The following is a 57,671-nucleotide window of genomic DNA, read 5'->3' as shown; positions in this document are numbered from 1 at the left end:
GTCCACCTTCAGGACAGCGGCAACGGCCTCAATAAGGGCGGCGACGTCAAAGGATTCAACGGCTTCGAGGACAAGTCGGTGTTTGATCTCGGAGGCGTCTGGGTCAGCGAACGCAGCTGGGACGGCACGCTGCCCGACACCGTCGGATTCGGCGGCGTCACCGTGCGCGGTTTCTATGAACCCCACGATATGATGCGCGTCCTCTCACTCAACGTCAAAGTCATGGAACCCGGCACCCTTATGGTCGACAGCACCTTCTTCCCCCCGGGCGGGTACTGGAAGTACGGCAACGACGATAAGGCGGCATGGGGCGGACCCTATCTGTTCAGAGTCGTCGACTAAACTCGTACACCACGGGGCCCGCCCCTCGGCGGGCCCTTTTTTGTGCCATGAAGTTGCTTCGCCACATACTCGCGACCGCCCTGGTCGCATTCGGCTCCCCCGTCGTGGCGGCCGACGATTCGGCTGATACCACCGGCGCCGACCCTAGGGTCACCCTGTACCTGCCCCGCGTCACCGCGACCGCCGACAGACCGGTCGACACGGTTAGCGTGACTATCCAGACTCGATCAACCGAGGTCGCGGGCTTCGACCTCAAAATCGGCTGTGACTCCCGGCTCGTGTCCATCATCGAGATTCTCCCCGGCGAAATCCCCGACTCCTGCGACTGGGAATACTTCAACTCCCGGGATCTGTACGACCCCATGGATCCCCAGCGCCCCTCCTCGCTGTGGAAAATCGTCGCCCTCGCCAAAGCCACACCCGGCCCCGAGCCGCCCGCCTGTTACGGCCTCGATCGCCGCGCCGGCATTGTCGATCTCGTCCTGAGTTATGAACCCGACGCCTTCGCAACCGATACCTCGGTGTCACTCTTCTTCTACTGGGAAGACTGCCGCGATAACGTCGTTTCCGACAGATCCGCGACCACCGCCCTCGTCTCCGACAAAGTCTACAGCTACGTCGGCGACGCGCTCGATGCCGGCGACGGTTTCCCGTCGCGGACCGGCACCCCCCGTCAGTGCGTCGATATGACCAAACGAAATCATGCCCGCCGCATCGTCGACTTCCACAACGGCGGCGTTGCATTCAGTCTTATCGGGGATGAACTGTTCGATTCATCCGGCGCCACCCCGGCGGTCGCCGACTCGACGACCGACACGCTCGAGTGACGGCTCACTTGAGATAGATGAGCTTGATTATCTGCGACTGGGTGCCGGACCGCAACTGCGCGAAATAAATCCCGCTCGCCTGCGGATCACCCAACTCGTCCGTGCCGTCCCAGTGGTACTCGAATTCGCCCTCCGCGAATACCGATTCCACCAGCCCGATAATCTCCTGCCCCAGCACGTTGAAAATCTTCAGGCTCAGCCGCTGTGGCTCCATGTTCGTGAAGCGCAGTTGCGTGGTTCCGTTGAACGGATTGGGGTAATTCTGATGAAGCTCAAATGTCGGCGGCAGCTCCGGCTGAACCGGTACCGATGATGCGCGGGCTCCCGGTACCGGTGAAAACGAATACACCACCAGTGTGTCAGCCGCAAACCCCGCCACATGGACCCTCGGCCGCGAATATGCCGTCTCGAAAATCGTCCATCGGTCCAGCCGCCGATCGATCTCAACCGAGTCTATCACCTCTCCCGACCAGGTGTCGAGTACGACGAGTGATTGACCCTCGAACAGCCCCGCTATGTGGTGACGATCCCCCGCGATAAACGTGAATCGGCCAACCGCCATCTCCCGGTACCAGATCTCACGCGGCACGCCGCCCGTCAGATCGTAACTGCCGATATGGGGCCGCGGACCGGGATACAAACCCGCCAGATCTTCCATATCCCCGGAAATTATCAGCTCATCCTTCGGAATCCACGGCAGAAAATCACCCACCAGCACCGTTCCCACCACAACGTCCTCGCCCGAACGGCTCAGAATAACACGATCGTCATCGGTTAACGCCGCTACCGTCGCGCTGGCCCGCCCTGCAGCTCCCGCTCCGACCACCAATACGGTTTCCAGGCCGCCGTCGTCGACAAGATCGCCCACCGCCATGCGTGACGCATCCTTGCTCTGCAGTTCCCGCCGAAGATCCGTGCTGAGTACGATCGACAGCGTCTGTACTCCACCACTCGCCGTTTCGTATTCCACCTCAGCCTGGATTCCCCTCGCCGCGTTGCCCGGTTTAACGATTGACAACCGCCCGGCACGCACCGATGAGGCCATCTGCTCGGGGGTGTCGATCTGGATCGCCGCCACGAGTTCTGCTTCGCGCCGGTCCACTCGATATCGCCGAATCTCCAGCGCGTGCTCGTCATCCTCGCATAACAAAACATATACCGAGATGGCGCTGTCGGCGTCTTCCGTGTGCGCAACAGCCGCAACCGGAGACAAGGACTGCGGTAGAACTATCGGGTCATCGCTCCACCGATCGATCACGATACGCTGCGCACTCGTGTCGCAGTAGACGAATCCGTCAAGCTCTCCATCGGTACCGATCAGCGGGGAAGCAGATATAGGTGCATCACCGACCGGCCACACGTTCCGATACACCAGATCGTATGTTCCGGCCGCCGCGATATTCAGACCTATGAGAAAAGACAGTACAAACGCCGTGAGCACTTTTGCCATAGGCATGTCCCTCGAGTTTACACTAAGGACTCACGACGACGACACATTGTAAAGTTTTAACACCAGGCCCGCGGCGCCCACCCATGGGAAATGCCGTAATATCCTGTCCGATAGGTGGTTGAACGCTTGCGAATAGTGTTGACTTTGCACCGCCCCCGCGTATTTTGTCCCAAAACTCTCCGCCGGCGGGTTGCGGCGACCCCTGATGTAAAGGACCACTTTATGCGATTGTACGAATTCGAAGGTAAGCACCTGTTTAGCAAGGCGAAAATTCCCGTGCCGGACGGTCATCTGGCGACCTCCGCCGAGGAGGTCTATCAGATTGCCTCAAATCTGGACCGCCCCGTCGCCATCAAGTCGCAGGTGCTCACCGGCGGACGAGGAAAAGCCGGCGGAATCAAACTCGCCGATGGCGCCAACGAAGCCCGTACGGTCGCCGAAGAACTGTTTGCCCTGAAGATCAAAGGCTTTCCCGTCACTATGGTCCTGGTCGAACCCCGACTGACCATCCAGCGCGAGTACTATATCGGCGTGACCATAGACCGCGCCAACTACAAGCTCGCGGTCATCGCGTCGGGCGAAGGGGGCGTCGATATCGAAGAAACCGCCGCCAATTCTCCTGACAAAATCGTCCGCACCTCGCTTTCCGTCCACGAACCGCTCTACACCTTTGAGGCTATGGGAATCGCCAAGAAAATCGGCATCCCCCAGGAACAGATCAAACCAGCCGCGGCCATCATTGTCAGCCTCTTCAACCTTTTTAAGAAATACGACGCCAAACTGGTCGAGATAAATCCGCTCGTTCTTACCGACGAAAACAAGCTGATCGCGGCCGACAGCCGGGTTTCCCTCGACGATGACGCGCTGTTCCGGCACCCCGAACTGGCCGAGATGGGTATCGAAAAGCGCCACGAGGAAGGGGAGATGACCCCCCGCGAACAAAAAGCGACCGAATGGGGGATCCCCTATCTCGATCTCGATGGCAATATCGGCATGTTTCCGGGTGGTGCCGGGTTCGGCATCATGGGCAACGACTTCATCCACTATTACGGCGGCAAACCCGCCAATTTTATGGATTCCGGCGGCGGACCCTCGCCCGAACGAATCGCCAAAATGCTCGTCCTGCTCGATGAAAACCCCAACGTCAAAGCGATTTTCGGCGCCCGGTTCGGTGGCATCAGTCGCTGCGATGACTTCGCCAAAGGTGTCGTCATGTTTCTCAAAGACCACGGCCTGTCCAAACCCATGGTCATGCGCATGACCGGCAATATGTGGCAGGAGGGCGTCCGCATTTTCGAACACGCGAAAGCGGAAAACCCCCGGCTGTTCGAACATATCGAGTTCCACGGGATCGAAACCGAGATCGAGGAAATCTCGCGGCGGGCTGTTGAACTTGCAGAGGAAGGGGGCCGGTAATGGCGATCCTGGTCGACAAAAACAGCAGGGTGCTGGTGCAGGGAATCACCGGCGGCGCCGGGGCATTCCATGCGGAACGAATGATCGCCTACGGCACCAACATCATCGGCGGCGTTACCCCCGGCAAAGGCGGACAGCGCGTCTGTGACCGCCCCGTCTTCGATACCGTCGAGGAGTGCGTGCGGGAGACCGGGGCCGATGTGTCCGTCATTTTCCTGCCCGCGCATTTCGTCAAAGAAGCCGCCATAGAATCGATCCGCGCCGGCATTCGATTCCTCGTCGTCATTCCGGAACATATTCCCATTCACGACATGCTCCACGTCCGCGAAGAAGCCGTAAAACACGGCACCACCGTGATCGGCGGCAACACCGCCGGCATTATCACGCCCGGCGAAGCCAATCTCGGCATTATGCCCGATATCGCGTTTCAGCCCGGACGGGTCGGTACCGTCTCGCGCTCCGGTTCGATTACCTACTATGTGGCCGACACCCTGTCCCGCACCGGCTACGGACAAACCACCTGCGTCGGCTTGGGCGGTGATCCGGTGTTGGGGTCGACCTTCGCGGAGATTCTGCTCAAATTCGAAGAAGACCCGAAGACGAAAGCGGTCGTCATGTGCGGTGAAATCGGCGGCGTGTACGAAGAGAAAGCGACCGACGCGATCTCCCGGATGAAGACCCCGGTGCTGGCTATGGTCGGTGGCGTCTTTGCGCCTCCCGGCAAACGCATGGGCCACGCCGGGGCGATCGTCGAAGGCAGGATGGGTACCGCGAAAGAGAAGTTGGAGATGCTTGCCGATGCCGGCGCCCACGCCTGCAAAACCTTCCGCGACATCCCGGCTACTCTGAAAAAACTCGGAGTGTGATTGAGTCGCCGTAGGGCGGTTCCGTCTCCGAAACCGCCGATTCATTCCCTCCATCAACGTGCGTGGTGTACGTCCTCGTGCACCACGCCCCAACCCGGCCCAACGCCCGCAACCCTGTCTCCTCGTGGGCCCGCCTGCCGTGTCGGGTATATGGGACAGATCGAAGAGTGCCTGCCCGCCGTGTCGGGTATATGCGACAGATCGAAGATCTGTCATGCCCGCGAAAGCGGGTATCCATCTTCAGGTACCGTAGAACGGTTCCGACTTCCAAACCGCCGATTCATTCCATCCATCAGCGTGCGTGGTGTACGTCCTCGTGCACCACGCCCCAGCCCGGCCCAACGCCCGCAACCCTGTCTCCTCGTGGGCCCGCCTGCCGTGTCGGGTATATGGGACAGATCGAAGAGTGCCTGCCCGCCGTGTCGGGTATATGCGACAGATCGAAGATCTGTCATGCCCGCGAAAGCGGGTATCCATCTTCAGGTACCGTAGAACGGTTCCGACTTCCAAACCGCCGATTCATTCCCTCCATCAGCGTGCGTGCTGTACGTCCTCGTGCACCACGCCCCAACCCGGCCCAACGCCCGCAACCCTGTCTCCTCGTGGGCCCGCCTGCCGTGGCGGGTATATGGGACAGATCGAAGAGTGCCTGCCCGCCGTTTCGGGTATATGCGACAGATCGAAGAGTGCCTGCCCGCCGTGTCGGGTATATGCGACAGATCGAAGATCTGTCATGCCCGCGAAAGCGGGTATCCATCTTCAGGTACCGTAGAACAGTTTCGTCTCCGAAACCGCCAATTCATTTCCACCATCAGCGTGCGTGGTGTACGTCCTCGTGCACCACGCCCCAAAGCGAACACTACCGCCAGTCCCCCACATACCTTCCGTACCTGCATTTTCCCCACCAACTCGAAGGAAAAAATGGTCCACCCCCTATAGTAGAGAGAGGAGCCGTTATGCTGCTGCAAAAACACTACCAGACATGTATCACGCCGATTACCTCGCTTCTCAGTCCAACCCCCTGTCCTGTGTGCGATTGGGAGAAAAGAAAAGAATGGGGCCCCCCTAAAAATGACAAAACGAACCCATTTCGCCGTAACCGAAATCAATTCAACCTTGTACAACGAAAAACTGCAATTCCGCAAAGCGAACTTGACGAATCGCACGTACATTCCGATAGTTGACTGCCGGTCCTCACGGCGACCCCGCGCCGTGCCGGCGGAGTTCCGGAAAACCTTAGACCTGACAGGTTTGCGCGCGATGGCTGTACGCCCCATACTCCAACTCGGAAACCCGCTTCTGTGGACCGTCTGCGATGAGATTACGGACTTCGGCTCGCCGGAGACAAACTCCCTCATCGAAGATCTCGACCATACACTCGCCGATTTCCGGGCGCGCAACGGCTTCGGCCGGGGAATCGCCTCGCCGCAGATCGGCGTCACCAAACGCGCCATCTTCGTTCGTATGCATCCGGCCGGCTTCTCCGGCCCCATGATCAACCCGTGGATCGTGCGCGAAAGCTCCGAACGAATCGAACTGTGGGATGACTGCTTCAGCTTCCCTGACCTCATGGTTCGGCTCACGCGGGCACGGGATATCCTGGTCGAGTACCACGATGCCGACGGCGCCGTGAAATCTATCTCCGCAACCGGTGACTTCGCCGAACTCCTGCAGCATGAGATCGACCATCTCGACGGCATCCTCGCGACCGACCGCGCAATCGACAGCCAGTCCTTCATGACAAGGGAAGAATACCTGAGGAGACAAAAAGGACGCAGAAGCTAAAAGACATATGAACTTCGCAGAAGTAGGTCAGCTCCGCTTGCATGTACGGCGGCTTTCCGGTTACCCGGCTCGCAACGCAAGCGGTGCTGACTGGCGGATCAGGAACAAGGGTGATGAGAAGTAGGTCAGCTCCGCTTGCATGTACGGCGGCTTTCCGGTTACCCGGCTCGCAACGCAAGCGGTGCTGACTGGCGGATCAGGAACAAGGGTGATGAGAAGTAGGTCAGCTCCGCTTGCATGTACGGCGGCTTTCCGGTTACCCGGCTCGCAACGCAAGCGGTGCTGACAATACTCTGAGAAAGTGATTGCACAGGAACGGTCAATCGCTTATTGTCAAGGAAGACCGCTGACCGTGCCGACATCGAATCGGACACCGAAAGCCATGGGGAGGATGTACATATGTCCCGTCTTCACCGGCACTTTGCGACCGGGCAGTCGTATTTCATCACAATTGTCACCCACAATCGCCAGGTGTTTGAATCTGGATTCGCAGCGATATGGCACGCGGCGGTTGGACAAACGCAGTCGCACGTGGACTTCGATATGCCGGCGTGGGTGTTGATGCCGGACCACATCCACTTCAACTTGTCGAACTGTGCCACCGAACCGTCGGACATAATCCGCAGGATCAAAATACGGTTCACACATCAATACAAGAACCGGGTTGCCGTATCGGGAAGGGTATGGCAACATCGCTACTGGGACCATGTCATCAGGAACGAGAGTGATTACAGACGACACGTGGAGTATATCCACTTCAATCCGGTGAAGCATGGTTACGTAAAGCAGCCGATCCTATGGGATGAATCCTCATTCGGCGCCTTCGCTCAGGCTGGTTTTTACGAACCGAACTGGGGATCTGATGAAGAGACAACTATTGATGGAGACTTCGGAGAGTGATCGCCCCGTCAAGAGCATGTGCGGTTTGGAACGCGGCTGGTTGTTTCTCTGACCCGCCGCATGGAACGATGGCTTGCGATCTGGAGAACCCGAAAAGTGATTGGTCAAGCCGGGTTCGGATTGAGATACACAATGGGTTGTACTGCACGAGAAAAACCGGCTTTGTTACCTTACGATAGTAGCTGCTCAGCGTTGGGAGGACCTATGCGATCACTGGTGAACCCTATTGCATTAATCTGCATTCTGGGACTGGGCTGCGCGAGCGCACCTCCGCCGAATGACTCGTACGGCGCTGAGGATCCGGCTATACTCCTTGGCGGCGTCGCTGTTATGGCACAGAGAGATGTTATCGCGCAGGACGGCGATCTAGAACGTCGCAACGACAGGCTCGTTACGTCTGACGTCGAATTCGATCTTAAAACTACCTTGCCGGACAGCGTACACAAGAACATTGTCGGCCGGGCGGTCGCACTCGGGGGGTATGTACTTGAGTCAAGCGTCCGAGCCACAACTATTCGCGTTCCGTCAGACTCACTCTCCCTCGCTATGGAGTACATCGGAACCCTGGGAGAGGTTCTGAAGCGCCAGATGAAGGGACATGATGTCACCGATGAGTATATCGATCTGGAGACTCGTCTCACTAACGCCGAAATGACGCGGGAGCGATACTTAGCCCTGCTTGAGAAGGCTGAGAGTATTCCGGAGATGCTTTCTCTGGAGCGCGAGCTTGAACGGATAAACGGAGTCATAGAGGGGTTAAAAGGACGACTTCAGCAATTATCCAATCGCATTGCATATGCATCCGTTACCGTCAGAACAACTGAGGGCGTTCGACCGGGTCCGGTGGGCTGGGTATTCGGACAGTTATACAAGGGCGTGAAGTGGCTCTTCGTGCGCAATTGACTGCACCGCGAGCCCCGAGCTCCGCCTGGCTTGCGCGTGAATTAAAACACTGCCCACAAAATGAGATTGCCATGGTCGAAGCGGAGCGCGAGATTTGGATATTGAAGAGGAACATCCTTCTAGCAGCGGGGGAGACCATGCTGAGGTACATCAGGTACTTATTCGGACCAAAACTGACCCTTCGAACATTTGTGACACGCCTCATGCGGCCTGCCAACGCCCTCCCGTGTGACTTCAAGGGATTTTGCCCGTACGACTACGCTCTCAATCCCGACCGGGATATTGAGGGTATGCCGTTTGTCGAAAACGACAGGCGATCCTGCCCGGCCTTCGGCCACGTCTGTCCGGCCTTTATGGAGGACTTCGACCTTTCCGAAGTCGACCTCTCGATCCGGGCCACACTCCACTGCGGTGGGGTGCTCCGAGGGATGATCGAAGCCGGCGCAATTGAACGCACGACCGAGGAGCACCGACTGCTGCTGGATCACTACGCCGAAACGGTCAGCAGGTACCCGGCGGAGAAGTTTCCGCACTACTATGACTGACCGTGCATTGTTGTTGCCTTCGGCCGGGCGGGCGATCTACTTTGAAACATGGCCTCCGATAGTTCACAAGAGCGCTCATACGCCGGGCGGGAGTTCTATTTCGGCCGGGGCCGCTCGCCGCTGTGCGACCGGATTACGATCATCGCGCAGCCCGGCGGCCGGCAGAAACTCAACCTGATCGACCTCGGCTGCGGCGAAGGGCGCGACACGCTGTATTTCGCCAGCCGGGGCTTTGAAGTCACCGCAGTCGATGTGTCCGAGGCCGCGCTGGCCGACCTGACTCAGCGGGCCGCCAACATGGGCGTCCAGTTGACGACCGTACAAGAAAGCATTCTGTCGTATACGCTCCGCTGGCATTACGACGTCGTCTTCTCGAACAAACTCCACTATATCCCGGAGTGGCGTCGAGCGTCGCGTCTGCACCACCTCATGGACCACACCGCCCCGGGAGGTTTGCACGGTTTCACCGTTCTTGTACACGATCCGTCAAAACGGCGCCCGCCCGATCTCGACAACTACGTATACCCCTTCCAGGGAGGGGAACTGCTCGGGTTCTACGACTGCTGGGAAGTGCTGTACTACCAGGACGAAACTGTCGACTGCAGCCGCGGCGGCACGCCCCACCAGCATACGTACAGCCACATCATAGCGCGTCGGAAATAACCGTAGTCCCGCCGACGGCTGGACGGCACGATCGGAAAAACGGACGCCGCCGCGATTGTCCGTTAACACTTCCGACCGGCTTTCGCGCGTTACGGATAGACCGCAGAGTCCCGTTTTTCGAAAAGCCTCAGGGTCAAGGTCATACTGACCGTCGGGTCCATCGCTCGCTCGAGCCCCGGCTGTCGGTACGATTGAGACTCGCTGCCGCCTGCGGTTCCGGCACCTCCGGAACCGCAGGTCTCTGCCGCCCGGAACCATGCCGCCGCAACCGCTTGACTCCCGAAGGCGATTGCGTACCTTTCCGCAAAGACTCTTGCCTGGGAGATTTGTATGCAGTTCAACGGGAAGCAGTACCAGCCGTTTGCCGGCGCGTTCAGCGACCGGCCGTATACCGGGCGTTTGCTCGGACGGCCGCATGTCAAGCGGATACCCCACCGCCGAAACAAGCTCACCTCACTCGACGCCGTTATGGACGTTATCCGTAACGGTGACACCATCTCCTACCCGCACTACTACCGGACCGGTGACAAGGGGCTGCAGATGGTGGTGGCCAAGCTTCGCGAACACCAAAAGCGGGATATCAGGATCTACGGCAACGCCTTCTTTGACCACGTCGACCCGTGGCTCCTGGATGCCGCTCGCGACGGCATCATCACGGGTGTGTACGGCAACCCGTATCGGGCACTCGGCGAACACATCACGTCAGGCGCCTTTCTGCCGTGGGTATCTGTCGGCGTGTCGCACGGAAACCGGGTTCGAAAACTTCAGACGGGCGAAGTCGAAATACGAGTTGCATTTGGACCGGTGCCCATCTCGGATTTGTATGGCAACGCCAACGGCTTGTATGGGAAAGACGAGCACCTGTGCGGCCCGGTGGGTTTATTCGATGCCGATGCCGCCTACGCGGAGTATGTGTGTCTGCTAGCGGGAACGGTCAGCGAGAAACTGGTCCTCCCGGCGCCCATCTCCATGGAGCAGGTGGATTTTGTGGTCAGGGTCGACGACCCGGGACTGGCGTCGGGCATCGGCTCCGGCACGTTGGATCTGTCGCACGCAAGATCCAACCCGTTCAACGCCCAGGTTGCCGAAAACGTGACGAACGTCATCAGGGCTTCAGGGGTCGTCCGGAACGATTTCGCGTTCCAGGTGGGGAGCGGTGCCGGCCTGCTCGTTCTTGACAACATCCGCACGATGCTCAAGGAGTCTTGCACTCGGGCTCACTTCGCGATCGGCGGGATCACGTCAATGCATGTTGACATGCTGGAAGAAGGGACGGTGGCTCATTTGATGCACGGGCAGCTGTTCGAGCCCAGCCGGAAAGTGATAGAGTCCATGAGGACGAATCCCAACCACCACGAGATCACTACCGCCTACTACGCTTCGGTCGCTAACAAGGAGGCGGCAGTCAACATGCTTGATCTTGCTGTTTTGTCGGCCCTTGAGCTCGACCTGGAGTTCAATCTCAACACGGTCTGTGCCGGTGGGCGTATAATCGGGGGGATTGGCGGCGGGCAGGATGTCGCGGCGGGCGCCGATCTGACCATCATCTTCATGCCACTCGCGACGGGTAAAAACGGCAAGGGCTTCCCCAAAATAGTCGACCGGGTGTACACGCGAACGACGCCGGGAGAGGTGATTGATGTCGTGGTCACCGAAGAATTCGCAGCGGTGAATCCGGCGAGCCAAAGCAGGTACCGCGACGCAATTATCGAGCGCGGACCCCAACTTGGCGTTAAGGTTGTCTCGATCGAGGAACTCCGCTCCAAATCGATACAGAAGGCGGCTTCGTTCGGCCGAATCCCGGAGCCATCGGGTGCCGAAGGCGACGTCGTCCATGTTGTCGAATGGCGCGACGGTACGCTTCTCGACGTTGTCAGGGCCGGGCGATGAGTGGCCGGTGACAAGCGCGAGGGACACACGAATTGTATATGGGCTTCGTGAAGGAGTAGAATCGACGTGCTGACGGAGCAACAGCGCGAGTCTATCCGCATCCGTCTTCAGGAGACAACCAGGGCTCCTATCAAGCCGCGAAGGATTCGTGCGATTGACGTCAATTCGTCGCAGCAATGGCAGCCGCCGCTCCGTATCGAGGTAGGGCGGCTCTGCGCACACCTCGAAAAGGACGCACCGGTGGAGCGGGTAGCGGCTATCTTTGAATCTTCCGCCTATCTTGTGGTGACTCAGAGCCGGGGTATGGATAACCTGTTGCCGTACTTTTTCAGCCGCGAGGACGTTCGCAGGGTATACTATGTAGAGGATGCGGACTGATTACTGCGCGCGACATCCCCACGACCAAGCCCTTGCTGCTCTTGTACGGCGGCAACTCAATAAAGGGGTCAGCTGTCTCGCATAGGGAGGTATACCACGTGCGATCGGTAACGAAGTCGATTGCCCTCTTGCTTGTTATGTCCGCCCTGGTAGTCGTCGCCGGGTGCGGTGGAATTGAACCGATAGTGTTCGTAGCCGATGAAGAGGCCACCGTTAAGGGGGCGGAGAAAGCGGAATTCAAATTCTGCCACATTCGAACCGACGACATCTGCCAGTCCCCTGACAGTGCCCTTGTCTTCCAAATGCCAAAGTCGCTTTCCATGGTCTCTGCCAACCGTTCGATAATCGAGGAACTGGTTATCGCGAACCAGGGATTCGCACCGGTTACGATCGAGGAGTATTTCCTGACAATCGTCGACGACCGGCAGGTTCGCACACCCGTTCGGTTCTCCGGTCCGGGCGGTTACAACGAGACAAGTCCATTTTCACCTGCGCTGGTCATCCAGCCGGGCGACGAGGTTCCGGTTTCATTTTCAGGTGCGATAAGCATCGGAGCGACCGCAGTAAACGGCCTGGCGATCGCATATCGTCTGGCCGGGGGCGCCGAGATGACTACGGTTGTGGTCTCCTATCGACCGAGTCTGCTGGGAACCGACCGGTGACGCCCGGAGAAGCTGCCAGTTGGAATTACGGCCCCGGTATGAGGATGTCGCCGTGGCAGATGAACGTCCCTGTTCGCATAACGCAGCGGTAGATGTCGGGTTCAAGCAGATCACCGTCGTCATTGCGAAGATCCCACGTTATGGCAAATGAGCCCGCGTTGCGGCTGCCGTTGACCAATGAGCGTACCTTGCGTGAGGGCCAGGCCAGGATATAAACCTCCACCGAATCCACGATGGGCAAGCCAAAACGGACCGTTATCGAACCTACTGCGGGATTCGGGAATGCGGGCCAAAGGGCGTACTGGTTTGGGATGTTGCCGGGACCGACGGACGATTCGCACCAGTCGTCGGAGTCGGGACTGCCGATCGTGACCCCGGTGGCGTCCGTTTGGGTTATACCGACGAAGTGATAGTCCTCCACCGGTTCACTACTCCGGTCACATGCCGATAGCGCGATGAGAAACGCACATGCCAGTGCTGGGAGCGTGACCACTGCCTTGTACGGGATTTTCATTGTCCAATCCAGCTCTCGCGACGGCCGATTCGTAGCATTGACGACTATTCCCTTGCTTTGTGCGACCCAAAATGAATATACGATCAATGCCCGGGCTGTCCAACGATTGTCATACAAGGAGATGGTAACTATGTCACCCGAACAGCGCAGACAGTACATTGAAACCCTGCGAGATTTCCCTTCACTGTTAGAGGATGCGGTGGCGGGTTTATCCGACGGCCAACTCGACACTCCCTATGGACCCGGCAAATGGAACATCCGTCAGGTGGTTCATCATCTTGCCGATTCGCACGCCAATGGCTTTGCCCGCGTCCGCTGGATGTTGACCGAGGACTGTCCTACGATCAAACCGTATTCTCAGGATGAGTGGGCACGGCTTACCGATGCCATAAACATGCCGATCGAAGCGTCGATTTGGATGCTCCGGGGACTCCATGCCCGCATTGTCTATCTTCTGCAGTCGCTGTCAGAAGACCAGTGGAGTCGTGGTATGAACCATCCTGAAAGCGGGTTGGTGAAACTGGAGTCCTGGTTGGTCGTGTATGCCGGCCATTGCGATAAGCACCTGGGGCATATCACCGGTCTCCGAAAAGCAAAGGGCTGGTAGCGTCCTTGCCCCGGATCGCAGACCGGCTGCCGGCAGCGGGCGTGTCTATCCTGCCGAAAGGTATTTGCGACCGGCGCCGTTTTTCGTACATTGCCCGCGATGGATAAGTCGAGAGGATCACAGCAGTCGACCAAGACGCCTCCCCGACTTGAGGTCGGAACGGTTGTCTATCGTGGCGAGACGGCCGAGTCGGTGCATTATGTCGCCGTCGCGGTGGTCAATGATCGTGGAGGTTTGACCCACTATCTCGGAGATCCGCACATGGTGACAGCTACGCGGTCTTCGGTCAAACCATTCCAGGCTCTTCCTCTCGTCATGAGCGGCACGGCCGATAAGCTGGGGCTGAGCGACAAGCAACTGGCCGTAATTTGCGCTTCACACAACGGCAGTGATGACCATCGTGCGACTGTGTTGTCGGTCCTCGAAGCTTCCGGCAATTCAGTGCAGAATCTTCAATGCGGTACCCACTGGCCGCTGCAAATGCAGTTGTTGAAGCAGTATCCGCAGAACGGTGAGGACGCCGATCCTCTCCGGCACAACTGCTCGGGCAAACACTCAGGATTTCTCGCCCTGACGCGGCAATTGGGCGGTGACATCGAGCGCTACCTGGACCCGGATTCACCGACGCAGCGGATGGTACGGGAGGCTGTCGGCAACTACTGTGAGATTGCGCCGGAAAAGCTCGGAGTGGCAATAGACGGTTGCTCTGCCCCGGTTTTCTCTATGCCGCTGATCAATCTTGCCATTGGATTTCAGAAGCTTGCTTCCGGACGGGGCCGGAGCGACTCCGAACGAAAAGCGGCCATTCGAATCCGGGGAGCGATGTGGGCCCATCCGCTCATGGTATCCGGCGAACGGCGGATTGACTACGATCTGGCCCGTACATTGCCTCACAATATCGTGTGCAAAGTAGGAGCGGAAGGTGTCCATGGGATCGGCCTCGCCGACCCGCCGATCGGGATTGCCGTCAAAGTGCTCGACGGTGCGTCACGCGCACGCGATCCTCTCTCTATCGAAGTGCTTCGCCAGCTCGGTGTGCTTGACACCGACGGCGCTTATCCGTATTTGACAGGATATACTCGCCCGGAAGTCCGCAATTACCGAAGTATCGTAACCGGGCGCATCGTACCATCTTTTTCGCTCGCGCGAGCGTAGTATTGGCCTATGGGGAAGAAGGACCTCAGCACCTGCAGACATCTCGGCCTGCGGTATCACCGCCGGCGCGTCAAAGACGCGACCTGAGACCGGGCAAAGGAATCAGGCGTCACGCGGAAACCTACCACTTATGAAAAGGAGGTACGAGATGAAGAAGATTCGCCAGCCCGCCGAACCATACCGAATAAAGTCGGTGGAACCAATCGCTCTGTTGAGTCGGCGCGAACGCGCCCAGCGTATCGCTACGGCCAATTACAACGTTTTTAAACTGGACGCCAAAGACATATACATTGATCTGCTGACTGATTCGGGAACCGGGGCCATGTCCAACGCCCAGTGGGCGGCTCTGATGCTTGGCGACGAAACATACGCCGGGGCCGCATCGTTCAGGAAGTTCGAAACGGTCGTCAAGGATATCAGCCGCAAGCGCTATGTGGTGCCCTGCCATCAGGGGAGAGTCGCCGAAAACATCGTATTCTCCAGTCTTCTCAAACCGGGCCAGTATGTCCCCAACAATACGCACTTTGATACCACCCGGGGCAACTGCCTGCACAAGGGCGGAAAACCGGTGGATTTGCCGAGTCCGGAGTCGGAAGTGACGGAGCCCCGCCCTTTCAAAGGGAACATGGATACCGACGCTCTGGAGGCGTTTATCAAGGACAAAGGGGCTGCCGCTATCCCGCTCGTCATCATGACGATCACCAACAATTCTGCGGGTGGACAACCGGTGTCGATGGCAAATATTCACGTGACATCGGAAATCTGTCACCGTTACGGCGTTCCGTTCTTCTTCGACTGCGCGCGGTTCGCTGAAAACGCCTACTTCATCAAGCGCGATGAACCCGGATACGGAGATAAGTCGATTAAGGAAATCGTCATAGAGATGTTCGAGGCCTGCGACGGGGCAATGATGTCTGCCAAAAAGGACGGCCTTGCTAATATTGGCGGGTTTATTGCAGTCAACGACCACTCGTTATACGAGCGATTGACGGAAATGCTGATCCTGATCGAGGGATTCCCGACCTACGGCGGTCTGGCCGGGCGCGATCTTGAGGCACTCGCTGTCGGGTTACAGGAAGTGATGGAATATGATTATCTGGACTTCCGGATTGGGCAGGTGCGGTACTTCGGAGAGATTATCAAACAGGCCGGTATGCCCATCATCGAGCCGACCGGCGGGCATGCGTTGTTCATTGATGCGGGGCGTTACCTGCCGCATATCCTGCCGGAGCAGTTCCCGGGACAGGGACTGACCATTGAGTTCTATGTTGAAGGTGGAATTCGGGCGGTAGAGATCGGGTCGCTGATGTTCGGTGAGGAAGACCCGAAGACGGGCCGCTTTGTTCCTGCCCGCCAGGAGCTGGTTCGCCTCGCGTTGCCGCGCCGCGTGTACACCAACTCGCACCTCGATTATATCGCTGAGACCGCCGAGCGAATAACGGCTCGCAAATCGGAAATACCGGGGTATCGTATCACGAGGCAGCCCAGGTTCCTTCGCCATTTCACGTGTGACCTGGCGACCACCGCCGGTCAGAGGGTGCACTCATAGTCTGGAAAGAGAGATGCGGTATTACCGGCTCACATTCTCCATGGCCGCTGTTCTGCTGCTTGGAGCGGGTTGTGTAAAAATCGAGACCTCAAGCGGCGACTCCGAGCAGCGAACGCACTTGTCGGCCCAATCGGCAGCCGATCTTCGTGCTGACTGGGCCCGCAGTCTGCAAAATGCGACCCCGACGGAAACAGCGCAAATGCTCGCTCGAAAGATCGATGCGGTGAGCTCAGCTTATGCAGCCTACTCGCTTCAGGTAGCCGAGCAATGGAGGGACGGGAACAATACAAAAGGGGAACCTATTCCGGCGTCTGATATGCGTCGATACGTACAGGGGTGGGTTGCCACCGAACGGCCGCTGCTCGACGCTAACGACGATATGATCGAGTATGCATTTGCCCGGATAAAGGAACAGGGCGGGTTGGACGATGAAACGGTTGAGATCGCGCGACGCTTGATTGCCTCTTACTATGAGTTGTACTCGGCGGTGTTTATCCCGAACGGCGATGTTACCGATTACGAGTATACGGTTGGCCAGCGGCGTTCCGATGTCGAGAACTTGGTCGGAGAACTTGAGAGGGACCTGGCGCGGTATTTCTAAGGGGATCTGAAAAGACAGATGTGTGCAGGGAGGTTCACCTCTTTGATAGGGTTGTGCCCATAATCGGCCGGTGGCGAGCAACAAACTTGTGTTTGGACAGTATTCGTAAGTTATTGTCTTAATGCAGAATAGATCGATTTAGTCGGCCGACCGGGCAATCTGGCCGCGAACTTGCTTTGAGAAAAGTGCGCTGGGAATGCGCCGTTGACAAATCGTTAGGAACTTTATATATTCAAACGGTTTATATAAAGGCGGAGGTAAGTTTATAGCCCGACGGTTAACTATTGTATTCTGCTAACGACAGAACACTGTAGGAATTTTTCGGCCCAGACAACCGAGGCTATAGCTTATTTTCGGTTCCGGGCCGGGTGCTCAACCCGGTGGACATGAACAAACCTTTGTATAAGCCATTTTTCGTTTGTCCTCTCGTCATCCTGCTGGCGATCTGCATCGCCGTGACTCCCGCCCAGACTCGAGAGTCCAGACTGGTATCGACATCGGATCGTGGTTGCCGATTTGTCGCTACTTTTACTGCTGACATAAGTCGACTGACACTCTTTCCGATGTCCGATTCTACCTTTGGGATATCGGAATCCTACCTGGTAGCTATGCCGTTAGGGTCTGCCGGCAGAGTCCTATCTGTTCGTCGGGAAGGGACAATCCCTGTCCAAGCTGAATCCCGAATCCTGCTCGAACGCGTCCAACTCGACCTCCCGGTGGTTACGCTTGGGCGACCTGTGGTCGTGAGAGGGCGCCAGTTGCTGCCGGTCCTGATAAGTCCGGTTACCCCGGATGGGATTTCTCAGTCCGTGGAGGTCGAACTCGCCTTTGAAGGTTCCTCTGCCCCGCAAGGTTCCAGCGTTGCAGATCCGTTCTTCGAGCGAACAGTAGGCCCGGCGATCGTGAATCTCGACCAAGCCCTGCAGTGGCCGAACAGGTATCCCGCTGCGGCAGCCAAGCGGGCGACGGCCGACGGTCCGTTTTCGGAAGGTGCATCGTGGTACAAGCTTTCCGTCGCAAACACAGGAATTTATCGCGTTACCGGTTCGCAGCTTGCCGCTGCGGGTATTCCGCTATCGGGTTTATCTTCGTCGTCTATTCGTCTCTTCAATGCAGGCGGATTGCCACTGCCGGTTTACAATGAGACTCCCCGACCGTCTTTCGAAGAAATCCCCATCATCGTGGAAGACGGCGGCGACGGAACGTTTGGTTCGGCAGACGCTTTCTATTTCTTTGGAGAATCGGTTGACCGGTACATATACGAAGCCGGATCAGTCGTTTATTTCAACAACAACATCTACACGAATCTAAACGTGTACTGGCTTGCGATCGGAGGCGCTTTCGAGCAGCCGGCATCCAGAATGGTGTCGGTAGACGGGGCGCCCGGAACGGCAGACACAGTCATCAACCGATTCACGCGCCGAGTACGGGCCGAGCAGGACAACATGCTGCTCCGCGAGGCTGACGGTCACATTGACAGCTACTATGAGTGGTACTGGACGGATCAATCCGCACTCTCGTTTTTTGTGCCGACTACCGGCGCTGTCGTGGGTGACACCGCCTACGCAATCGTGTCCGCTCGGACCGGGGGATCGAGCGGTACGAGCGGATTCGTTGATATGGAGATCAACGACAACCCGGCGAACACCAAGTTGTGCAACGCCCTCAATTGCACATTCACGACTACAGCTCTGACGGGTGGATTGGATCGACTTTCATTTGCTATGCAGCCCATCGACGCCGACACCCCGCCATACTTCGATTATCTCGATCTCCGCTATACGAGTATGCTCGAACCGAGCGGCAACAGGATTGATGTCACGCTCGACGGCTATGACGGCCGCGCCCGCATACAGGTGATCGACAACTTCTCGACTGCACCGATAGTGCTTGACCTCGCAGATCCATCGCAACCGACACGCATTGTCAACTATTCGAGGAGCGGTGGGACGCTGCAGTTCGACGTCCAAATGGAGATCGGTATCCCTAACCGCTTCTATCTGTCGACGGTTGGGGCGGCTGAATCGGTGACTTCGATTACTGCCCCGGAGCCGGTGTTGCTGCGCGAGCAAGCCGCACAAACAGACCTTATCATTATAACACCTCGCTCGTTTGTCGGGCGGATGGACGAATATGTCGACTACCGGCAGGAATCGGGCGCATCGATATCGGTGGTCGCAGTTGAAGATATCATGGAGAACTTCGCGTTCGGGATGTACGATCCTGTCGCTATCCGCGACTTCCTGAAGTATGCCTATGAAACGTGGCCCGCGCCGGCTCCAAACGCCGTGTTGTTTGTGGGGGACGCCAGCTATGATTACCTGGACGCGCTTGGTACCGGCCAGCGGAATCTCGTTCCGTCGTTCATTCACGGTCTCGGCAGGAGTGTTGACCGCGCCTACAGTGACGATAATTACGTCTACTTCGGGGATTACGGTATTCTTGATTCCGACACCAGTTTCATCACTCCGGATCGGGGCTATGACATGATGACGGCCCGCTGGCCCGTGACCAGCGGCGCGCAGATAGATGTAATAGTCGACAAAATCAAGCGATACGAGACAGCGGCCGACCTCGGCGCCTGGCGGAACCGCATCACGTATGTGGCCGACGATGAGTTCGGTACTTACGACAATATCGCCGAGCCGTTTCATGTTACGCAGACGGAGATACTCGAGAAGTTCTACACCCCCGCGCATTTCGAGCGGCGCAAACTCTACTTGTGGGAGTTTCCGTTCGTCAATAGCCAGAAGCCGGCGTGCAACGAAGCGGTCGTGAACGCACTTAATGACGGCACGCTGATTGTCAACTATGTGGGCCATGGCAACCCCGACGTCTGGGCCCACGAGCGTGTTTTCACGCGACAGACCGATCTGCCGCGCCTGACTAACAGCGACCGACTTCCGCTGGTGTTCGCCGCATCGTGCGCGATCGGGTTTTTCGACGACCCGCAACGCGAAGGAATGGGCGAGGCGATGCTGTCGATGGCCTCCGGCGGAGCGGTCGGAGTCATCTCCGCGACGCGTCTCGTGTATTCACAGGATAATGCGCTGTTCAATCGGGAAGTCTACGACGTTCTGCTCAACGGCGACTCTCTGACCGTGTGTGAGGCTGTCTATACCGCAAAAGTGCTGAAACAGTATGGCAATCGTGATTACCCGATTCCGCTGACCAATGACCGGGCCTACGTGTTTTTCGGCGATCCGCTGCTGAGGCTCGGGACTCCGCACCACTCGATCGAGTTTACCGAGTACCCGGATTCGCTGGCCGCACTCAGCCGCACGCGGGTGACTGGTGGTGTGGTTGATGCCAATGGTGCTCCCGTGACGGCGGCGGGCCGGGTGGAAATAGCGGTACTTGATTCCGACCGCGCCCGCGCGTATGAACTGCAACTCGGAGCGGGTGACGTCGTCAATTACAGCCTCAGCGGTCCGGTTATTTATCGTGGTTCTGCCGCGCTGACGGCGGGCCAGTTCTCCTTTGAGTTTGTCACGCCACTCGATATCAGCTTCGGCGGCACCTCTGCGCGCATAATGGTCTATGCCGTGACGGGCCAGACGGATGCTGCCGGAATTGTGGACTCGCTGCCCATTTCAAACGTCGTAGCCCAGACGACGGATTCGGCCGGTCCGTCAATCACCGTTGCGGTTGCCGGTCGGGAAGATTTCCGGAGCGGTGATCTCGTCTCCGTGCACGATATGCTTCACATCAAAATCGCGGACTCATCGGGTGTCAATCTCGCAACTGAACTCGGGCATGGCATCACGTTCGAACTGGACGGTAATCCGGAATCAATCGTGAATCTCACCGATCGTTTCGTTTACGACCAGGACGACTTCACGACCGGGGCGCTCGACGTGCCTTTGTCTGATCTCGAGCCGGGAATGCACACGATCCGCGTAAAGGCCTGGGACAACGCCAACAACTCGTCGTCGGTTCAGTTTGCGGTAGATGTCGTCACATCGGCACATCTGGCTATCCAGGAGCTTTTGAATTATCCGAATCCGATGGCCGAGAATACCACGTTCTTTTTCGAACTCACCCAGCCCGTGAGCCGGTTCAACCTGGAGATTTTTACGCTGGCCGGCCGTCGAATTCAATCGATCCAGCGATACAATCTGCCGGTCGGCAGCCATGAAATGTTTTGGAACGGTCGGGATGCCGACGGTGATCGTCCGGCTACCGGCGTGTACATCTACAAAGCCACTGCGATGCCTGCGGCGGGCGGTGACGGCGTAGAGTCATTCGGAAAATTAGTCGTAGTGAACTGATACACATCGGAGATACTCCAATGACGCTCAAGAAACCCGTTCTTGCCTTGCTCATCGCAAGTCTCGTACTCGGATCCGCCTCACAGGCGCTGGCCGACATATCTAACGCGGCTGTGCTGTTCCTCAGAATCGCCGCTGGGGCTCGTGCCGCCGGTATGGGCGAGGCGTTTGTCGCCGTCGCCGACGACGCTACTACCACGCACTGGAACCCGGCCGGCCTGGGCGCCCATCCTCTTTCTGATGCCTGGATAGAGGCCAATATACCGTACGAGCATCGTCCCCTTCGCGCGGTCGCTGCCATGAAAACCGGCGGGCGCGAGAATTATCGCTCGTACGATCTCTGGGCCATCTCAGACCGCGGTCTCATACGCTGGGACAACCGCCATTGGAGTGAAGTGGAGGTGTTCGGTACCAGTTCCAATGAGACGGTCGGACAGAAAGTAGCCGGGTATTTCGGGGCGGTCGATCAGGAATATCTCGATGCGGCCACCCGGCGCGTCGCCGTGGCGAACAACCGCGAGAGCTACGAGTACCTCGACAGCCTGCTGCAGGTCATCCTGGCCCGAGTGCCCGAATCCTACAGCCGGTATACACAGATTGTCGAGGGGGCGGATTCGGCCAGAGCCCTGTACTGGGAATGTCGGCTGAATTGGGAGCGTATAGACGAGGTCGCCGAAAATCTGCAGCGCGGTATGCGTGATGAGACAATGAGCGAGACCGAAAGCGACCGCATCAACTACTCACTCGAGCGGGCCCGCAACCGATTCCTGCCCGAGGATCTCCGAATCCCCTACTCTGCCGTTATGTCCGGTAAGCCAACCGCGATTGCTCCCGTAAACCAGGGGATCCTGGTCGGCAGCGAGGCGGGACTCCTCTTCTTTAACGGTTCGCGCTGGCAGGTGCTGACGGAGAAAAACGGTCTGCCGTCCAGCAGAATCCACTGCATCGAAGAAACCGATCGGGGTGCGCTGGTTGGAACCGACAACGGATTGGTCATATTCAACGGGCTGTTGATCGACACGCTGGACTCTGCCACCCCGATGCCGTCAGGGCCGGTAACTGCGATTGGCGAGGCCGGCATGAACAAGATCTTTGCCGTTATCGATAACGATCTCTGGCATTACGACGGTGCCCAGTGGCGCAACACGTTTGATTACACGGTGTCGCTTGACGAAAACGTCGAACGCATAGCCGAACGGCTGTCGATCTACGGCAACGGCGGTGAGAACGAAAGACTCGTACAGACGATTACGGCGCTTAACCCCGGCATTAATGCAACCAATGTGATTGCGGCGGGCCAGGTGATCAAGGCGCCCCTGACGGCCGGTATCCGCGGCGTCGTGCGTGACATATACGTCGGGGCAGGAATGCGCATCTGGCTGGGCACGGATCACGGCGTCCTGGCTTTCTCCGGAAACGACTGGTCGCTTCTCGGGTATCGCGAACACACGGTAGCGGAAGGCGAGACGATGGCGACACTGCTCGACATGCGTGAATACAGCAATCCGGCCAAGCGTGGCTCGTATGAGCAGTCACTCCGCGCCGTTAACGACATACCGTCCGGCGATCCGGTCGTCGGAAGCGTCGTGTACGTCTACCGCGACCCGCGGGCATCATCGGTCTACCAGATCAACCCGTGGGAATTCCGCATTTTTGTGGCTACCGACGACGGCCTTTTGGAGACCGACGGCAATACCTGGGGGCGCACCGACCTGAAAGGGCTGGGTGGCTCATCGGCTCGCGGTATCCATACGCTGGATAACGAGGTCTGGTTTGTCGGCGACGACAAGCTCGTGGTGCTGGCCCGCGGTCGTTCCGAGGTCAACCTGATGTACGCCAAGTGGCTGCCTGAACTGAGTGACGATTTGCACTACTCGTTCATGTCTTTCACCAGTGGTGTCGAAGGCTGGGGCACGTTCGGACTGAATGCCACGCTTCTGTATTACGGCACGTTTGCCCGTACGAGTGAATCCGGCCCGGACGTAATCGGGGAGTTCGATTCGTATGACTTCGCTCTGACCGGGTCATTCGGTACATCGCTGACCTCGAACCTCAAGGGCGGTGTATCAGCGAAGGTGATCTACTCCAAACTTGCGCCGCAAGGCGCGGGCGCCGAAAAAGGTGAGGGGACGTCTACCGGCTTTGCCCTCGACTTCGGCATTTTGTACCATATGTCGCCGCGTCTGAATCTCGGTGTCGCAGTAACCAATATCGGTCCGCGAATGGCATACCTCGACGCGGCCCAGTCGGACGACTTGCCTCGCAATCTCGCGGTCGGTTTTAAGTACGATCTCATTCGATCCGAATATAATCGCTTGCTTATCACGGTCGAAGCCAACAAACTGCTGGTGGGGATGGGCGACGGCTTCAGCGAAGAGCTTAAGCAGACGGTCTTCAACGGCGGTGGTGAGTTTTCCTACATGAACCTGCTGGCTGTCCGGGCAGGCTACTATTATGACGAGGAAGGCAAGATTAAAACTCCGACCTTTGGATTCGGTGTCTCTCCGCTTGATTGGGTGCGTGTCGATTTCGCCTATATCCCGAACAACGACGATGTCGCCCTGGCCAACACGCTGCGGACATCGTTTACCATGACCCTGTAAACGCGGCTCGAATGCACGGAGGAGAATGAGGGAGTGGAAGTAAGGGAGTGGGTGCTCGCGTTTGCGAGGTCTGTAGTGATCGTTGCGGCGGTGGCAGTGACGGCCACCGCCGACAAGGTTGTCCTGGGAACACGGGTGCACGAACCCGTCGCCGGCGAAAACGTCGTGCGCCATCGCTGCCTGTCGTGCAGTGCCAACCGCCCGGTTAACTCTCCGGTGAACGGACTGGATGGTCGGGCCAGTCGTTGGAGTCTGCCGGTGAGCACGATGGCACCAAACGACACGACCATCCGCTGTCTTGTGCTTCGGTTCGACTTTCAGCCTGACAGCGATCCGAACACAACGGGAGACGGCTTAATGAATATGGCCGATCCCCTGGCGAATCCTGTGGATTCAGCGGCTTACTACAACCTGGTCGGCCACTGGATTGACCCGCCTCCCCATGATTCCGCTTACTTTCACGCCCATCTCCGCGCTCTCGACATTTACTGGTCGTCCGTGTCGCGTGGAGCGCTGCACCTGGAGTGGGACATATTCCCATTTGGGTCTACGTCGACCTACCAGCTTCCTGATCCGATGAACCAGTACGGGATATGCAGCAATCAACTTGGTGATATCATCGGCGGTCTTGAGAAGTACTTTGTTGATTGCATTACATTGGCGGATACGGCGCACCGGATCGATCCCACGCTGTACCCGGATATCGATTTCTCACAATACGGAGCGATCTTTCTGTTCCACGCCGGCTCCGACAGGCAGAATGACATCGGTTTTCCCCCAACCTGTTCGGATCTCTTCACGGGATTCATCAAGATCAGCGACGAGCTCGCGGTATCCGTCGACAACGGCACCCTGGTAATCAGCGAGGCGTTGATGATGCCGGAAACCGCGTCGCAGGACAACCGCGCCACGGCGCTCAACGCCGTGCTGGCGCACGAGTTCGGGCACCAGATTGGACTGGTGGACCTGTACAACACGAGCAATTTCCTGTCACAACTGGGCGACTTTGCCCTTATGGACAACAATGGCTTTGGTACCGGTGTCGACTTCGGTTACCGTACGGGAACGGTATTCGGCGCTATTCCGCTGATGCCGATGGCGTGGTCGCGAGCGTATCTCGGCTTCGACGAGGTGAAAGACTTCCGTCGGGGGACCGACATACGTGTGGTCGCGGCCGCCGCGCAGTCTGACAGCCTCAACATCGCACGAGTGCCGATATCTGAGAAAGAGTACTATCTCATCGAGAATCGACTGGACGATTTCGCACCCAACCCGCCGCCGACTTTTCAGCAGCCGATTCGAATTGACTCTGCCTCAAACGTCATCCTGGGCCCGGTGGAAGTCACCGATTCTGGCCTCGTATTCACCGGAGAATACGACGCGCTCGTGGCGGGCAACGGACTGGCCATCTATCTCGTCGATGAGAGCGTGGCGGGGCTCCCTGCCGTCGGCAGCAGCAACCCCCAGTTCCCCGATGACGTCCCGACCCGTTTCGAGGCGAACCAACTGCAGTGGATCCCCGATCGTCGCTTCATTTCCCTCGTGGAAGCGGACGGTATCGTGGATTTCGGCGGCTACTACCGCCGCGGTTACGGCAGCGAGGCGGACCTGTTCCGCGAGGACCGAAACAACTCCTTCACACCGAACACGAATCCGCCGGCATTCGACAACACCGGCAACAACACTCACGTCTACGTGACCGGTATCCGACGAGACAGTGCCGGCGTGCCGGCCAGTCTCGTACTTGACTCCGTCATGGTTTTCAGCGTGGAGACTGACAAGCTCTCCGAAGGATTCCCGGTACGCTGCCAGCTGCCGTCCGTGGGGATTTCCCCGGTTGCCGATGATATCGATCGCGACGGTACGCCGGAAGTTATCGCGGCCGCGGCCGACGCCCTCTTTGTCTTCACCACCAAAGGCGAGAATTTCATCCATCGCGAGTCCGAATGCGATCCGTGCGTTACCTACTATAACGTGGCCGGAGCCACCGTCAATGCCGGAATTCAGTACCCGGTGCCGCTGTATGCTTTGCACGGTGACAGCATTTACTGCGGTCCCGTGACCGGGGACTACGGCGATATTTCGTCGCCCAAATTGATCGCGGTCGGGACACCCTATTCTGGAGTGGGGACTAGCGGCCGTGTATTTGTGTACGCGCCGCAGGACCTGGGCAACAACGGTCAGGCCGATCTGGCCGACTTCATCAATACCGATGGCGCACCCATCGCCCTCATCTTCGGCAAGCGACTTTGGGCATTGACAACTACGGGCGCCATTTATCGAAAGGATTCTTTGACGGCGTCGGTTATTATAGCACCGGCTCCGTATGTCGACTTGCGGGAGTACCACGGTATCTGTTCGGTGGGCGAATCTCTTCTTCTGATGTACGGGGATTCGCTCGCCACAGGGATGAAGCTCTACAGGCCGGCCACTGCTGTGACTGATACGACCCCCACGTTCGATCTCGGCGAGTACTACGAGTACGGACCCATCACCGTCGATGTCGACAGAGATGGGACTCCCGAGATTGCCGCGTTTTCTCATGATGGTCGCATCGCGCTGGTCTCGGTCGATACATCCGGCTCCCCGGCGCAATTCCAGTTGTTGGAGTCCCGAGAAACGGGCCTGACCTTTACCGTGAACCCCGTGGCTGCGGACATTGACGATGATGGCTATCCGGAACTCTTGATCGGCGGGATCGGATCACTGTATGCATTTAATCGCAATCTCACGCTCGTCACGGAATTCCCTGTAGAGGTCAACGATCGTTTCCCCGACGACCGCGTCATGGCTGCGGCGGTCGTGGCGGATATCGAGACTGGTGGCCGTCCGGAAACCGTCTTCCCAACGGAAATCGGCAATGTTTATTCATTCGGTGGCGAACGTACCTACGGCTTTCCGCTGTCCGGCGGCGAACTTGGTGTTGGTTCACCGGTTGTTTACAGTGACTCAAGCGGCGGCTACCTGGGGTACCTCGGAGCCGATGGGTGGTTTTATGCCTGGGATTGCAGCGCCGACAGCACACGTTCATACTGGCCCATGTATGGCGCTGCCCCAAATGGCTCTCTCAGTTTCGATCAGTCACGCCTGGGAAGTCCGACGGCGCTGAGCGCTGATTTCGACGAACAGCGCTTCTATAACTACCCCAATCCGGTGCTGGATGGAGAGACGACCTTCCGGTATTATCTGGGTCAGTCGCCGGACAAAGTGACACTGACGATTTACGACTTGACCGGGGAGGAAGTCTCTGCGCTCGACGGTCCGCGCACACCGGGAGTCGATAACGAGGTTTTGTGGCAGTGTGCAGACGTCACACCCGGTGTTTACCGGTGCATCATCAAGGTCGAGTACGGCGGCGGCACAAGAACCGCCTTTACCGATGTAGCGGTGATCCGATAGAAACCAGAGGAGACGAGACGCGCATGAAAGTGATTCACCGAGTATCGATTGTCACGGCCGCCGCATTGGCGTTTTCCGGCAGCCTCTCGGCGACGCAAATGACGCCGTCCAGTCAGGGGGGCACTGATGTCGTTCTTCAGCCGTCTCGTCTGTCGCTAGAACTGACGGGTCTTCGATTTGATGATGGAGTCGCCGGCAGGATCGATCAGCCGGACGGTGGTGATTTTGGTGACGAGCGGGTTGCAGATAGTTTTCGCGACGGATCGGACTCGCCTCCCGGCACGAAGTCGCCGTTCAAAGCGTTCGCCCTCTCCATGATTGTTCCCGGTGCGGGCCAGCTGTATTATGGCAGCAAAACCAAGGCAGTGGCGTTCTTTGCTGCCGATGTTGCTCTCTGGGCGCTGCAATTCAAGTGGCACGCGGATGGTGTCGATATGGAGGACGAGTTCGAGGCTTATAACCGGAAGTATTGGAGCCGAGAGAGATACGAACAGCAGTATCTCCTGTGGGCGTACGGAGAAGCTGATGATGATTTGATCAGCGAGCAGGAGGTCTCGCATCATCTGCCCGATACGCGGACCCAGCAGTACTACGAAATGACGGGCAAATACAACCAGTTCGCATGGGGATGGGAGGATGCAGAATTCGACGGCAACACACTCGATGACTACAGCGCCGGAAACCCGCCGCCACGAATCATATCCGATGCTCTGACCCCGTATTCTCGACTGCGGCTGGATTATGAACAGATGCGAGCCGACGCAAACAGCAAATTGGAGGATGCCCGCAAGATGATCATGGTATCCATTCTGAATCGGCTCATCAGCGGATTCGAGGCCTACTTCAGCACCAAACGCCACAATGATGCGTTGCGGCAATACGGTTCCGGGGAGTCCCGGTTAGACGTACGGGCGGCGCTGGCGAGCTACAATTCACTTCGCGATACGCCTTTTCTCCATGTTGCATGGCGTTTTTAGACGGGAGACTACAAGTCGTATGAGAAGGATTGCCACGTTTGCAGCCGTCGCGATGCTGTTGCCGTCGTGGACGGGCGCTGTCGAATTGAAACCAACGCCGGTACAGGACGCCATGCAGATCAGCCTTTATGCTGGCGGCTGGTCCGACGAATTCGACAATCCAACCCGCACGGCGGTGCCCAAGTCCACTACAACCGATGCTGACGCTCAACCGCGGCGCAAGTCAACATTGAAGGCCGCCTTGCTGTCTGCGCTCATTCCCGGAGCGGGGGAGTACTATCTGGGCAACAAGAAGAAAGCACGCTACTTCTTCGCAGCCGAAGCGCTCACATGGGTCGGGTACTTCTCGTTCAAAATCTACGGTAACTGGAAGGAGGACGACTACGTCCGGTTTGCCGCCCAGAACGCGAACGCCCGACTAGATGGGAAAAATGACGAGTTCCGCGACCTGGTAGGCTTCTACACCAGCATTGATGAATACAATACGTTTGGCCGCGTTTTTGATCCCGAACGCGCCTACCTCAATGACACCCCCGATAACCACTGGCGCTGGCAGAGTGAGGAAGACCAGGAGACGTATCGGCACCTGAAAAACCGCGCCCGGGAAGCCGACCGCCGATCCGAGTTTATGATCGGGGTCGCGATTGTCGACCGCATCATCTCGGTGATTGACGCTATTCGCGATGGTCAGCGTTTGAACAAGCAGTTCTCGACCGAGTCGTTTGCCACCCGGGGTCGCTCGGATATGAAACTGCGGATAAATCCTTTTGCCTCGAAAACGCAGGTATCACTCACGTTTTACACCGATTTTGAGTGATGTTGAACGAACGCGGAAGACTGATCTTTGCTACAGCGCTGATTGCGGCGGGACTGGCGTGTGGAGGGAAGCAGGGTGGTGTTAGCGATGAATCGGCGGCTGTTCCGAAGCCGTCGGCAGTGATCCTCGATACCGTTATCGACGGTGATATTCTGGGAGAGCCGCTGAGCGCCCCGTATGGAGTCGCGGTAGACTTCCGAGGCTCAATATATATCACCGATGCCGGCAATCACCGGGTGATCAGTCTCTCGCACCAGCTTGCGCCGAGAGATGACATTGGCGGTTACGGCAGCGCACCGGGTTTGCTGAATCGTCCGGGTTTTATCTCAGTCGATAACGGATTGAACGTACTCGTCGCCGATAGGGGCAACACGCGTGTCTGCCGCTTCAACTCGCGCCTGCAGTTTGTGAATGAACTCACTCTTCTGACGTTTGACGATCCCGTTCTTTTTGGTCAGCCGTCGGGAGTCGCCCTGACCGATTACGGCGAGATCTGGGTCGCGGACCGCGACAAGGACCGAGTCGCGCTGTTTGACAATACGGATCGTTTCGATCGATTCATCGCCGAATTTGGATATTCTGGGGGGCAGGTGTCCAGTCCGGAGAAAATCGCGCCTGATGGACGCGGCGGCTTTCTCTTGTGCGACGCCGGGAACAGCCGGGTCAGTCGATATGACCGATTTGGTAATTTCGCCGGCGCCTTTGGGGAAAAGGTGTTCCGCTACCCCGTAGCTGCGACTGTTGACCGTGCCTTGCGCGTGTGGGTAGTCGATCGAGATCTTCCGGCGCTGCTGTGTTTTGATCCGGCAGGGAGACTCATCTTCGAATTGCAGTCTCGAATCCTCGGGGCGGATCATTCGTTCGCGGACATCACCGACATAGCTGCGATGAGCGATGGCCGTCTCATACTGTGCGACTCCCCGCACAACCGCCTTCTGATCGGACGAGTTCTCAACGACGGTGAGTGAGCGGAGGCGGCGGTGCATGCACGAATCGCTGCATTTCTGGTCGCCATCGTTCTCTCGACGCCACCAACGTTATCAGCGTCAGTCGAGCTCGTTCGCCGAGTATTCGTCGCCCCAGACATTCCGCTGGCCGTAAGTACCGACAACGCAATCATCATCGGCGACTCCGACTCGCTGTACCTGAACGACAGCCTCCTAATTCGTGACCGCGATTACCTCTATGACCCCGGCACCGGTGCCTTTCTTCTCCTACTGACGGAGCGGCATTTCTCCACGGACGACACGCTCAAGGTGGTTTACCGTCGGCTGCCCGATTGGGCGAGTCGCTGGATTGGGCGCGAGATACCCGATATATCCTCCGCAGCGGAAAGCAGGCTCTCGTCGCCGATCACTGATCCATCTGCGGGGCGCCCGGCGCCGGGGGGGCGGGGCGTGCAGTTGAGCGGGGCCAAGAGCTTTCGCTTCTCAGCACGCTCGACGGGGACATCGGAGTTCAGCCAATCGCTTAATATGACTATCGAGGGGGAGTTGACGCCGGGTGTGGAAATCACCGGCGCTGTTACGGACCGAGGATATGATCCATCTTATGGCACTCTCAACAGCCGACTGGGCGAACTTGACAAAGTCAATGTACAACTCCGCTCAAAACGTCTGCATGCGCAACTGGGGGATATCACGATCGGCGGGATGCCAAATCGACTGATGGGAAAGCAGGTGTCGGGTGCTTCAGCGGCGGTGTCCTACCCCAACTGGCATATGGCAGCAGCAGCAGCACGCCCTCGCGGCAGGTTCGAGACTGCACGCCTCGGCGGTTCGGATGGTTTTCAGGGACCCTACCAGGTGACTGGGAACTCAGGACAAGCGATAGTCCCGGGCTCAGAGTCGGTGTGGCTCGACGGGGTTAAGCTGGAGCGCGGGGCCAGCAAAGACTACACGATGGACTACCCGACCGGGCGAATCACATTCACGGTGAGCCGTCCGATGGATTCACGAAGCAGGATCGAAATCGACTATGAACCTCTGCTCACATCTTTCGAGCAGGAGCTTTTCGCGGGAAGAGCCGGCGCGCTCACCGCCGACTCAAGCCTGTTCTTCTCGGCTGGTGCGATCAGAGAGGGCGACGATCCCCAACGCCCGGAGGCGGGTGAATTTTCGGCAGCGGACTTGAGTCTGCTGGAGGTTGGCGGAGACGCGCGTGTGTTCCGCTCGGGAGTGATACCCGACACATCCGGCGATTACTCGCTGATCCCGGATAGCCTGCCGGATTCGGTGTTTCAATATGTGGGTGACGGAGCGGGAGATTTCTCGGTCTCATTCAGTTATGTCGGCCCCGGCAGCGGGTCCTATCAATTTGTCGGTTCGGATGTCTATCGCTTCGTGGGCGATAGCCTGGGAGACTATGAACCGGTAATCGAACTGACTGCGCCCGCGCGCAGCGATGAGTATCAGCTTATAGCGGGTGCCCGCAGCAACCGGCTGGGAACGATCACGGCGGAATACCGTAGAACGGAGTTCGACCGAAACCTGCTGTCCGCTCGTCAGGACGACGACAACGCCGCTGATTTCTACGACCTCCGGTACAAGCGACTTTGGCGGAATTCCGATGCGCCAAACCAGGTGTCGCTCCATCGACGAGTAAAGGAGGCGGGCTATACGACGCGAGAGCGACTCGATGATCCGGACTTCGGCCGTCGATGGTATTTACCGGCCGAATTTGCGAGTAAGGCTACGGAGGTACTTCACGAAGCCCGGGGAGAGGTTTGGCCGGTTGCGGGCTTCTCCGTCGGCGCCGGATACGGCGACCTGCGGTACAGAGATCGATTCGGTGCTTCCCGCACGACAGTTGCGGCTTCAGTAACCAATCGCCGCATTCGGGCTCGTGCGTCCTATGAGGGGGTATCGTCGCATCTGGACAGCGCGTCACAAGAGGGGCGCGGATCTATTGACAACGCGCAGATCGGCGGTGCCGTGGGTCTTTTGAACGGACTGGAACTGTCGGCGGAATACGAACGCGACCGCCGGCACAACACGTACTCCGCGCACAATACGGGCGCCCGATACGACCGCGTAACATTGGAAATCCGACAGGCCGCCGATTACCTGCGCTGGGAGCTCTACGATGAGGACTCCTTGAACGAATCGTGGAGTAAGGCTCTCGGTCGGAGTCGACTTGCCGCTGGTTCCATTCGTCGATTCGGACCCTTCTCATATGACGCGAACGCGACATATCAGTGGCTGTCACGGACGAAGGACGACCTGGAGAGCTTTCTCGGCCGATTGCATCTGCGCTACGATGACGTGCGCCGGCGGTTGACGTTCACATCGTCATATCTCGTGTCAGAGGAAACACGTAATGCGAGAGGGGTGTCATACTTGGAAGTTGAGCCCGGTCTCGGCGATTATGTTTTCGAAGACGGGCAGTATATTCCGGATCCGGACGGCAATTACTTAAGGGTCGAGGAACTACTGTCGACCACCGATGATGTACGTCGGGGAGAGAAGAGTTTCTTTTTCTCCCGTGAGTACGACCTCATAGCTCTCCGTCTGACGACCGACGTTCGTGAAGAGCTTCTGCCTGACGGTGATCGTTCTTTGTGGTGGGCCTTGCCGTTTTACAGCGATCCGAGTCAACCGTTTCTTTACTTCGAACGACGGTACACCGCCGATGTACGATTGTTGCCGCTGGGCGGCTATCATGTATTGGTTCTCGAGTATGCGGACCAGCTTGAGCGTCGGCGTATTCTCGACACCGATCCACAACGACGCGACCGCTTGGGATCGCTCAAGCTGCGCCAGCGAATCCACCAGACCTTTATAGAAGAGTCCGGCAGCGTCTTTGCTCACGAGCGCGATTCCTACTACGGTGGTCGGGGAGACATAACCGGGTTCGGTCTCGGAATCACGGCGCGACAGGTCTTGTCTGGCGGAGAGTTGTCTGCCGGCGGTGCGTATCGCCGCGCCGACGACGTCTCGCGTGTTCGATCGCAGATCTACTCGGCGCTTTTCGACTCCCGTCTGCGCGTGATCCAGCGCGGAGAACTTCGGTCGTCGCTTGAACTTTACCTGCAGGATCTCGAGGGCGACATTTCCGGTGTATCTTACCAGCTTACCGACAACCGCCCGGGCGTACGAGGCGCAATCTGGTCGGTTATTCTGAATTTTGGGGTACGTGATGGTATGCGGATCAACTTCAACGTAACCGGTCGACACGCGAACAATCGCACTGCCCGCATTTTCGGGCGTGGGGAGGTGGTGGCGGGCTTCTAGCCCTCGTCATGCGACTTTTCCAGGTAGTCATTGTTGTGCTGGTGTCGCTGGCGGTAACATCCGTTCTCGGTGGCGTTGCTCCTTCGTCGGGTGAACCGGCGCTGCAGGTAAACGCCATTCGGATTGGCGATACACTGGTCAAGCTCGCCCATCCCATTGCGTTTGACTCCGCATCTGTGGATGATGCGGTTGGCCGACTCATGGAGCGGTACCGGACGCAGGGACACTTCTTTGTCCGTGCCCGGATAACAGGACTCGGTCAGTCCGATGAGCCACCCTACTGGGTCCTTGACCTGAAGCTCACCCCCGGGCCGGTCGTTACCGTGAGGCGACTGATATTCGATGGGCTGAAACGAACTGATGGCGCGCGCCTGCGCCGTTTCTTCACGTTGAAAGACGGATCTCCTTTGACACCCGCTCTGCTGGCAGATGTTGAACGTGAAGCCCGCACAATTGATTACCTCGATCTCAACGGACCAGCCGGCATCCGGATTTTGCCCGGTTATACAGAGGCCGATCTCGAACTACCTTTTCGTGAGCATCGGCAAGTGAGTTTTTTTGGCGGCGGCGGGTACGGACCGGACGACAACACGGGGCTTCTGTGGAATGCCCGCCTCACCCTGGAGAATATCTTCGGCGGCGGCCGGCGGGCCGGGATTCGCTCTGCTCGGCCGGACCGGGGACGAACCGAATTGACCGTCGACTATCAACAGCCGCTGTTCTGGTTTGGTCGAGACCGTGGAGCTGTTTCTGTCGCAACTCGTGATTACCGTGAGAGCTTCTACGAATTCGCGGCAGAGGCAGCCTATACCACGGCACTCACCACAACTACAGACCTGACTCTCGGATTGGGTTTTAAACGCGTGGAGCCCTCCGGTATTGCCCCCGGCTATTCCGGCTATTCGGCCTCGGTTGGTTTGGAACGCTCCACTATCACCGATCCCCTGAATCCGTCCGGGGGTTTGCGGATTCACACGTCACTGACGTACCTGGCTCGTCGTTATTCTTCGGACAGTCTTCTGACAATACCGGGGCGGAACGCATTCAACGAAACGCGTACGGCCGTCGATATCGAGTCCTACACATCGCTGCCGGGCCCGGCAGTCATGCACATTTCGGCGCGCTACCGTGGCTTGGAAACGGGAGACCGCATTCCACCACTTGCAGAGTTGTTCTTTGTCGGTGGCCCGGGTTCGCTCCGCGGTTACCGTACGGACCAGTTCGCGGTTCAGCGAACCGCGTACGGCACCCTGGAACCCAGGCTGCGCTTCACCTCAGCCTATCTTTTCGTTTTTTACGAAGGGGCGTACCTCAATTCGACCGAGGCGGAGGGCACTCTCAGTGAGTCGTATAGAGCCGGTGTCGGCGGAGGGATTGCGGTTGTCGGGGAAGAACGGTCCGTGCGGGTGTCGTTCGGATGGGGCCAGGGTGCGGAGCTCGACGGGCCTCGGCTCGCGGTCGAATTCTCCACCGACATATAGTTGTTGACGAGCCTCCGTTCTTGCCGATATTCTCCGGCGTGCGAGTCATTCGAGACTATCTATCACTCATACGAGCGGTCAACTGCGCTGTTGCCTCAGCGGGGGTATGGGTAGGTGCCTATCTGGCCAGTCCGGGATTGCCCGTGGCGCCAGTGCTTCTGACGTCCGTCGCAGTGTTTCTGGTCTGTGCGGCAGGTAACATGCTCAACGATGTGGTCGATCTCGCTATTGATCGCATCAACCGCCCTCGTCGGACGCTGGTGCGCGGTGCCGTGTCCGTGCCGCGCGCGAAACTGCTGGTGGTGGCATTCAACACGCTGGCGATTGTTGTCTCTCTCCTCGTGTCCTGGCAGGTACTGATAGTGGTAACGCTGTCGGCGATAGCGCTGTTCGTCTATAACATCCGCCTGAAAGGAGTGCCTCTGGTCGGCAACTTTGTTGTTGCGATACTGGGCGGACTCACCTTTGTAGTCGGGGGAATGGCGGTTGATCCGCGCCTGTTGAGTGTGCTGCCTGGCCCGGCCGTACCGGCGATTTTCGCGGTCTTGTTTCACCTGGTGCGCGAAATCATCAAAGACGTCGAGGATGTTGAAGGGGATCGCCGGGCCGATGTAAAGACCATTCCTCAGTTCGTCGGTCCGGTGGCAGCGCTGACGATTGCTATTGGGCTGTTTGTCGTGCTTGTGCTGCTGACACTCGTGCCGATCTACTATGACTGGTTTAGTCGGGCATATGAGATTCTGACCGTTTATGTCATCGATCTTCCGCTGTTGGCGCTGCTCATCGTTGTCTGGGGAAATCCGACAAAGCGACTGCTGCGGGTGGGTTCGATGGCGCTCAAAACAGGGATGATTGTAGGTCTGTTCGCCATGGTGCTGGGGCGATAACAAAATTGAAACAAACGCCTGCAAGATGAGTATAATTGGGCAAGGCTCCGCCCTTGATGTTAACTCTTGACTGGACAGATAGTTAGCTGCCGGCAAGGCGGCCTGGTACGGGCCTTGTTTGACGAAACTCCGGTTATCGGGAATGCACATTCGACTGCTGTTAACGGTTGTAGCAATACTATTCGTCGGATCGATTGCGATCGGGGCTGGCAGTATCACTCTGACGCAGTCGATCGACCGCACCGAAGCGCCATTCGAGGAGCAGGCGGTGCTTGAGTTCGTGCTCACGTGGTCCAGCCCGCAGTCCGCATACCGCTTCGAGCGCCCGTTGCAGCCTGTCCTGGACAAGCTGCGGGTGGGCCGTTTCGCTACGTCAATATCGTCGACCGGCAGCGGCAGCGAGGAAGTTACCACGAAACGCTTCGAGTTTTCGCTTATCCCGACCGAATCAGGTATCGGGAGGGTGGAGCCCGTTACCATTGCCTTCCTGTCGTGGCCGGACTCCATCCCCGGCGAAGTCGTGACAGAGCCGGTGTCGATAACTATTGCAGCCCCTCGTCCGCCAGACGCTCAGCCCGACCGACTACCGGTTTGGTTGCTCGTGCTGGCAGGAGCCTGTGTTGCGGCCGGCGGCGGTGCAGTGTACGCCTATAGGCGGCGACGTGCTCGTGCGGAGATGCCCGAGAAGACGCCCGCGGAACGCCTTCTCGAACGGCTGTCCACTCTGCAGAAGGAAGCGGGTTCCGATCTGAAGCGCTTTCAGACGGGACTGTTTTCTATGTTGGTTGACTATCTCGAACAGCAATTCGATCTGCCGCTTGCGGGCAAGACCGCGGATGAAGTGGCTTCGGCAATTGCCCACACGGCACTTAGCGACGCCCAGCGCGACTCGATTGTCGGCTGGCTGCAGCGAGCCGAGCGGGAAAAGTACCAGCCTGTCAATCCCTCGCCGGGTGAGACCGTTCGCCTGGCTAACGACCTACGATCGTTTTTCGACAAGATGTAAGTGAATATAGAGCGGAGGCTGCATGCAAACTGACATTCAACAGATACAGGCCGTTGTCGAACGCGAGTCGGCGTTTGTCGATCGCCTCACCGGCCAGATCGGTTCCGTTATCGTCGGGCAGAAGTACCTCGTCGAACGCCTGCTGATCGGGATTCTGGCTGACGGCCACATTCTTATCGAAGGGGTGCCGGGCCTTGCCAAGACCCTTTCCGTGAAGACTCTCTCCGACGCGATTTCGGTCAAGTTCCAACGGCTGCAGTTTACTCCCGATTTACTTCCCGCCGACCTGATCGGTACGATGATCTATAATCCGCAGCGGTCAGAATTCCTTGTCAAGAAGGGGCCGATCTTCGCCAATATCATCCTCGCGGACGAGATCAACCGCGCCCCTGCGAAAGTGCAGTCAGCGCTGCTCGAAGCGATGCAGGAGCGACAGGTGACGATCGGTGAGACGACGTTCCCGCTCGATGAGCCGTTCCTTGTTCTTGCAACACAGAACCCGATCGAGCAGGAAGGAACCTATCCGCTTCCGGAAGCGCAGGTCGACCGCTTCATGCTGAAGCTGAAGATCGGTTACCCGTCGCCCGCCGACGAACGGGAAATCATGGATCGCAACACCGGCGCCGCGTCAATACGCGTGGAGAAGGTCATTCGCGCGGAAGATATAGTACGAGCGAGACAGGTCATCCGCTCTATCTACGTCGATGACAAGGTGAAGGAGTATATCGTCAACATCATCTTCGCGTCGCGCGAACCCGAGAAGTATGGTCTGCAGGCGCTGTCCGATCTTATCTCGTTCGGCGCGTCGCCGCGCGCCACGATAAACCTGAATCTGGCCGCCAAGGCGCACGCGTTTCTCAGGGGGCGCGGCTATATCACCCCTGAGGACATCAAGGCAATTGGCCCCGACGTACTGCGCCACCGAATTCTGCTGACGTATGAGGCCGAAGCCGAAGAGGTCACCTCCGACGATATCGTGCAGAAAATCTTCGATGCCGTAGAGGTGCCGTAAACCGTGTCGATGATCCCGAAAGAAGTCCTCAAGAAGGTTCGCAGGATCGAGATTCGGACCAAGCGTCTGGTCAACGATCTCTTTTCCGGTGAATACCATTCCACGTTCAAGGGGCAGGGAATGGAGTTTGAGGAAGTACGTGAGTATATGCCCGGCGACGACATCCGCCTGATCGACTGGAACGTGACCGCCCGGACGGGATTCCCGCACGTCAAGAAATTCCGCGAGGAACGCGAACTGTCGGTAGTGCTTCTGGTCGACGCGTCGTCGTCGGGTCGCTTCGGTACGCGGGAACGGTTCAAATCGGATACCGCCGCGGAGTTGTGTGCGCTTCTGGCTTTCTCGGCAATCAAAAACAACGACAAGGTCGGATTGATCATATTCACGGACACCATAGAGAAGTTCGTGCCGCCGCAGAAGGGCCGTGGTCATGTCCTGCGTTTGATCCGCGAGATTCTGGCTTTTGAACCGACCGGCATCGGAACGAATATCGCGGGCGCCCTGGAGTATCTCAGCCGCGTTATCAAGCGCAAGTCGGTTGTCTTTCTCGTTTCCGACTTTCTGTCCAGCGACTATCAGAAGCCCCTCAGGGTCGCCAACAACAAACACGATATCATCGCGATGAAAATCACGGACCCCCGTGAAAGCACGTTCGACGACGTGGGTTTGCTCGAACTCGAGGACGTCGAAACCGGTGAGGTCTTTCTCGTTGACACCGGATCGAATGAGTTCCGGCGGGAGTTCGAGGCGCGTGCGACCGAAGACCTCGCCAATCTCATGCGAGAGTTTCGGGTGATCGACATGGATTGTATTAACATTCGGACTGACCGGTCGTATATCGTTCCGTTGATCAACTTCTTCAAGATGAGAGAACGCCGCAAATGAGGGCTGGCATTCCTGGCATATGGTTGGCATTCGGCCTGGCTTTAATGCTGGCAACGTGCGCCGACCGCCAATCGGTCGATGTTGAAACCGCAACGAAAATTGCCGGTGAGCTTCGGAGTAACAAACTCTACAGCGCGGCTATTGATGAATACAGGAGTATTCTCGATAATCCCTCGCTCGACTCACACGAGCGGGGCAACCTCAATTATCTGATTGCCCGGATTTACTTCGAGGACATGCACGACTACCGGAATGCCGCAGCCTACTACGTCCGTGCCCGAGCTGTCGCTCCGGACGCACCTTACAGCGACGAGGCTTCGCGCAATCTCATCGTCTCTCTGGAGAAAATGGGACAGACAATCGATGCTCTTCGAGAGCTGAAGTCCGCAACCGCGGTGGATTCTGATGTACGCAAGACGGGCGATAGTGTTGTCGCCATAGTCGGCGATAAGACAATATACACCTCAGATATTGAGGAGCGCATTCAGTCGCTTCCGGGCGATATGCAATCAAAGCTAGCGAATCGGGCGGACCGGGTGGAATACGCTCGCCGACTCGCCGGTGTGGAACTGTTGCACCGCGCCGCCCTGCGCGAAGGATATGACCAGGAACCCGAGATTCGCAGGCAGGTGGACGATTATGCGCGTTCACTGGTCGTGGACCGATTCCTCCGAGACAAGGTCATGAAAGATATGACGATCGATACAGTGGACGTGCGGACATACTACCTGGCGCATCAGGAAGATCGCTATAACGGAATGCCTTACGATTCGATCCGCGCCGCCGTGCTTCTGGACTATCAGCAGGAAAAAGCTGATGCGGCATACACCCGGTATCTGCAGAAGCTGGCCAGTGCGGAGCGGTTCGAGTTCTACGAAAAGAACGTGCAGTGAGCAGTACTATGAGATATGCGCTCGTTCGACTCTCGATATCCCTCGCAACGCTTCTGGCGTTGACAGACATCCGGGGAATGGCCCAGGAGCCGGATACGGTAACGTCGCTTCCCGGTGTGACGGTCGAGACCTCCGTCAGTCAGGCGGAAATCTATGTTGGCGATCGCATCACATATAGCGTATCGATCACGTACGACTCCACTATTGAGCTGGTTCCGCCGCCGCTAGGCGCCAATCTCGGCGCATTTGAGGTTAAGGACTATCAACCTGACATAGAAACCACACTCGATGACGGGAGAAAACGCTCCGAGACGGTTTTTACGATATCTACATTCACCACGGGCGACTACGTCGTACCTCCCTTGCCGGTTATATTCCTACTGCCGGACAGCACCTCCAGGCTCATCATGACCGAGGGAATTCCTGTCAAGGTGAAATCGCTGCTCGGCGATAACGCCGACACACTCGATATAAAACCGCTCAAATCGCAATATGAGTTTGAGTCCGAAATCCCGGTGTGGTATTACTGGGGCTGCGCTGCGCTGCTGCTGATTGTGTTGCCTCTGATCGTATGGCTGCTGTTGAGGAGACGCCGGGCCGCCATCGCACCGGTCGACACGCGGACACCGTGGGAAATCGCATTCGAGGAACTGGCGTTGCTGCAGCAGCAGAATCTTGTCGGCGCGGGAGCACACAAGCAGTACTATTTTGTGTTAACCGACATTGCCCGTGCGTTTCTGGGCCGGATGTACAGACTCGACGTGCTCGAAATGACGACATCGGAGTTTGATGCCGCCTTCTGCCAGATTGCACTTCCCGGGGAGTGGTTCGATCGCCTGATGTCTTTTTTCCAGCACGCCGACCTCGTTAAGTTTGCCCGCGCGACGCCGGAGCCGGGTCGGGGCGATCAGGATCTTAACCTCGTACACGATCTGGTTGCCGATATCCGCGACGAGCATCTGCGAAAAGTTGAGGCGGAAGCCCGCCTGACCAACGGCAAGAACCGGCGGGCGGAGAAAGAGAAGGCCGCATGAGTAATCTGGAGTTTGCCGGACTCGGATTCAGCGTGTTTGAACGAGCCAACATTGTCATTCCGGCAGCGGTCATCTTCATCGTTGGCGCACTTGTGATAGCTGCGATGCTGGTCTTTCGCCTGAAAATGCGACGGGCGGTTTCAGCCACTATAAAGTATTCGGATCTTCGTATCGTCAAGCGGGCGGCCAGGTCGGGACGGCAGCGCTTTCGATCGATCCTCCTGGTGTTTCGCGTGCTGGCTCTCGCCTTGCTGGTCGTGGCGGTGGCACGCCCACGATCGGGGACGGAGATTGTCGAAGAGAGTTCGGAAGGGATCGACATTATGATCGCCCTTGACGTGTCGTCGTCCATGCAGGCCGAGGATTTCAAACCTCACAACCGCCTCTATGTTGCCAAGGAGGAAATCAAGAAATTCATCGAACGTCGGCCGCACGACCGAATCGGACTGGTTGTGTTCGCGCGGAATTCCTTTACCCAGTGTCCGCTGACCGTCGATCACGGCGTCCTGCTCCAGTTTGTCGATATGGTCGACTTCGGCGTGCTTGATGACGGCACGGCAATCGGTATGGCAATCGCCAACGGGGTTAACCGGCTGCGCGAGTCCGATGCCAAGTCGAAAATCATGGTCGTGCTCACCGATGGCGTGAACAACTCCGGAGAAATCGATCCCCTGACGGCAGCGAACATCGCGTCGACTTTTGATATCAAGATTTATACGATCGGCGCAGGGCGGCCGGGCAATGCCATGGTGCCCTATGACGACCCGATTTTCGGCAAGCGGTACATTTACAGCCCGACCCGTATCGATGAAGATGTGCTGAAGGAAATAGCTGACCGCACAAAGGGACGCTACTTCCGAGCTCGCTCCGGTGAGGAACTGGAATCAATATATGTGGAGATCGACCAGCTGGAGAAGACCGAAATCAAAACGTCCTCGCATATGCAGTATCGGGAGCTGTTTCACTATTTCGCCTATGCGGGACTTGTTTTGCTGGTACTGGAGATGGTGCTGGCCAACAGCTACTTCAGGAAACTCCCGTAACGTGGAAGTCGGTTGATGGTATGAGATTCGCAGAGCCAACAAACTTCATGCTGTTGATAGGGGTGGCCCTGATGGCGGTCTTCGTTCTCTGGGCCGTCGCTCGGAAGAAGAGCCTGCTGCAGCGCTTCGGGGATATCCCGCTGGTGATGAAGAACGCACCGTATATCTCGTTCGCACGCCAGCGTACCAAGGCGTTCCTGCTGGTTCTGGCGCTGGTATTTATCACGGCGGCCCTGGCTCGGCTCCAGTTCGGGACTCACCTTGAACGCGTGAAGCGACAGGGGATCGACCTGATAATTGCAGTCGATGTCTCGACATCGATGCTCGCGCGCGACATGCAGCCAAACAGGCTCGAACGCGCCAAACAGCAGGTGAGAACGATTATCGACCGTCTCGAAGGAGACCGGGTTGGACTCATTGCTTTTGCGGGCGAAGCGTTCGTGCAGTGTCCCTTGACCGTCGATTATCCTGCCGCCCAGATGCTGCTGACGGCAATGAATGAAAAGTCGGTGTCGATTCAGGGGACCTCTATTGCTGAGGCCATCAAGACGGCTGCGAAGTCGTTCGACCAACAGGAGCGCAAGTATAAGGTTCTTCTACTCCTGACGGATGGCGAGACGCACGACAAGACGGCGCTGGAGGCGGCGGAGTCTGCCCGCGAACTGGGCATTCGAATATACACTGTGGGAATAGGCAGTCCATCGGGAGAACCGATTCCAATCATGGATCGCAGTGGGAAACAGGTTGGATTCAAGAAGGACGAAGACGGCGAGGTCGTCGTTTCCCGTCTGGACGAGCAGACCCTGCAGAAAGTGGCACTGGCAACAGGGGGGAAATATTATCTGGCGACACCCGGTGAAATGGAGTTAGATAAGATCCTTGACGAAATCAGCCGGCTTGAGAAAAAGGAACTGGAAGGTTCGCTCGTCACACGGTATGAGGACCGCTTTCAATGGCCGCTGCTGTTTGCATTATTGCTGGTAGTCGTCGAGTTTTTCGTTCCGGAGCGTAAGAGGCCCAACGGGAGAGCACACCATGCATAGAACGACAATCTGGATTCTCTGCGCCGCCGCCGTGGCGGCTTCATCGCCTGCATTCGCCAGGAAGCCGGTGGAACCGGTTCGCAAGGGGAACGAAGCCTTTGTCAATAAGGACTACCGGACGGCGCTTGAGCAGTATTCGATTGCCGAGACCGAATTGCCGGAGTCGCCGGAACTCGACTACAATATCGGCAATGTCCAGTATCAGCAGGGTGATTATCAGGCCGCGCTCGAACGATACGATAAAGCGATCAAGACTGATGACGTGTTGCAACAGGCCCGTGCGCATTATAACTCAGGTAACGCGCACTTCAAGGCGCAGGACTACCCCAAGGCTATCGAGTCGTACAAGAAGGCTCTCGAGGTAGCCCCCGACGACATGGACGCCAAGTTCAACCTTGAATTGGCCCGACGCCTGCTGAAGGAGCAGACACAACCCGAACAGCAGCAGCAAAACGAGCAACAACAGCAGCAACAGCAACAGGAAAAGCAACAACAGCAGCAACCGCAACCGCAGCAGGATCAGCAGGACAAGCAACAGGACGAACAGCAGCAGCAGCCGGAACAGGCGCAGGACAAGCCGATGAGCAAAGAAGATGCGGAGCGGATTCTCAACGCGCTCGAAGATGATGAGCAGGATGTCCAAAAGAAGGTACGGCGAAACGTGAAAGCGAGTTCGTACCTGGGCAAGGACTGGTGAGATGCAATGACTCGAATCGCACACATCGCTCTCGGTGCCTGGATACTTGCGGCGGTCTTGCTTGTTGTTCCGCCCGTGTCGTCTCAGGTGACGCCGCCGCCCGTCAAGGTCGACGTGACCATCGATCAGGACACTATCGGGATGGACGAGCAGGCGATTCTACAGATTGTAGTCGCCGGGAGCGACCAGGATCTGCCGGCTCCACAATTGCCGACCCTGCCGAGGTTTGATGTGTATAGTCAGGGGAGGTCCAGCAATATCAGCATTCTCAACAACCAGATGAGCGTCTCCGTGACGTACCGGTACATGCTGCTGCCGCGTGAACCGGGCGTCTATCCGATCGAGAATATCGCCGTCGTATACCGCAACAAGCGTTATGTCGGCAATCCCATTGAATTGACGGTTGTCGATAAGGGGCAGGCCGCCCCGCCGCAACTTGAGAACAACTCAGTCGACCAATCCGGAAAATCGCGCGATTACTTCCTGACTGCGGAAATCGACAAAAACAACCCGTTTGTGAACGAGCAGGTGACCCTCACGCTCAAGTTCTATATCGCGGTGCAATACTACAACACGCCCGAATTGACACAGCCGCCCACAACCGGCTTCTGGACGGAGATGCTGGGTAACCGTGCGCCGTACTATCAGAAAATCAGCGGCCGTAACTACCAGGTGCTTGAGGTCAAATACGCCCTGTTTCCCACACAAACGGGGGAACTGACGATCGGCCGCGCGCTGATTCGCACGACAGTTGCTGCTCCCAGCCGCACGAAACGTCGGAGCATCTTTGACGACTTCTTCAACCGCGGAGAGGAAATTACCGTCCGATCCAAACCCATGACCATCACTGTACGTCCGCTGCCGACTGCCGGTCGCCCAGACGACTTCTCCGGTACGATCGGCAGGTTTGATATTTCCGCCCGGCCCGACAAGACGGAAGTCGAGGTCAATCAACCTGTGACTGTGACCGTGGAGATAACGGGCTTCGGCAACGTGAAGTCGGTGGCGGAGCCCGAGATTGGAGATCTGGCAGACTTTCGCGTGTATCGTGCCTCCAGCAATGAGAACGTAACCAAGGTGGACGACCAGGTCGGGGGGACGAAGACATTCGAAGAAGTGTTTATTCCACGCCGGCCGGGTGAACTGGAAATACCGTCGCTGAAATTCACCTACTTCAATCCCAGGAAATCGGAGTACGAAACCAAACGAACGCGACCCATAAAAGTTACGGTCACCGCTGCCGACGGGTACGCTGCCGATGCAACCATGCCGTATGACGGCCCGGGTGTCAGCATAGGGTCTCAATCTCGTGACATCAGGTTCATCAAGCAGGATCTCGGTGATTTGCGCAAACGGGGAGCCGTCATCCTCACTGACCCGTTGTATGTCGCCATTAACGGATTGCCCGTTCTGGTCATGATCGGGATGGCTGTGAACCGGGTTCGTCGTGAACGGCTCGCCAAAGATGTCGGATACGCACGGTCTCGATCGGCCTCTCGGATTGCACGAAAGCGCCTTGGCACTGCCGGCAGCATGGCTTCGGTAGACAGGACCGAGCAATTCTATGCCGAGTTGAGCCGCGCCGTTACGTCATACATCGCCGATAAGCTGAACCTGTCGCCGCATGGCCTGACCAGTGATAAGATAGGGGCATTGCTGGTCGACCGGGGAGCCGACCCCGCGCTCGTGGAAGAAACGAATGGCTTTCTGCGCGAGTGCGACTTTGCCCGCTTTGCACCGGCCTCGATCAACGACGAGGATATCAAGTCATCTTTGCAGCGTGCCGAGCAATTGATCGTGCGGATGGAGAGTGTTCCCTTTGCGTAAACTCTGTATGTTTGCCGGTGTCTGTGCGGTGCTGATCCTGGCAGGCGCTACTTCCCTCTACGGGGGCACGCGCCGGGAGGCGTTTGACGAAGCCAACGTGCTTTATCAGGAACGTTCGTTCGATAGCGCCATCGTGCTGTACGAAGCGATCCTGGCCGACAGCGTTGAATCGGCGCCGCTGTATTTCAATCTCGGCAACGCCTATTTCAAAAGGGGAGACCTTGGCCGGGCGGTACTCAACTACTTGCGCGCCCGGCGACTGGATCCCGGTGACAGCGACATTGAAGCCAACCTTGCCTTTGCCCGTGGCTTCACGCGTGTCCAGATGGAAGGCGTGCAGCTCAATCCGGTATCGAGCCTGATGATTTCCGCCGTATCGGACTTCCGTCTGACTACACTTGCATGGCTGTCATCGCTGCTGTTCATCTGTCTGTTTGTGCTCCTGTCGCTCCGCTTTGGTCTCGGCTGGCATGGGAATGGGTTACGTCGCTGGATCATCGCAGTCTCACTGTTGCTTGTCGTGTCGGCCGCATTGACAACTTTCAAATATCGCCACGACTTCCTGACCCGGTGGGCGGTTCTGACATGCGACGAGTGTCCCGTCTACATTGGACCATCGGAGGACCTCGACATCGAACTCCAGGGTGCCCCGGGTTTGGTCGTTGAGATCCTCAATCAATCCGGTGAGTGGTACAACGTGCTGTTCGAAAACAAGCGCCGTGGCTGGATTCGGCAGGACTTACTCGCTGAAGTGTAACAACTTACGCCCCTCTCCGTCGGTTTATTTCATTGACAGTATTGCACATGAGGTCTATCTTGATCGGATGGTTTAGTTTTGTTCGAGAGCACCAATGTTCACATTCTGGAAGAAGAAACAGTTCTGGGGCGCGCTCATCGCAATTGCGCTGTTGATATACTGCGTCAAGGATATACGTGCAATAGATATTCGAGAGCTGTCTTCCCGCCTGAACTATTGGTATGCGATTCCGGCAGTCCTCGCCTCGTTTCTGTTCCAAATCCTCCGCGGGCTGCGCTGGAGGCTGATGATCTCGCACCAGACTCCCATCCCGGTCGTGCGGGGAGCGTCGCTGTACGCCGCCGGACAGGTGTTGAACACGCTCATGCCGGTGTTGACCGGGCAAGTTGGGCGGATGATCCTGTTCGCAAGAAAAACGGGTCTACGGAAAACCTTCATTTTCTCCAATATCGTGCTGGAGGTGCTGTTTGACGCCGTCAGCCTGATCGTTTTCCTGATCATTACGTCGCTCGCATTCGTCTTTCCCGAGCAGTACCGTTCCGTCTCGTTTGTCATAGTGGCCCTCACTGCTGTCTTGGTGGTGATTCTCTATCTCATTCTGCAATACCGTGAGACGCTGGAGGCGCTTGGAGCCCGCTGGTTCCGTGAACGGTGGCCCGGCTTTTACATCACCCTCATGAAGTTCCTGCGATCATTTACCAAAGGCATTGAATTGCTCAAGTCGAGCCAGCATATGGCCGGCATCCTTGCGTATTCGCTTTCTTCGTGGCTGTTTCATGTTTTGGTCGTCTATTTCCTGTTCAAGTCGTTCGGCTTGGATCTCGAATTTGCCGTCGCTGCAGCTGTCATGATCATTAACAGCCTTGTGCTCATGATTCCCATCACTCCCGGCAACGCCGGAACGTTTGAAGTCGCCGTGTCCACGGTTCTGACAGCATTTGCCGTGGGGCGTTCCGATGCAGTTTTGTTTGCGTTGGCGCTGCATCTGATCGATCTTCTCCCAATCTTCATCCTGGGTCTGGGCTACCTGCGCTTCCAGCGCATCTCGATCAAGGACTTCCGGGCGCACGAGGAGAAGGATTTGTTTGACCACATCGCCGAAGATGGTACCCTGATCGAGGAGGAGAAGGTGTGATCCGGTCGTTCTACTACCTCCCCGACAAGGGCGTCCAGGTGATTGAGGGAATCGCCGACTTCGACCGCATGGCGGCCGAACCCGGCGCCGTCCTCTGGGTCGACATGCTGACCCCGACCGACGATGAGTCGTTCGTGCTCACACATGATTTCCGATTCCACCCGCTGGCGATCGAGGACGTCATTTCGGAGCGTCCGCGGACCAAACTCGATGATTACGAACGGTATCTGTTTGTCGTGTTTCAGGTAGTCGACTATGTCGGCAGGGAAGAGGGGCTCAAGGCGAGCGAGCTGGACGTGTTCCTCACGAAAAATGTGCTCGTCAGCGTTCACTTCGACGAACACCGAATTTTTGACTATCTGTACCATCGCGCCGAACGCGATGAGCGGCTGTTGTCGCGCGGCGCTGACATCCTGTTTCATACGCTGATCGATACCGCCGTCGACAATTACAACGCCATTCTGGACACCTTCGAGTATGAGGTGGATCAGGTCGAAGATGACGTGCTGGGGGAGTCCGACGAGGAGACGCTCCGGTCGATTTTCACGCTTCGCCGCGATATAATCCAGTTGAAGCGAATCGTCATGCCGCAGAAAGAGCTGCTTTACCAGTTGTCGCGGGGCGACACCCCACTGATCTCTCAGAAACTCGCCGTGTACTTCTCGGATATCTACGACCACCTGGTCCGGATCAACGATATCTCCGATGCCTACCGGGAAAATTTGATCTCGTCGCTGGAAGTCTATTATTCGGCGGTGTCTACGAAAACGAACGAGGTAATCAAGGTACTGACCATATTGACCGCCATTTTCATTCCGCCGACGTTTCTGGTGGGCTTGTGGGGAATGAACTTCAGTCATATGCCCGAGCTGGAGTGGGACTTCGGGTACTATGTGTCACTGGGTGTTATCCTATTGATTATGATAGGGATGATCGTCTTTTTCCGCCTGAAGAAGTGGTTCTAAGGCTTTCGTTCCCATGACCTTGGGCGGTTATGTAAAAATAAGAAGAAAAGTGAAACTTTTCACTTGACCCTTCGTGTAAAGACCATACGTTTACCTACCGACTGGTAGGTATGCCGATACCTACCGACGAGTAGGTATAATTGCGGCGACGAAGGAGCGCTATGGCAAAGATCCGACAAAGCCCCAAGCAGCCGGCCGAAAAACGCCGCCGGGAACTGCTCAATGCCGCCAAGCGGCTCTTTGTCCGAAAGGGATATCGCGGAACCACCACGGAAGAAATCGCCCGAGCCGCCCGGCTGACGAAAGGGGCGTTGTATTATCATTTTAAGAGCAAAGAGGATATCCTGTTCGCGCTGGTCGATTTCATGCTGGACCGATTCCGCACCGCAGTTGAACCCCTTGCCGGCACCAACTTCGGACCGGGGGAATTTGCCCGGGCGTTCCTCGAACACCAGGCCGCAGACAACTTTCGCGAGTTCCGGAATCTTTTGGATATCTGGGTACAGTCGATGCGCATTCCGCGGATCCGCAAGTTTCTGTTTTCCCATTACGAAGACGCACTGTCGTTCTTCGAATTGCACCTCGATCCGGCGTTCGGACGATCCACCGCGGAGAGGCGGCAGATAGGGATTGTCACCGTCGCATTCATCGATGGCCTGGCGGCACGGCTGGCCCTTAACCCGGCCTCTCTCACGCTTGAAGAACAGCTTCAGGTATTCACGCGTGCGATGAATACTTGTTATCGTTTCACCGACAGCAGGCAGAACGTCTCATGACAGGAAAGACCGATCGCAGCTTGTACCCGGGTCGATGCCTCGTGGTACCGACAGTAATCGCAGCCCTCATCATGGGTCTGTCGCCCACCCTGTTTTCGCAGACCTCCCTGACGGTCGAAGAGGTCCGGCGGCGGGCGCTCGAATTCAACCGTCAGTATCTGGCGGCACAGCAGGATGTGCAGATCGCTCAGGCGGACGTCATCCGGGCGCGCGCCGATGCGTTTCCGCAACTCAACTTCACGGCGTCGTACAATCGAAGCTTTCGTATACCAAGCGTCTTCTTCGTAGTCGGCGGCCAAACCACGGAACTGCAGACCGGCTTTAAGAACTCTTATGGCGCTCAAGTGTCACTGTCACAGACGCTGTGGCAGGGAGGCAAAGTCTTCACCGCGATAGATATCGCGACACGCTACAAGCGTTATGCCGAGGCGATTTCCGATCAGGTGAGCGCCGAGGTCTCGTACCAGGCCGAATTGCTGTTCTTTCACGCCATTCTCGCACAGTCCAACCTGGAAGTGCTGCAACAGGCTCTGGCGTCTAACAGCGCCAATCTCGATGTCGCCGAAAAGAAGTACGAACAAGGACTTGTCTCGGAATTCGAGGTGCTTCGCGCGCGGGTGGAGAAGCAGAATCTGCTTCCTCAGTTACTGGCTGCGGAATCCGAAGTGAAACTTGCCCGCAAGCGACTTCAGTCGTTCATCGGCATCGATCTCACCGAGCCTGTCGAATTGATTGATCCGACCACCGATACGTCGCTGAGCGATCTCCCAAATCTCCCGGCGCTGACTGATACGGCTCGTTTCTGCCGGCCGGAGATGGTGAGGGCTCGGGAACTCGTTGAGATATCGAGCCGCGGCATCAAGATAGCCAAAGCCGAATACTGGCCGTCACTGGAAGCAGTGGCTGCCTGGGACTGGCAATCGGCCTCGGACGACTTCACCATGTCGGAGAACAACAGCAACTCCTGGACCGCGGGCCTTCGCCTTAGCTTTCCTCTATTCGATGGTTTTCGGCGCAGCGGCGACGTAGGTGAACGAAGAGCCCAGTTTGCGCAGGCACGCCTCGGATTGAAACAAACGCAGGACGATATCTCCCTCGAAGTCGAGGAGGCGTACGATCATCTGATACAGGCGAAAAAGGCGGTCGACATCCAGGGTGCAACCATCGCCTCAGCCGAGGAAGGGCTGAAGATTGCCAACCTCCGCTATGAGTCCGGCGTTGGAACCCAGTTGGAAGTTCTGTCGGCACAGGCCGCGCTGACCGAAGCACGCCGCATCCAGGCACAGGCCATTTTTACCTTTCGCGCCGCCCGCGCCGGATTGAAAAAAGCCACAACTCTTGGAATAGGTACGGAACAGTGAGCATGACCAGACACTATCACCCGCGGGTCGTAATTGCCGCGGTGGGCCTTCTGTTAGTATCCTGCAGCGACCCGAAACAAACTGAGCAGAGCGAACGCGTCCTTGCGGTACGCGCGGACATCGTCCACAGTCGTACGTTGGAGATGGGGCAGACATACACCGGCTCGCTCGAAGGCGAGCGGCAGGCTGTGCTGTTCGCCAAACTGGCGGAATCGGTTGACAGCCTGTGGGTAAAAGAAGACGATCGAGTACAAGCCAATGAGGTCATACTCTCGCTGGATAAAACCGGGCCGTCATCGAAATACCGCGAAGCCCGATCCACGTTCCTCAACGCTGAGAAAAACTACAACAAAATGAAGTTTCTCTTTGAGCAGGGCGCCGTGTCTGAGCTCGAATTCGATAACGCTGGACTTGCGTATGAGGTCGCCCGCGCCGATTTCGATGCCGTAACCCAGCTCGTCGAAATCAGAACGCCGATCGCAGGTGTCGTCACGGCGATTGATGTCCGCCCGGGGCATCAGGTGACGGTCGGTACCCGGTTGGCGACCGTTGCGACGACAAATCGCCTCCGCGTCCGTTTCGCCGTGAATCCCGAAGAGATAGGCACGTTTGAGTCGGGTGCAAAAGTGAAAGTTACTGCGGATGGTGTCTCGGAAAGCGCCGTTGGCAGCGTCGTAGCGGTCGCGAGTTCCGCCGATCCGGTCACCCGAATGTTTCAGGTAGAGGCGCTCATCGACAACCCGAAAGGGTCATTTCGCCCGGGTATGTTCGTTCGGATCCAGTATGTCCGGGACCTTCTGGCCGATGTCGTCGCTGTTCCGCGGCGGGCCGTCATACAGTTGGACGGACAGCCGACCGTCTTTGTGGTCGTCGACGGCAGAGCCGAGCGGCGGACCGTTGAACTTGGTTCCGAGATTGACGGTTTGGTTATCATTAGTCGAGGCGTGTCGGTCGGCGACACGCTGGTGACACTTGGCCAGGATTATCTCGAAGACAGCGTCAAAGTCAGTATCAGCGAATTGAACGAGTAGTACCGATGAAACTATCAGACGTATCAATCAGACGCCCGGTTTTTGCGACGATGATGATTTCGGCCCTGCTCGTGATGGGCTGGTTCTCATACACCGACATGCCGGTCGAGCTTTTCCCCAGGATAGACTTCCCGTTTGTCGTCGTGCAGACGGTCTATCCGGGATCCTCGGCTGAGTCGATTGAGATTGACGTCACGAAGAAAATCGAGGATGTCGTCAACGAAATATCGGGCGTCCGGCACATACAATCCGAGTCGCGCGAGGGCTACTCACTGGTTGTCGTTGAGTTTGAGTTGGAGGTCGAAGGCGCGATCGCCACTCAGGACGTACGTGAGAAGATTGCGACTATTCGAGCCGATTTGCCCGAAGACATCGAGGAACCGATCATCTCGCAATGGGATATGGATGCCCAGGCGATCATGTCCATCACAATCGCCGGACGTCGCCCGCCTCGCGAGGTCACGCAACTGGTAAAGGACAAGATAAAGCCGCGCCTCGAATCCATCAGCGGAGTCGGATCCGTTCGCCTGATCGGGGGACACGAGCGGGAGATCCAGATTCTGCTGAATCCCGAACAGATGGAAGCCAAGCAGATCACGATCGACGACATCAGCAATGCTGTGCTCTCCGCGAACCTGGAGATTCCGGGCGGTCGGGTCAATGAGTCGAGCCGTGAATATCTTGTTCGGGTGAAGGGCAGGCTGCAGTCGGTGAACGACTTCCGGTCGCTTGTCGTGAAGAACGAAAACGGCACGCCCCTTCTGTTATCCGATGTTGCGCTGGTCAAGGATACTATCGCAGAGCAACGGTCGCTGTCAACCTACAACGGCGAACCGGCAGTAGCGCTTGATATCGTAAAGCAGTCGGGCGCGAATATCGTAGACCTCGCCGAAAGTGTCCGCCGGGAAATCAAACTGCTCGCCAACGAACTGCCCCCGGACATTGTCGTCACTGTCGTCAACGACAACTCTGTGTTCATTACCGATTCCATTCACGAGATCCTGTTCAACATCCAGTTTGGCACGCTGCTGGCAGTGCTGGTGATTTTCCTGTTTCTCCTGGACTTGCGACCCACGATTATCACCGGGCTGTCCATACCTATCTCAATCATCGCAACGTTCACGGCGATGAAAATCCTCGGCTTCACCATCAACATGATGACGCTGACTGCGCTTTCGCTCGCCGTCGGCATCCTGATCGACGACTCCATTGTGGTCGTGGAAAATGTCTACCGAAGAGTGCAGGAAGGGGAATCGCCCTGGCGGGCGGCCTTTTCCGGCACGGACGAAATTGGATTGGCGGTCGCAGCGACGACTTTCACAATAATGGTAGTCTTCCTGCCGGTAGCGTTTATGTCCGGCATCGTCGGTCGGGTGTTCTATCAGTTCGGCATGACGGTCGCCATCGCCGTCCTTATATCACTGTTTGTCGCCTTCACGCTGGTCCCGATGCTGGTGTCGCGAACTCAGGCTCCCCGGGAGGACCCCGACTCGCTTGATCCGAACAAGGCTACCGGATGGTGGCGCCTCTGGCTTCGCATTCGTCGCCCGCTCAGCGTGTTCAGTGACTACTTCGAACGGCTTCGGCCGCGCTATAGAAACCTGCTTGCCTTTTCGCTGCGTACAAGATGGCTCGTCGCTCTTATCGCCACCGCAGCCTTTGTCGCGGCAATAGTTGGCGCCATGTTCCTCCCGGCCGAGTGGATGACTGTCACCGACCAGGGCAAAATGTACATATCGATTGAGACCCCACCCGGAACCGACCTCCAGTCCACCTACGAACGCGTCAGACGCGTGGAACAGATAGTGACGGCGCTTCCCGAAGTCGCCGGGACGTACGTTACGATCGGCTCGGGCAATACGGAGGTGACCGAGGCCCAGTTACTCACGCTGCTCACCCCGGCCGATACCCGCGAACTGTCCGCGATCGAGCTTGTGGACTCGGTGCGGCAGCTCATCCGAAGCGTGCCCGGCATCAAGGCCTCGCTCGCCACCGAACCGGCGGAGGGGGGCTCAGCCAAGCCGATTGAGCTCTCGATCCGAGGCGACGACCGGCAGGAACTCACACGGCTGGTGCACAAGGTGCAGGCACTTCTGGAGAGTGTACCGGGAGCGGTCGACGTAGATAATACCTTGCAGGAAGGCAAGCCGGAGTTGCAGGTCACGGTCAACCGCAAGCTTGCCAATGACCTCGGGCTCAACGTGGCGTCAATTTCCCGCACGATCCGCACGCTGGTCGAAGGCGATGACATCACACGGTTCAAGGAGGGCGACGTCGAGTACGAGGTCCGACTGCGGCTGCAGGAACAGTTCCGCTCCTCGGCCGGTGACGTGGGCCGCATCCTCGTCGCCAGTTCCAAGGATGTTGAGGACCGCGACGCATTCCTCGTTCCCCTCAAGCAAGTGGCTGATATCGAAAAGTCCACTGCGATCGGCGAGTTGCGCCGGTTTGACCGTCTCCCCGAAGTCAGGATAAACGCCAATGCGGCCGGGTGGGCGGCCTCCGGCACCATCGCCCAGACTCTTCAGGCGGTGGCCGATACGGCGGTGCAGCTGTCACCGGGCTACTCGATGAGTGCGGTTGGACAGGAAGAAATACGTGGAGAATCGTCGACCAACATCCTCCGGGCACTCATCTTATCGGTCATCTTCATCTATCTGGTGCTGGCGTCGCAATACGAGTCGTTTTTCGACCCCCTGTCGATCATGCTTTCGCTGCCACTGTCGCTGGTAGGTGCGGTTTTGGGCTTGCTGGTTTTCGGCTCTACCCTCAATATTATGTCGCAGATCGGCATCGTTATGCTGATGGGTCTGGTGACAAAAAACGCCATCCTGTTGATTGATTTCGTGAAACAACGACGACGGGAAGGTGTTGATAGGACTGAAGCGATTCTGGCCGCCGGGCCGATCCGGTTGCGACCTATTCTCATGACTACATTCGCAACCGTTTTTGGTATGCTCCCGCTGGCACTTGAACTCGGCCCTGGGGCCGAGATGCGGGCGCCGATGGCCCGGGCCGTGATAGGCGGCATGATCTCGTCGACCTTGCTCACGCTTGTTGTCGTACCGGTCGTGTACACGATCATTGACGACATCGTAGTTTGGCTCGGCAGACTACTAGGCCTGAAGAAACAAGAGACACACGAGGATATCGCCTTTGACCAACAACCTGGTCCCGCCAAGTAAGGCGCTTGGTTACAGCGACATCTACCTGGACTTCGTGAGCGGACGAGAACCGTCCGCTCACTTTTATCTCTCCACCAGCCTGAGTGAAACAGCTGCCCAACTTGATCGCAAAGGGTATGAACGCCTTCGCCTCTCTGCGATTCTCCGCGCTCAAAACACCGCGTATCAATCGTCCGAAGCCGCGTTCGCGGCGATCGACCGTCTGGAGCGCCCCGATTCAGTCTGCGTTTTTGCGGGTCAGCAGGCCGGGCTTTTCGGCGGGCCCATGTACACCATCATCAAGGCTATTGCGATCGTAAAGGCTGCCAGGCTTTATGAGCGGCAACTGGGTCGTCCTGTGATCCCGGTGTTCTGGATCGCCGGCGACGACCACGATTTTGCCGAAGTCAACCACTTCACGGTGCTGGACCGGGCCGGGGAACCGGCCACTATCTCATACTCCGCGAATCCACCAGAGGAAGTGTCCACCGCGGACATCAGGTTCAGCGATTCGATGGAACTCGAACGCTGCCACGCGGATCTTCGCAAGGCTCTTGGCGACACCGACTTCACCCCTGAGATGTACGCGCTCCTTGAACATGCCTACACCGACAGAGATACCTTTTGCAGCGCTTTCGGCAAGTTGATGGCCTCGCTTACGAAAGACATGGGGCTCGTGCTGTTCTGCCCGGGTGACGCCGCGGTTAAGCAGCTGGCGGTGCCGTTCTTCAAGCAGATTGTCATGTTGCAGGATCATATCCATGATCTTCTGGTTCGCACTAACCACGAGATCGTTGAGTCGGGTTATCATATACAGGTCGAGAAGAAAGACAATTCCGCCCATCTGTTCTATAATCTCGATGGTCGTCGTCCGGTGCTGCGGGACGGGGACGGATTCGTGGTTGGCGAGCATCGGTTCTCGCGTACCGAGCTGCTCGGGGCCATCGACAGTCACCCGGAACGCTTCTCTCCCGACGTCATCACACGACCGGTTCTGCAATCTTACCTGTTTCCGACAATAAGCCAGAAAGGCGGCCCCGCAGAGATCGCCTATCTGGCCCAGATCAACCCCATCTTCTCAGTTTTCGACCTCCCGGTTCCGGTACAGAGGGCTCGTGCGACGGTCACCGTGATCGAAAGTCGATTTGAAAAACTCATGAAGGACTATGATGTTACGTTCGAAGACGTCACCGGTGATATCGAGCTGGTCGTGAACCGGGTTCTTCAGAGGTCATTTCCTCAGGACCTCGAGCATAGCTTCGAATACCTTCGCAACGATGTCAGCCGGCGTTTTCGAGAATTCCTGCAGGAATCACTGGAGTTCGATCCGAACCTGCAGCAGGTGGGTGAGCAGGCGCACGGGAAAATCGATTACACGCTGAAATCGTTTGAGGAGAAAGTGTTCTCGTCACACAAGAAAAAGTCGAAGGAGACGCGCGATCGCATCTATCGGCTGTGGCATGCGCTCTATCCGAATCGCGGCTTTCAGGAACGGACCCTCAATGTCACGTATTTCCTGGCGCGGTACGGCTTCCATTTTATCCGGGTGCTGCATGACCACATGGACAGCGAGGAGACGGCGCATCAGCTTATGTACCTTTCTGAGGCGGAACTGTAAATGAGAATCGGCATAACGTGCTATCCGGTGGTCGGCGGTTCGGGGATTATTGCAACCGAACTCGGGCAGGAACTGGCCGGACGTGGCCACGAGGTGCACTTCATCTCGTACGCCCTCCCGTTTCGTCTGGATAAATATAGAACCAACCTTCTGTTTCACGGTGTTGAAACGACGGCTTATCCGCTGTTCAAGTACCCGCCGTATACCCTGGCCCTCGCGTCGAAGTTAGCGGATGTCAGCCGCAACTATCGGTTGGATATCACGCATATGCATTATGCGGTGCCCCATGCAACCTGTGCGTATCTCGCCAAGCAGATGCTCGCGGCCTCCGGGGATCCACTGCCCAAAGTGATTACCACACTTCACGGCACGGACATTACTCTCGTGGGTTCCGACCCGTCATACTTCGATATTACCCGGTTTTCAATAAACTCGTCCGACGGTCTCACTGCTGTTTCGAGACATCTTGCCGAGGAAACGGCAGAAGTGTTCAACGTCCAACGGGAAATACGTGTGATTCACAACTTCTTCGACGATACACGATTTACCCCAGATATCGGGGAGTGCAGTCGTTGTGAATTCGCGTCAGATGACGAAATGCTGTTGGCCCACGTCTCCAATTTTCGTCCGGTCAAACGCACGCTCGATGTCGTTGAGGTCTTCGAGAAAGTGGCGGCCGCTCTGCCGGCCAAACTGATTCTGATCGGCGAGGGTCCCGACACGGTGCTGGCACGCCGTATGATCAAAAAGCGTGGGCTGACCGACAAGGTGATTTTCCTCGGGAATCAGAGCCGGGTTGAAGCCGTATTGCCGTGCGCCGATCTGTTCCTTCTGCCGTCACAGGAAGAGTCATTCGGCCTGGCGGCGCTCGAAGCGCTCGCCTGCGGAGTACCCGTAATCGGTACACTTGGGACCGGGCTCGTCGAAGTGATCGATCATGGTATCAACGGGTTCCTGTGCCCGGTCGGGGACACTGCCGGCATGGCGCGCGCCGCAATCGAATTGCTCACCGATCGCCGAAAACTGGGCACGTTCAAGTCGGCTGCCGCAGACCTGGCGCGAAAGCGCTTCTCACAGGACAAGATTGTTGGCGAGTATGAGCACTACTACCGGGAGATCGCAAATGCCTGAAACGGCCAAGCTCGATATTCTGGCCGTTGCCGCGCACCCCGACGACGCCGAAATCACCTGCGGCGGCTTACTGATCAAGTCCGCGTCAAGAGGCTACAAGACAGGAGTACTCGACCTGACCAGGGGAGAAATGGGTACCCGGGGCAACGCTGATGACCGTACGCGTGAGCTTGCACGCGCAGCCGAGATTATGGGGTTGTCCTTTCGCGGGAATCTGGAGATGCCGGATTCGGCCGTCGAATACACGCAGGACAACAAGTTGAAGATTGCACAGGTCGTGCGTGATATGCGCCCCGATCTCGTCATCCTGCCTCACTGGATTCAACGCCACCCCGACCACCTCGCCTGCAGTCGACTGGCTTACGATGCCTGCTTTCTGGCCGGTCTTCTCAAGGCGCCACTGGCCGGTGAGCCTCATCGGCCAAAGAAGATACTTTACGTCTCGTATTTCCGCAATTCCGATTACTCATTTCTAGTCGATATAAGCGACGTGATGAAAAAGAAACTGGAAGCTGTGGCAGCATACACCTCCCAGTTTGGGACCTCGCTGTCGGTCGCCGACATGCTTGCTTT

The 57,671-nt window shown here is 57.4% G+C and carries 46 protein-coding genes (2 of these 46 cut by a window edge); 44 read left to right on the top strand and 2 right to left on the bottom strand.

Going from position 1 to position 57,671, the window contains the following annotated elements; all coding sequences use genetic code 11:
• Both RBT76_13010 and RBT76_13005 read left to right on the top strand, forming a co-directional pair.
• Positions 1–342 carry the 3' portion of a hypothetical protein gene (locus RBT76_13010; protein ID MDX9858705.1) on the top strand. It extends 261 nt beyond the left edge of the window, so the window shows 342 of its 603 coding nt (coding positions 262–603); the start codon falls outside the window, past its left edge; the stop codon is at positions 340–342.
• Positions 343–389: 47 nt separating this feature from the next.
• The gene (locus RBT76_13005) at positions 390–1,169 is read left to right on the top strand and encodes a hypothetical protein (GenBank protein ID MDX9858704.1); all 780 of its coding nucleotides are present in this window, start codon (positions 390–392) and stop codon (positions 1,167–1,169) included.
• Positions 1,170–1,173: 4 nt separating this feature from the next.
• Here the strand turns inward: RBT76_13005 and RBT76_13000 are convergent, their stop codons facing one another.
• Entirely contained in the window at positions 1,174–2,619 is a 1,446-nt protein-coding gene (locus RBT76_13000; GenBank protein ID MDX9858703.1) for a T9SS type A sorting domain-containing protein, read from the bottom strand.
• Between the two features lie 222 nt (positions 2,620–2,841).
• Here RBT76_13000 and RBT76_12995 point away from each other — a divergent pair, with 222 nt between their 5' ends.
• From RBT76_12995 to RBT76_12950, 10 genes are all read left to right on the top strand, one after another.
• Positions 2,842–4,035: an acetate--CoA ligase family protein gene (locus RBT76_12995; protein MDX9858702.1), complete on the top strand. Its 1,194-nt coding sequence runs from the start codon at positions 2,842–2,844 to the stop codon at positions 4,033–4,035.
• On the top strand, positions 4,035–4,901 hold the full coding sequence (gene sucD, locus RBT76_12990; GenBank protein ID MDX9858701.1) for a succinate--CoA ligase subunit alpha: 867 nt from the start codon (positions 4,035–4,037) through the stop codon (positions 4,899–4,901). The genes RBT76_12995 and sucD overlap by 1 nt, the downstream gene beginning before the upstream one ends.
• A gap of 1,260 nt (positions 4,902–6,161) precedes the next feature.
• A complete protein-coding gene (locus RBT76_12985; protein MDX9858700.1) occupies positions 6,162–6,686 on the top strand; it encodes a peptide deformylase in 525 nt (174 codons plus the stop codon).
• Between the two features lie 399 nt (positions 6,687–7,085).
• Positions 7,086–7,586, top strand: a complete 501-nt coding sequence (locus RBT76_12980; protein MDX9858699.1) for a transposase — start codon at positions 7,086–7,088, stop codon at positions 7,584–7,586.
• A gap of 204 nt (positions 7,587–7,790) precedes the next feature.
• The gene (locus tag RBT76_12975) at positions 7,791–8,489 is read left to right on the top strand and encodes a DUF4349 domain-containing protein (GenBank protein ID MDX9858698.1); all 699 of its coding nucleotides are present in this window, start codon (positions 7,791–7,793) and stop codon (positions 8,487–8,489) included.
• Positions 8,490–8,626: 137 nt separating this feature from the next.
• Positions 8,627–9,034 carry a hypothetical protein gene (locus RBT76_12970; GenBank protein MDX9858697.1) on the top strand — a complete coding sequence of 136 codons (408 nt, stop codon included), beginning with the start codon at positions 8,627–8,629 and terminating at the stop codon, positions 9,032–9,034.
• 48 nt (positions 9,035–9,082) lie between these two features.
• Positions 9,083–9,697: a class I SAM-dependent methyltransferase gene (locus RBT76_12965; protein ID MDX9858696.1), complete on the top strand. Its 615-nt coding sequence runs from the start codon at positions 9,083–9,085 to the stop codon at positions 9,695–9,697.
• Positions 9,698–10,027: 330 nt separating this feature from the next.
• Positions 10,028–11,587, top strand: a complete 1,560-nt coding sequence (locus RBT76_12960) for a citrate lyase subunit alpha (GenBank protein ID MDX9858695.1) — start codon at positions 10,028–10,030, stop codon at positions 11,585–11,587.
• A gap of 66 nt (positions 11,588–11,653) precedes the next feature.
• Positions 11,654–11,965 (top strand): hypothetical protein, encoded by a 312-nt coding sequence (locus tag RBT76_12955; protein ID MDX9858694.1) that lies wholly within the window; start codon positions 11,654–11,656, stop codon positions 11,963–11,965.
• Positions 11,966–12,063: 98 nt separating this feature from the next.
• Positions 12,064–12,627, top strand: a complete 564-nt coding sequence (locus RBT76_12950; GenBank protein ID MDX9858693.1) for a hypothetical protein — start codon at positions 12,064–12,066, stop codon at positions 12,625–12,627.
• Positions 12,628–12,652: 25 nt separating this feature from the next.
• On the opposite strand, the gene RBT76_12945 is transcribed toward RBT76_12950, so the two are convergent.
• The gene (locus tag RBT76_12945; GenBank protein MDX9858692.1) at positions 12,653–13,141 is read right to left on the bottom strand and encodes a hypothetical protein; all 489 of its coding nucleotides are present in this window, start codon (positions 13,139–13,141) and stop codon (positions 12,653–12,655) included.
• Between the two features lie 130 nt (positions 13,142–13,271).
• On the opposite strand from RBT76_12945, the gene RBT76_12940 reads away from it, so the two are divergent.
• The 32 genes from RBT76_12940 to bshB1 all read left to right on the top strand — a co-directional run.
• Positions 13,272–13,748, top strand: coding sequence for a putative metal-dependent hydrolase (locus tag RBT76_12940; protein MDX9858691.1), 477 nt, complete (start codon positions 13,272–13,274; stop codon positions 13,746–13,748).
• Positions 13,749–13,847: 99 nt separating this feature from the next.
• On the top strand, positions 13,848–14,903 hold the full coding sequence (locus tag RBT76_12935; protein ID MDX9858690.1) for an asparaginase: 1,056 nt from the start codon (positions 13,848–13,850) through the stop codon (positions 14,901–14,903).
• 148 nt (positions 14,904–15,051) lie between these two features.
• On the top strand, positions 15,052–16,452 hold the full coding sequence (locus RBT76_12930) for a tryptophanase (protein MDX9858689.1): 1,401 nt from the start codon (positions 15,052–15,054) through the stop codon (positions 16,450–16,452).
• A 13-nt stretch (positions 16,453–16,465) separates the two neighbouring features.
• Positions 16,466–17,053 (top strand): hypothetical protein, encoded by a 588-nt coding sequence (locus tag RBT76_12925; GenBank protein ID MDX9858688.1) that lies wholly within the window; start codon positions 16,466–16,468, stop codon positions 17,051–17,053.
• A gap of 902 nt (positions 17,054–17,955) precedes the next feature.
• On the top strand, positions 17,956–21,324 hold the full coding sequence (gene porU / locus RBT76_12920) for a type IX secretion system sortase PorU (protein MDX9858687.1): 3,369 nt from the start codon (positions 17,956–17,958) through the stop codon (positions 21,322–21,324).
• A 20-nt stretch (positions 21,325–21,344) separates the two neighbouring features.
• Entirely contained in the window at positions 21,345–23,927 is a 2,583-nt protein-coding gene (locus RBT76_12915) for a PorV/PorQ family protein (GenBank protein MDX9858686.1), read from the top strand.
• Positions 23,928–23,960: 33 nt separating this feature from the next.
• The gene (locus RBT76_12910; GenBank protein MDX9858685.1) at positions 23,961–27,326 is read left to right on the top strand and encodes a hypothetical protein; all 3,366 of its coding nucleotides are present in this window, start codon (positions 23,961–23,963) and stop codon (positions 27,324–27,326) included.
• Positions 27,327–27,349: 23 nt separating this feature from the next.
• Positions 27,350–28,303 carry a hypothetical protein gene (locus RBT76_12905; GenBank protein ID MDX9858684.1) on the top strand — a complete coding sequence of 318 codons (954 nt, stop codon included), beginning with the start codon at positions 27,350–27,352 and terminating at the stop codon, positions 28,301–28,303.
• 19 nt (positions 28,304–28,322) lie between these two features.
• Positions 28,323–29,120 (top strand): hypothetical protein, encoded by a 798-nt coding sequence (locus RBT76_12900; GenBank protein MDX9858683.1) that lies wholly within the window; start codon positions 28,323–28,325, stop codon positions 29,118–29,120.
• Complete coding sequence (locus tag RBT76_12895; protein ID MDX9858682.1) at positions 29,120–30,088, top strand: NHL repeat-containing protein; 969 nt, start codon at positions 29,120–29,122, stop codon at positions 30,086–30,088. Before RBT76_12900 ends, RBT76_12895 begins: the two co-directional genes overlap by 1 nt.
• A gap of 12 nt (positions 30,089–30,100) precedes the next feature.
• The gene (locus RBT76_12890) at positions 30,101–33,352 is read left to right on the top strand and encodes a hypothetical protein (protein ID MDX9858681.1); all 3,252 of its coding nucleotides are present in this window, start codon (positions 30,101–30,103) and stop codon (positions 33,350–33,352) included.
• Between the two features lie 8 nt (positions 33,353–33,360).
• On the top strand, positions 33,361–34,833 hold the full coding sequence (locus RBT76_12885) for a BamA/TamA family outer membrane protein (GenBank protein ID MDX9858680.1): 1,473 nt from the start codon (positions 33,361–33,363) through the stop codon (positions 34,831–34,833).
• Complete coding sequence (locus RBT76_12880) at positions 34,770–35,720, top strand: geranylgeranylglycerol-phosphate geranylgeranyltransferase (protein MDX9858679.1); 951 nt, start codon at positions 34,770–34,772, stop codon at positions 35,718–35,720. Before RBT76_12885 ends, RBT76_12880 begins: the two co-directional genes overlap by 64 nt.
• Before the next feature lie 142 nt (positions 35,721–35,862).
• A complete protein-coding gene (locus tag RBT76_12875) occupies positions 35,863–36,726 on the top strand; it encodes a hypothetical protein (protein MDX9858678.1) in 864 nt (287 codons plus the stop codon).
• Between the two features lie 22 nt (positions 36,727–36,748).
• Positions 36,749–37,738, top strand: a complete 990-nt coding sequence (locus RBT76_12870; GenBank protein MDX9858677.1) for a MoxR family ATPase — start codon at positions 36,749–36,751, stop codon at positions 37,736–37,738.
• Between the two features lie 9 nt (positions 37,739–37,747).
• The gene (locus tag RBT76_12865) at positions 37,748–38,623 is read left to right on the top strand and encodes a DUF58 domain-containing protein (GenBank protein ID MDX9858676.1); all 876 of its coding nucleotides are present in this window, start codon (positions 37,748–37,750) and stop codon (positions 38,621–38,623) included.
• Between the two features lie 44 nt (positions 38,624–38,667).
• The gene (locus tag RBT76_12860; protein ID MDX9858675.1) at positions 38,668–39,516 is read left to right on the top strand and encodes a hypothetical protein; all 849 of its coding nucleotides are present in this window, start codon (positions 38,668–38,670) and stop codon (positions 39,514–39,516) included.
• An 8-nt stretch (positions 39,517–39,524) separates the two neighbouring features.
• Positions 39,525–40,550, top strand: coding sequence for a hypothetical protein (locus RBT76_12855; protein MDX9858674.1), 1,026 nt, complete (start codon positions 39,525–39,527; stop codon positions 40,548–40,550).
• On the top strand, positions 40,547–41,593 hold the full coding sequence (locus tag RBT76_12850) for a VWA domain-containing protein (GenBank protein MDX9858673.1): 1,047 nt from the start codon (positions 40,547–40,549) through the stop codon (positions 41,591–41,593). The genes RBT76_12855 and RBT76_12850 overlap by 4 nt, the downstream gene beginning before the upstream one ends.
• Before the next feature lie 20 nt (positions 41,594–41,613).
• Complete coding sequence (locus tag RBT76_12845; protein MDX9858672.1) at positions 41,614–42,636, top strand: VWA domain-containing protein; 1,023 nt, start codon at positions 41,614–41,616, stop codon at positions 42,634–42,636.
• On the top strand, positions 42,629–43,333 hold the full coding sequence (locus RBT76_12840; protein MDX9858671.1) for a tetratricopeptide repeat protein: 705 nt from the start codon (positions 42,629–42,631) through the stop codon (positions 43,331–43,333). Before RBT76_12845 ends, RBT76_12840 begins: the two co-directional genes overlap by 8 nt.
• Before the next feature lie 6 nt (positions 43,334–43,339).
• On the top strand, positions 43,340–45,160 hold the full coding sequence (locus tag RBT76_12835; GenBank protein ID MDX9858670.1) for a BatD family protein: 1,821 nt from the start codon (positions 43,340–43,342) through the stop codon (positions 45,158–45,160).
• On the top strand, positions 45,153–45,917 hold the full coding sequence (locus RBT76_12830) for a tetratricopeptide repeat protein (GenBank protein MDX9858669.1): 765 nt from the start codon (positions 45,153–45,155) through the stop codon (positions 45,915–45,917). The genes RBT76_12835 and RBT76_12830 overlap by 8 nt, the downstream gene beginning before the upstream one ends.
• A 94-nt stretch (positions 45,918–46,011) precedes the next feature.
• Positions 46,012–47,052 (top strand): lysylphosphatidylglycerol synthase transmembrane domain-containing protein, encoded by a 1,041-nt coding sequence (locus tag RBT76_12825; protein ID MDX9858668.1) that lies wholly within the window; start codon positions 46,012–46,014, stop codon positions 47,050–47,052.
• Positions 47,049–48,017 carry a magnesium/cobalt transporter CorA gene (gene corA, locus RBT76_12820; GenBank protein MDX9858667.1) on the top strand — a complete coding sequence of 323 codons (969 nt, stop codon included), beginning with the start codon at positions 47,049–47,051 and terminating at the stop codon, positions 48,015–48,017. Before RBT76_12825 ends, corA begins: the two co-directional genes overlap by 4 nt.
• Positions 48,018–48,178: 161 nt before the next feature.
• A complete protein-coding gene (locus tag RBT76_12815) occupies positions 48,179–48,793 on the top strand; it encodes a TetR/AcrR family transcriptional regulator (protein ID MDX9858666.1) in 615 nt (204 codons plus the stop codon).
• Positions 48,790–50,154, top strand: coding sequence for a TolC family protein (locus tag RBT76_12810; protein ID MDX9858665.1), 1,365 nt, complete (start codon positions 48,790–48,792; stop codon positions 50,152–50,154). Before RBT76_12815 ends, RBT76_12810 begins: the two co-directional genes overlap by 4 nt.
• Before the next feature lie 2 nt (positions 50,155–50,156).
• Complete coding sequence (locus RBT76_12805; protein ID MDX9858664.1) at positions 50,157–51,185, top strand: efflux RND transporter periplasmic adaptor subunit; 1,029 nt, start codon at positions 50,157–50,159, stop codon at positions 51,183–51,185.
• Positions 51,186–51,190: 5 nt separating this feature from the next.
• Entirely contained in the window at positions 51,191–54,370 is a 3,180-nt protein-coding gene (locus RBT76_12800; GenBank protein MDX9858663.1) for an efflux RND transporter permease subunit, read from the top strand.
• Positions 54,342–55,967 (top strand): bacillithiol biosynthesis cysteine-adding enzyme BshC, encoded by a 1,626-nt coding sequence (bshC, locus tag RBT76_12795; protein MDX9858662.1) that lies wholly within the window; start codon positions 54,342–54,344, stop codon positions 55,965–55,967. The genes RBT76_12800 and bshC overlap by 29 nt, the downstream gene beginning before the upstream one ends.
• The gene (gene bshA, locus RBT76_12790; GenBank protein MDX9858661.1) at positions 55,968–57,098 is read left to right on the top strand and encodes an N-acetyl-alpha-D-glucosaminyl L-malate synthase BshA; all 1,131 of its coding nucleotides are present in this window, start codon (positions 55,968–55,970) and stop codon (positions 57,096–57,098) included.
• Positions 57,091–57,671, top strand: partial view of a bacillithiol biosynthesis deacetylase BshB1 gene (gene bshB1, locus RBT76_12785; protein ID MDX9858660.1) — the 5' portion only. It continues 199 nt past the right edge of the window; 581 of the gene's 780 nt are visible here — the first part of the coding sequence; its start codon is at positions 57,091–57,093; the stop codon falls past the right edge of the window. The genes bshA and bshB1 overlap by 8 nt, the downstream gene beginning before the upstream one ends.

This window comes from Candidatus Zixiibacteriota bacterium (genome assembly GCA_034003725.1).
Taxonomy (GTDB): Bacteria; Zixibacteria; MSB-5A5; order GN15; family FEB-12; genus WJMS01.
This window is presented reverse-complemented; position numbering and strand designations above follow the sequence as displayed.

Excerpts from the sequence above, each read along its gene's own strand:
- RBT76_12975 (MDX9858698.1), top strand. The coding sequence starts at position 7,791 with ATGCGATCACTGGTGAACCCTATTGCATTAATCTGCATTCTGGGACTG.
- RBT76_12840 (MDX9858671.1), top strand. The coding sequence starts at position 42,629 with ATGCATAGAACGACAATCTGGATTCTCTGCGCCGCCGCCGTGGCGGCT.
- RBT76_12865 (MDX9858676.1), top strand. The coding sequence starts at position 37,748 with ATGATCCCGAAAGAAGTCCTCAAGAAGGTTCGCAGGATCGAGATTCGG.
- RBT76_12825 (MDX9858668.1), top strand. The coding sequence starts at position 46,012 with ATGTTCACATTCTGGAAGAAGAAACAGTTCTGGGGCGCGCTCATCGCA.
- RBT76_12995 (MDX9858702.1), top strand. The coding sequence starts at position 2,842 with ATGCGATTGTACGAATTCGAAGGTAAGCACCTGTTTAGCAAGGCGAAA.
- RBT76_12880 (MDX9858679.1), top strand. The coding sequence starts at position 34,770 with ATGGGGCCAGGGTGCGGAGCTCGACGGGCCTCGGCTCGCGGTCGAATT.
- RBT76_12985 (MDX9858700.1), top strand. The coding sequence starts at position 6,162 with ATGGCTGTACGCCCCATACTCCAACTCGGAAACCCGCTTCTGTGGACC.
- RBT76_12970 (MDX9858697.1), top strand. The coding sequence starts at position 8,627 with ATGCTGAGGTACATCAGGTACTTATTCGGACCAAAACTGACCCTTCGA.
- RBT76_12850 (MDX9858673.1), top strand. The coding sequence starts at position 40,547 with ATGAGTAATCTGGAGTTTGCCGGACTCGGATTCAGCGTGTTTGAACGA.
- RBT76_12835 (MDX9858670.1), top strand. The coding sequence starts at position 43,340 with ATGACTCGAATCGCACACATCGCTCTCGGTGCCTGGATACTTGCGGCG.
- RBT76_12810 (MDX9858665.1), top strand. The coding sequence starts at position 48,790 with ATGACAGGAAAGACCGATCGCAGCTTGTACCCGGGTCGATGCCTCGTG.
- sucD (MDX9858701.1), top strand. The coding sequence starts at position 4,035 with ATGGCGATCCTGGTCGACAAAAACAGCAGGGTGCTGGTGCAGGGAATC.
- RBT76_12855 (MDX9858674.1), top strand. The coding sequence starts at position 39,525 with ATGAGATATGCGCTCGTTCGACTCTCGATATCCCTCGCAACGCTTCTG.
- RBT76_12945 (MDX9858692.1), bottom strand. The coding sequence starts at position 13,141 with ATGAAAATCCCGTACAAGGCAGTGGTCACGCTCCCAGCACTGGCATGT.
- RBT76_12915 (MDX9858686.1), top strand. The coding sequence starts at position 21,345 with ATGACGCTCAAGAAACCCGTTCTTGCCTTGCTCATCGCAAGTCTCGTA.
- RBT76_13005 (MDX9858704.1), top strand. The coding sequence starts at position 390 with ATGAAGTTGCTTCGCCACATACTCGCGACCGCCCTGGTCGCATTCGGC.
- RBT76_12885 (MDX9858680.1), top strand. The coding sequence starts at position 33,361 with ATGCGACTTTTCCAGGTAGTCATTGTTGTGCTGGTGTCGCTGGCGGTA.
- RBT76_12905 (MDX9858684.1), top strand. The coding sequence starts at position 27,350 with ATGAAAGTGATTCACCGAGTATCGATTGTCACGGCCGCCGCATTGGCG.
- RBT76_12925 (MDX9858688.1), top strand. The coding sequence starts at position 16,466 with ATGCGGTATTACCGGCTCACATTCTCCATGGCCGCTGTTCTGCTGCTT.
- RBT76_12980 (MDX9858699.1), top strand. The coding sequence starts at position 7,086 with ATGTCCCGTCTTCACCGGCACTTTGCGACCGGGCAGTCGTATTTCATC.
- RBT76_12805 (MDX9858664.1), top strand. The coding sequence starts at position 50,157 with ATGACCAGACACTATCACCCGCGGGTCGTAATTGCCGCGGTGGGCCTT.
- RBT76_12900 (MDX9858683.1), top strand. The coding sequence starts at position 28,323 with ATGAGAAGGATTGCCACGTTTGCAGCCGTCGCGATGCTGTTGCCGTCG.
- RBT76_13000 (MDX9858703.1), bottom strand. The coding sequence starts at position 2,619 with ATGGCAAAAGTGCTCACGGCGTTTGTACTGTCTTTTCTCATAGGTCTG.
- RBT76_12870 (MDX9858677.1), top strand. The coding sequence starts at position 36,749 with ATGCAAACTGACATTCAACAGATACAGGCCGTTGTCGAACGCGAGTCG.
- RBT76_12930 (MDX9858689.1), top strand. The coding sequence starts at position 15,052 with ATGAAGAAGATTCGCCAGCCCGCCGAACCATACCGAATAAAGTCGGTG.
- RBT76_12960 (MDX9858695.1), top strand. The coding sequence starts at position 10,028 with ATGCAGTTCAACGGGAAGCAGTACCAGCCGTTTGCCGGCGCGTTCAGC.
- RBT76_12815 (MDX9858666.1), top strand. The coding sequence starts at position 48,179 with ATGGCAAAGATCCGACAAAGCCCCAAGCAGCCGGCCGAAAAACGCCGC.
- RBT76_12940 (MDX9858691.1), top strand. The coding sequence starts at position 13,272 with ATGTCACCCGAACAGCGCAGACAGTACATTGAAACCCTGCGAGATTTC.
- bshA (MDX9858661.1), top strand. The coding sequence starts at position 55,968 with ATGAGAATCGGCATAACGTGCTATCCGGTGGTCGGCGGTTCGGGGATT.
- RBT76_12895 (MDX9858682.1), top strand. The coding sequence starts at position 29,120 with ATGTTGAACGAACGCGGAAGACTGATCTTTGCTACAGCGCTGATTGCG.
- RBT76_12935 (MDX9858690.1), top strand. The coding sequence starts at position 13,848 with ATGGATAAGTCGAGAGGATCACAGCAGTCGACCAAGACGCCTCCCCGA.
- RBT76_12875 (MDX9858678.1), top strand. The coding sequence starts at position 35,863 with ATGCACATTCGACTGCTGTTAACGGTTGTAGCAATACTATTCGTCGGA.
- RBT76_12800 (MDX9858663.1), top strand. The coding sequence starts at position 51,191 with ATGAAACTATCAGACGTATCAATCAGACGCCCGGTTTTTGCGACGATG.
- RBT76_12965 (MDX9858696.1), top strand. The coding sequence starts at position 9,083 with ATGGCCTCCGATAGTTCACAAGAGCGCTCATACGCCGGGCGGGAGTTC.
- RBT76_12860 (MDX9858675.1), top strand. The coding sequence starts at position 38,668 with ATGCTGGCAACGTGCGCCGACCGCCAATCGGTCGATGTTGAAACCGCA.
- RBT76_12845 (MDX9858672.1), top strand. The coding sequence starts at position 41,614 with ATGAGATTCGCAGAGCCAACAAACTTCATGCTGTTGATAGGGGTGGCC.